The sequence below is a fragment of the bacterium genome, from assembly GCA_040753555.1.
GTDB lineage: Bacteria > UBA9089 > UBA9088 > UBA9088 > UBA9088 > JBFLYE01.
Map to the genome: position 1 here is coordinate 1 of JBFMDZ010000001.1, position 57,671 is coordinate 57,671.

The window sequence follows — 57,671 nt, forward strand, 5'->3', positions numbered from 1 at the left end:
AATTCACCTCCTTTTTAATTAAAATACTTTGACAACATTTTATCATTATTCTCATGAATTATTCCATTCTAAACAACTAAACTCTTAACTCTAAACATATTCTACTATTCTGCAAAAGGATTCAATATTTAGGCTTGCACCACCAACAAGGACGCCATCTATATTTTTCATCTTCATAATTGCATCAATATTATCGGGTTTTACCGAGCCTCCATAAAGAATCCTTATACCTTCTGCCAAATCCTTTGTATATAGATTGGATATTAGGCTTCTAATAAAAATATGCATCTTTTCTGCATCTTCTTCCTTGCAGGTATTTCCCGTTCCTATTGCCCAGACAGGCTCGTAGGCAATAATAAGTGGGAAGTGGGAAGTGGGAAGTGGGAAGTGGAAGATGTCTTTAAGGCCTAAGCGTATCTGGTTTTCTACAACCTCCGTTTCCTTTCCATTTTCCCTTTGCTCTTTTGTTTCTCCGACACAAAATATGGGACAAAGGTTATATTTTAATGCCTGTTTTATCTTCTTGTTTATTATTGTATCATCCTCTTTAAGAATTTGCCTCCTTTCAGAATGACCAATGATGACATATTTGCATCCAATGTCTGTAAGCTGGTTTGCAGAGATCTCTCCAGTATATGCCCCGTTTTCCTCATAAAAAAGATTCTGGGCTCCTAGTTTAATCTTTGAACCATCTAATATCTCTGATACCTTATAAAGTGCGGTAAGCGGTGGGCAAAGCACAATATCCCTATCGTTTATTCCACGAAGCTCTTTAACAATCCCAGATGCTAAAGCAATTGCTTCAGCTAGCCCCTTATTCATCTTCCAATTCCCTACAATTATCGGAGGTCTCATTTTTTCAAATATCCCTTAAGCGCAAGACCACATTTAAGATTTACCTCTATTATAAGGGGAATGCCATCTTCCCTTGAAAACCAAAGAACCACATCTTTAGCTATAATCTTAAATACAACCCTTTTTTCTCCTTCAAAATAAATGTTCCGAAGGCTTTCTACATCTACCTCTACATTTTCTATTTTTCCTAATGTTATTATAGAAAATTCCTCTTTATTTCCAACTTTAAGCTCTTTGTTTCTAAGAAGGTTAATAAGGGATGGAATATTAAATGTTTCTTTGGAAAGGTTTATCTGGCTTCTAATATCTCCTTCAATTATTGTTCCTTCTAATCTATCTTGAGAAAGATAGGTTGTAAGCTCTTTTTTCTCTTTTCCCTCTTCTATTTTTTCTCTAATGATAATGGGAAGGAGGGTTTCTTTATCAACGAGTGTTTCAATATGGTCATCTAGCTTATAAAATTTTGAAAAGAATTTATTTGTCTTTGTATCAGATATAACCATTATTCCACCACCCTCTTCCTTTGTTATTATCCTTTGTGTTCCTGCATTTATTCCTAATATCTTTACATTATAAACAAGCTCCTCACAAAGGGCAAGGGAAGAAATAAAAAGAAATAAAACAATCTTTTTCATATCTGTTCCTCAAATATTTGCTCAAATGCCACAAATGATGGATGTTTCTTTCCAACAAGCCTCCTTAAGGAATCTTTAATGTAAGAAATATTAAGAGAAGGATTTATATCCTTTATCCCAACAACATCATCTTTGTCCCTGCCTCTATTAGAAAGCAATTTTAGTATTATTAAATCCTCTACTTTAGCAAACCTTATGTTTCTATCCAAAAAAGAAAAGGTGGATGCATTTTCTATTACATTGTTAAAATAAGGAATGACAGGCAGAAGAATATCAATTCTTGCATCCTTATAATAAACCTCTAAAAGATACCCTTTTTTTAATTCATTTAGGATATATTCCATATCAAAGTTAAACCCCTTGTCTTTAAGCATCTCTAAGAATATAGAAATTTTTATCTTCTCTATATTGAGAATGATGTCTATGTCATATGTTGTGCGAGGTATGCCATATATCCCCGATGCTATTGCACCTATAATGGCATAATTTATATTCAACTCATCTAATATTGAAACAAATTTAAATAATGCATTGTCTAATGTTGTCGTCATTTCTCTATATTAAAGTCTTTATAAAGTTTTTAAATTTTTCCTTGTCAATTATAAGCCTTTTCTTTTCAAATTTACATTTTCTCTCTTTATCATTAACCTCTATTAATCTTCTTCCCATTAAATTGAGTTTAAGTATTATGTTAAATTTTTCCTCTGGTTTCATTTGTTTTGCCCATCTTATTTCTTCCTCATGCTTCTTCTTCCATAATGGGAGAGAGAGATAATCTTTCATCTTCATCTTTTATAATTCAATAATTGCATTTGCCGCCCTTTTGATTGCTCCAGATGGGCCAATTGCATCTTTGATATGGGAAAGCTTGAGTTTAATCTCTTTTCTTTTCTTTTCATCGTTTAAAATTAAAAGAGCCTCCTTTGCAATATTGGAAGGATTTGCATCGTTTTGTAGAAATTCTGGGACAATTTTTTCTCTTGCTATGATATTTGGAAGAGTGACATACTTGGTTTTAACAAATGTCTTTGCAAGGAAAAACGATATTCTATCCATCTTATAAATAACAACCATTGGTATTCCAAGTATTGCTCCCTCAAGGGTTGCTGTTCCAGATGATGTAATAAGCAGGTCTGATTGTGCAATGGTATTATATGAATGTGGAATAATAGAGATATTTAAGCCTTTAATATATTTTTCTATTTCCTCTTTTTTAACTCCCGTAGCAAGGATAAGAAAAAGCTCTATATCGCTAAGGGATTTTGCAACCTCTACCATTACAGGAAGATGCCTTTGTATCTCCCCTTCTCTACTTCCTGGAAGAAGTGAAATAATAGGTCTTTTTTTATTATCCCCCTCTTCTGCTCTTCTGCTCTTCTGCTCTTCTGCTCTTACAATATCAAGCAGGGGATGTCCGATAAAAAGGACATTTACACCCTCTTTTTTATAGAAATCCCTTTCAATTGGAAGGGTTGATAGGATAAGGTCTGCCTTTTTAACAATCTTTGCCCTATTCTTTCTCCAAGCCCATACTGTTGGTGGAAAAAGCCAGGCTGTTTTTATTTTAAGATTTACAAGATTTTTAAGAAGATAGAGGTTAAATTCAGCAAAATCTATCAAAACAACCTTATCTGGCTTTCTTTCCCTTATTACCTTTAAGACATTATTTAACAAAAAAATTGCCTTTGGAATTTTAAAGAGAGCATCCAATGCTCCAACAATATCAAGGCTAATTGGAAATAAAATCTCAACGCCGCTTTCTTCCATTAGCCTTCCACCCATTCCAAAAAGGCTAATATCTTCCCTTATTTTTTTTATTTCTCTTGCAAGACAGCCTCCATAGAGATCACCTGATGCCTCACCAGCGATAAGCATTATTTTCACTAATTTTTCCCTTTTTCAATCTTTGTAATATATGCCTTTGCATCTTTAATCAAATCATCCCTCTTGGGATAATTTTTTATTAGCCTTTTAAATTCAAAATATGCATCCTTATAATCACCAGAGGAATAAAGGATAACAGCTATTCTAAACAAAGAATCAGCCGCCCATTCTGAGTTAGGATAAACTTCTGATACCTTTCTAAAATAAACAATCGCCTCTTCCTTTGCATCGGGTAAGTATGTCCTTCCTATCCAATAATATACATCGGCTTTTTCGTCATCTGCAAGGTCTTCTAAAAGAAGCTTTTTATATTCCTCTCTGGCATCTTTTTTCTTTCCATCTAAATAATAGATTTGGGCAATTCTTTTTCTTATCTTCTTGCTTAACCCCTTTTCTTGCTCTTTTTCAAGGAAGAGATTGTAATAATTTATGGCAGACCCTGGTTTATTATCCTTTATAAATGCCTCTCCTATTTGATACAATGCTTCTTCCATCAAGGCTTTATCAGGAAGCTTTTCAACAAGCTTTTGATAAGAAGAAATTGCCTCCTTGTATTTTCCTTGATTATAAAAACACAAACCTATCCTAAGATATGCATCCTTTGATAGGCTATCTTCTGGAAATTCCATTTGTAACCTTAAATATGCTTCCCTTGCCTCGTCATATCTTCCTTCCTCAAAGTAAGTCCAGGCAAGCCAATAAATAGAAGAAGAAAAATATGGACTTTCCTTATAATTTGAGATAATTTTTGTAAAATATTTTCTGGCATCATCAAATTCTTCCCTTTTATAATAACACCATCCTATCTGATATATTGCCTCATCAATAAAAGGAGATTTTGGATATTGCTTTATAAGGGCCTGATAGTCTGAAATTGCTAAACCATAATCCTTAAGGTTAAATGATATATTTGCTGAATAAAACAATGCCCTTTCTCCCAATTCTTTATCAATTGTGGGAATTGTCTTATACACATTTCTTGCCTTCTTTGGATTTCCGAGTTTGTTATAAAGGAATGCGGTATTATAAAGAGAGGGAGCAAATAGCTCGCTCTTTGGATATTTTTCTATTAAAGAGGAAAAAGCATCTATTGCCTCCTTGTAATTTTTCTTTTTCATCCTACTGCCACCAATTTTATAAAGAATATCGGCGTTTTTAAAGAAATTTGGATATAAATTGACAAGGTGCAAAAGATATTCCTCATTATCAAGGGTTATTCCTACATTGTAAAGGCAGATAAGGGAAAGGCTTGTCTTTGGATATCCCTTTATCATTTTATCACAAGTTGCACAAGCTTCTGTTATACTTCCAATTTTAAGGTATAAAAGACAAAGCCTTAAAAATGCCTCCTCCCTAAAGCTACTTTTTGGATAATCGGCTATAATCTTCTCCCATCCATTAATCTTTTCATTGTCTTCTCCTATCTGGGTTATAAGGTATAAGCTTCTATCATCGCCTATTTTCTTTAATTCCTCTAATGCAAGGTCTATTTTAAAAAGTTTAAGGTAGGAAAATGGAAGGCTTGTTGAAGTTCCTGCTTTTTTATAAAAGGATGCCGCTTCATCAAATCTCCCAAGGTTATATAAGCTTTCAGCTTGTGCAAGATAAAGCTTGTTTGTTGGATTTAAAATTTTAGGAAAAATCCCTACTGTATCCTCAAATTTCTCCATATTAAAAAGGCAGGAAAATAGAAGGGTAAATGAGGAATCTGATGGGTATAGCTTAACAAGCTCCTTTGCATAAAACAAAGATTTCTCAAGGTCATTTCTTTCATAATAAATTCTTGCAAGGGAAGATAAGGAATTTCTTTTTAGGGAATCGTCCTTTGAGGCTTCAAAAACCTTTTTGTAATAGGAGATAGCCCTATCATAATCCTTTATTTCTTCAAATGACACTGCCAAAGAATAAAAGACGCTATCTTTCCAGGGAAGGTCTGGATAATCCTTTAAAAAAGAAGAAAATAGGGAAACAGCCCTGTCGTAATCCTTTATTTCAAGATAATATTGAATAATTCTAAAGATAGAATAAGAAGAAGATGGGTTATTTGGGTATTTTGAAAGGGCTTCGGAATAGAAAAGTAAAGCCTTTTCTTTTTCATCCATAAACCACAGGCAATCAGCAATCCTGTAATATACAATAGAAAGCCTTTCGGAATCCAAAGAGACATCTTTAAGAAAGGAATAATTTTTATATGCCAAGTTATAAGAAGAGAGAAAGAACAAGGATTCTGCTTTAAGGAAAAGGCTTTCTTCCTCTTGCTCATCTTTTAAATAAGCTGTTGTAAGGTGGAACAACCCACTTTTGTAGAATTCATAAGGAAGGTTTTTGGAATATATATTTAATGAAATGATAAAAAAAAGAAATATTTTTAACTTTTCTTTTTTAAAATTCATCTTACCTTATATTATAAATTCAAAACCTAAAAATTAAAAGAAAATATAAAACCAAGAAATAGGATAAACAAAGATAATAAAAAAATAATAGAAGGAAAAGAAATAGCAAGGATTGTTTTAGCAAGAGAAAGGAAATAGATATTTTTTATAAATTTAACCTTTAGAATAAAAACCCAAAGAAAAATAAGGATAATCCCAAGAAAAGATATAGGAAAAGCCCTGCCAATAATGGCAAAGGGTGTAAAAAATATCAGGGGAAATAAAGATATTGAAAGGGATAAAAATAGCTTTTTTACATTCCCATATCCTCCTATTGTCTCACAAGAAATATGAAGGATTGCTGATTGGAAAAAAAGCCAGAGGACAAAAAGGCTTAAGAATATCATCATATTAAAATGAAATGAAAAGATTATAGAAAAACCTACGCTTGTGCTTATAGAGGAAAGTAAAAGGATAAAGATTGGAATCCTTTTTCTATAAAAACAAAGGGAAAGACCATCCAGAGGGGATGTTATTAGCAAGAATCCAATGTTTAGGTCATTCATTTCTTATTTTCTCAATTATCTTTGTTGTTGACCAATCTTTAAGGTATTCAACAATCTTTACACATCCTGCAAATTCTTTTCCCTTTACTTTATCTTCTTTCCAATCACCACCCTTTACAAGGACATCTGGTTTTATCTTTCTTATAATATTTACAGGGTCTTTTTCATCAAACACAACAATATAATCAATAAGCCCTATTTCTGAAAGGACATTTATCCTTGCTTCTTGATTCATTATTGGTCTATTTGGCTTAATTTTTGAAACCGAAGAATCAGAATTAAGCCCAAGTATTAAACAATCGCCAAAGGATTTTGCCGTTTTCAAAAGATGGATATGTCCTGGGTGCAAAATATCAAAACAGCCATTTGTAAAGACAATTTTTTTTCCAGAATTCCTTAAATCTCTTACAATTTCTTTTAATTCAACAATGTCTTTAAGCTTCATTAACCTCTTTTTTAATCTCCTCTGGTAATCTTGAAATTAAATCCGGATATGTCTCAACAAGACGCATAATATCTGTCAAATCTTTTTTTCTTTTACTTGGTCTTCTTGTTTTATCTTGATATGCCCAAATCTTGCCTTGTAGAATATCCTCAACAGACGCAACAGGCATCTCGTATCCAAGAACATTCCTATAGGAAGCCTTTGTAATAAAGATTTGATATTTTGGGTCTCTTTGTATTTGAATGCGAAGGTCTGATGATGAGCTTGCGATATTTATACTATGGGTTTCTTTCTTAACATTAAATCTTTTTTTTAAGATCTCTACCAGACTATCAATCTTTGACAAGGAAATAACCACATCCAAATCAAGGCTGACTATGGGTTCAACATAGGCATTAACACCCAACCCACCAATAACACAAAAGGGTATTTTTTCTTTTTTAAGAATATCTATAAACCCTTGAAGAAAATCCCCTTTGGAATTACTAACCCTCTTTACAAACGCCCTTTTTGTCATAATTTAAATCTTTAACTATGAACTATGAACTCCTTCCTCCTTTATTCTTTCTAAAAGCTCCTCCCTCGTTACTACAGCTGTTCCAATCTTTCCTACAACAATCCCTGCAGCATAATTGGAAAGCCTTGCTGCATCAATTATATCAATACCTGCACTAAGTGCCAAGCTTAAAACAGCTACAACTGTATCACCCGCTCCTGTAACATCATAAACCTCCCTTGCATTGGTTGGAATATGAAAAACCTCTCCTGTATCTTTAAGAATTGACATTCCCTCCTCTCCCCTTGTAACAATTACCGCCTGACACTCTAGGCGCCTCATAATTGCGCTCATACATTGCTTTAGGCTTACTTCGTCCTTTACTATGATTCCTGTAAGGTCTTGTGCCTCAAAGTGATTTGGTGTGATTATTGAAACCCCCTTGTAATAGCCAAAATTCCCAATTTTGGGGTCAATAATTGTTATAACATCATGCTTTTTGGATAGAGGAATAAGCTCCTCAAGCAATTTTTGTCCAACCACACCCTTTCCATAATCTGAGATAACGATTGCCTTTACATCAAGGATTACCCTTTTGATATAGTCAAGTAGCTGGTTTATGATTTTCTCATCTATTGGCTCTTGCTTTTCCTTATCAATCCTTATCATTTGCTGGGATTTTACCACAATCCTTGTCTTTAGGGTGGTTGGTCTATGACAATCCAAAATAAGACCCTCTGTGCTTATCCCTTGGGAAAAAAGGGATGATATAAGCCTCTTTCCCTCAACATCATCGCCAATTACACCCCCAACATAGACATTTCCTCCTAAGCTATGGATATTTGCTACAACATTTGCTGCTCCACCTGGATGGAATGTCTCTCCTGTTATATTTACCACAGGAACAGGCGCCTCAGGGGAGATTCTCTTGACATCTCCCCAGATAAACTCATCAACCATTAAATCGCCTACAACCAAAACAGGCTTAAGGTTATTAAATACCCTTTCAAATATCTCATTCATATCTTTCCTCCTTTTTATTGCTCAAGGCTCTAGGGTCAAGGGAGAGGAAAATTACTTTTTTCCTTAAATTTTCTATATAAATTTCTTTTAACATTATTCTTGTTCTTCCTAAAACTTAAATTATCAATAAATATAACACAAGGAGGGTGAAACATTCAACCAAATTCTCACAATATTAGCTAAACATTCATTTTTATCACCCTGTATACCTTCAAGGAATACTTCTTATTCTTAACCTCAATAGGCTCTTTCCCTTCATATTCAATCTGGCGATAAACATTTTTCCATACCTCGTGGCTAATAAGAACCCCATCTTTATCTGCCTTGCCACATAATCTTGAGGCAGTATTCACCTTATCGCCTATAACCGTATAAGACATACAACGAGGTGAGCCAACATAGCCGTGAATTACCTTTCCACGATGGATACTAACTTTCATCCCTAGAGAAGTGTCCCACTCCTTTGTATGTGTTTAGCTCCTACATAAAAAGTATCAATCTTTATAAATCCTAAATTCAAAATCCAAAAACATCGGCCATTGTTTTGGTCATTTGGATTTTGTGCTTTGAATTTGTTTAGAATTTCGTGCTTATGTATTTAGAATTTTCCATATCTTCTTTCCTAACTTTAGGATACATTAAGCATTAGCTAAACACGTACCTCTATTTAATTCCTTATCCTCCTTGTTCACCCCATATTCTTCGTCATCAATCTCGCTGTAATTGACATAAAGGTGGTTTTTGTCTAAACACTCAAGTAAAAATCTGACGATAAACGATAGAATAGCTAAAAGTTCAGAATTAGAAAGTTTTTCTGGCCCATACTGCATTAGCTTTTCTCTAGGTCTATCAACCTTTGGTAATTCTTTAATTGTCTTTTTTACTTTGGTTTGCATAGTCATTTAGTCATTTTCGGATCTGGCGTAGCCCCTGATTTAATTTTAGTGATTGTGTACAAAGCAATACCGGCAAGTTTTGACAACTTGTCTTGAGAGATACCGCGCTTTGGTCGGTATTTCCTAATGTTTTTTGCGATGGTTGACATTTCCTTTGACTGGCATTACTATATGCTTGTTAAATTTTATATCAAAGCCAAATGAAAAGCCAAGAAGCTCTGTAAAGTAAAGAATGGGAAGGTTAAATTTTTCTTTGTATTTTTTCTCTATCTCCCTCTGTCTCAAATCAAGGTTTATCTGGCATAAGGGGCAGGCAACAACAATGCAATCTACCTCCCAATCCTTTGCATCACTTAATATCTCATAGCCCCTTTCTAAAACTATATCTGTCCTTGGGATAGAAAGGTCTCCACCACAGCATTCTGTCTTAAATCCCCAGGGCTTTGTGTTTAGCCCTATTGCAGACATAAGGGAATCCATAGATTCTGGGTTTTCTACATCATCAAATGCTATCTCTTTGGGCCTTGTAAGCAAACATCCATAATAACAGGCGCAGGAAAGATTTATTTCCCTTTTTATAAATTCCTTTATCTTTGAAATGCCAATATCCTGCATTAAAACATCAAGAAAATGCCGAACCCTTATTTTTTTATCTCTATTCGCTAATGCTAATCTGTTAAAACAGGCAGAGCAGACACAAATAAGCTCGGGATTTCCCATATCAATAGCAATGGATATGTTTTTAATAGCAAAAGAGGAATCAAGGACAGAATTTGCCCCACAGCAGACCCAGGAATTTAGCTCATTAAGCGTAATCCCCAATCTTTCTGCAACAAGCCTTGTGGATGTATCATAATCCCTTGCGGTTTCTTTAAGTGAGCATCCTGGAAAATAGGAATAATTCACAGCTTTGCAAACCTCCAAAAATGATACATCATAACTTTACCTCCCTAATTAATTTATACATTTTCTCAACATCTCCTACATTTTCATATATCTTTTTTTATTGGTTCTAATTCTGCTACAGAATAATAGTAAATTATATCTTGAATCAAATCCTCTAAAAGATTGACTGAAAATAAAGCATATCTGGTTTCATCTAATGGGCTTGATGTTAATGATGATTTATAAGAACCATCATTTTGATAAAACCCTTTAATTCTTCCAATTAACTCTTTGACTTTACTAATCAATTGAGTAAGTTCATTGAGTTTCAATTCAGTCTTGGAATAAAGAAAATCAATGCAATAGACAATTTTGGATATTTCTTCAAGTAAGATATTCTTATCCACATAGCTCAAAAGGTAAATAAGCCAAAGATTAACATTCTGGGGAATCTTGTTTAAATTATCCAGAATTAAGCAAATCTTAAAAAAGCTATCCAAATCTTTAGGAATTATCTTTACAATTTTATCTTCATCAATCACACTCTGAAGCAGAGACGAAAGTTTATCTTTGTTTATATCTATCAAGGTATGCTGAAAATTAAGGATAAAATTCTTGGCATCTATTTTCTGACAAAGGCTTTTTAAAGTAGGGTCTGGTTTAAGTAATCTTTCAAAATTAGCTTTAGGAACCCTAAAGGCATAGCTTCTCCATGCCTCTACCATTCCATATTCACCATTTTTAAGAACCCATTCGGGTTTAAAAATTGCATATTTTAATAAGGGTTTATGGATATATACAAAGAATTTATCTTCAATAGGTTCTCGCTTGTCGCCCTTCTTTTTAGCAACCTTGGATACTTTGAAATCATAAAACTCTAAATCCGCTTTTTGGGCATATTGAAACTCAAACTCTGCCTTTTCTCCTTCTATTTCTGCGATAAAATCAGGCTCTCTTGAGACCCCACCCTTTCTTAAAAACCATAAAAATTTATCCCCACCTGATTTATAAACTTTAATCTGTTTATTAGGATATAACCCTTTTACTTTACTTTCTAACCAATCTAATACCTCTAATTCAGCAATTGCTTTTTTCTTCATGTCCTTGCGGTATTCCAGGTAAGTGCGGGATTTTATATCGCTTCCTTGGGCATAAATTGTTTTTCCGTCTAATTTCATCTTTATCTTACCATAATTTCATTTGATAATTTTTTAAGAGCCTTAATGACTCAAAAGCAATCTCTGGGTTTATCTCATAGCCGACTCCATTTCGTTTTAAGTCTGCCGATGCCAAAAGAGTGGTTCCTGAACCCACAAAAGGGTCAAGGACAGTTTCACCAATATAACTCCATCCCTTGATTATTCTGTAAGGAAGTTCATAGGGAAAGGGAGCAACATGATTTCTTCTATCTCCACTTCCTTGTGGTTTCATTACCCAAACATCACTCTTTTTTATGGATAGCCAGAATTCTTTGTCTATTTTTGATTGCTCTTTTTGTTCCTTAGTCAGATGTCCGTATTTATTAAATCCCTTCTTTTCGCATTTTTCAAACTCAAGGATAAATTCGTGCATATTATTTATCAGAATACCTCCAGGATATGGATATGTCCCAAAATGAGCTCTAACAGCATTTGTCTTATGCCATACTATATCACGCTTAAAAATAAACCCTATTTTTTCACAGGTATCTATCGTTCTACCTACCAAATTTAGGGTTCTAAAGCCTCCATTTACCCTAATTGGGAGGTTCATTACATTTATAAATGCTTTTCTTCCAGGTTGTAAAACCCTATAAACCTCTTTCCATACCTCACTTATTTTCTCAAACCATTCATCAACACTATGAATATTACCAAGGTCATTTTCAATAGACTCTCTTGAATACATCTTTGTATCAAAATATGGAGGTGAAGTGACCATCAGATGGATACTATTATCCTCCAAATCGTCCATTTTCATAGAGTTTTTGACAAAAACCTTTTGGCTTGTCCCATTTATTTCCTCAATAACATTTATCTCATCAATATCTACCTTATTTGTTTGAACCTTATGTTTAAAATTTGCCTCATATTTTTCTAATTCCCTTAAATCAAAACGCATCTGTCCACTTGTTGCAATTTGTGTTTTAACAATTTGTTGATTGGCAAGATGATGGAGCATTTTAACAGATAGGCCTAAAAATTTAGCTGCTTCTATGGCTGAAAGATAGGTTCTATTCCTATAATCTTTTGCTTCCATTTTAATCATTCTTTTGTCCGTGCTGTTTCTTTAAGTGAGCAGCCGGGAAAATATGAGTATTTCATTCTAAAAGCCTCCAGAGTGCCTCGTATGAGGCATTGGATAAACGATGGGTTTCTATATCTTTTATTATTGCCTCAATTGCCCATTCTTTCTCTATCCCTAAATCAGCTATGGCAGAGATAGCATCGCCTCGCACCTCTGGGTCTTTTAATCCTTGCTTAATTGCCCCAATTGCCCAGCTATCCTTTATCCCTAATTTAGCTATGGCAGAGATAGCATAGCCTCGCACCCATTTATCTTTATCTTCTAAGCCTTGCTTGATTGCTTTAATTGCCCATTCATCCTTTATCCCTAATTTAGCTATGGTAGAGATAGCAGAGCGTCGCACCCATTCATCTTTATCCCTTAATCCTTCTTTGATTGCACTAATTGCCCATTCATCCTTTATCCCTAAATTAGCTATGGCAGAGATAGCAGGGCCTCGCACCAATAAATCTTTATCCCTTAATCCTTCTTTGATTGCACTAATTGCCCAGCCATCCTTTATCCCTAATTTAGCTATGGCAAGGATAGCAGAGTGTCGCACAAATTCATCTTCATCCCTTAATCCTTGCTTAATTGCCTCAATTGCCCATTCATCCTTTATCCCTAAATTAGCTATGGCAAGGACAAGGATAGCAGAGTGTCGCCTCCATTTATCTTTATCTTTTAATCCTCCTTTAATTGCTTTAATTGCCCATTCATCCTTTATCCCTAATTTAGCTATGGCAGAGATAGCATAGGTTCGCACCCATGAATATTCATCCCTTAATCCTTGCTTAATTGCCTCAATTGCCCATTCATCCTTTATCCCTAAATCAGCTATGGCAGAGATAGCAGAACCTTGTGATTTTGATAAAATCGCCTCCCTTATTCTCTCCCTAACCCTTTCTATACTTGAGGCATCTTTAAGTATTCTTGCTGCACGGCTACTTAATCCTCCTATTTTACCAAAGAGAAATTCTATAAGAGAGGAGGTTATCTCATCCACAAGCCCTATCTCTACATTTGCACTACTTGCTAAGCATCTTCCAGCAAGGAGAATATTTTTCTTTAAAATGCCTTCATTGATTTTATCGCCTTTTCCCTCTAATATTTTCTTAAGATAATCTGAGACCCTTTTTGTGCTTGCCTGGGTTATCCCCAATTCAGAGGAAACCAAGATAAATACCTCCTCCCAACGAGAGGAATAAGAAAATTCCTTTAAATATTCAAAATAAAGCTCACCCCTTACAAGCTCAATAGCACAGAGGTATTCCTCAAAGGATAAATGGGCAAACCCCCAAAAACCCCTTCCTTTTTCCTCCAATAATCCACTTGCCTCTTTAAGCCTTTCTAAAAAATTATTCAGGATTTCCTCTATTCTTTCTTTAGCTATACCTTTTTCAAGTAGCTTTTGTTTAATAAAATCCCTTAAATTATCCTCAGGGATTATACCGGCAGGGAATTCCTTGTGTAGCTTAAGGGCTAAGGGAGCAAGGATAGGAATTGCCTCTGTTCTAAAGTCTATTCTCTGTGCCTCAGGCTGGATAATGCTGATACTCCTTGCTTGATGCCAGGTTTCCACTAGGGTCTGAATCATTCGTTCAAAGAGCTGAATGCGGTAATTGGGTAGATGGGCTTCTGTTTTATGGATAAGAATGGTAAGGGTTAAGAGAAATGGGTTGGCAATAAAGGGAGAAAGCTGTGGCTCATTTAATACTTCTATAAGCTTTTCTGCCTCATCTTTAGCCATTCTTTCTCCATCTTCACCTTTACCCCTTAGCCCCTGCTCAATCGCAATCATCCATTTCCTTATCATTGGCTTTGCCTCTTCAAGGGTTAAATCCTCAATAAAATAAATATCCCTATTTTCAAAAGAAAGCCCGGGAAAGCCAATTATTCGGCTGGTAATTATAAATCTAGCCTTTGGATAAGCTTGGATAAAGGATTCTATTAAGCCTGCTATTTCCCTCCTTTCTCTATCAGAGGGCACCTCATCCATTCCATCAAAGAGAAATATTGCCCTCTCTATTTCCTCATCAATAAATCTTGAAATATCAATGCCAAGTATTTTGAAATATAGAATAATTGCCTCCTTTACCCCAATTTGCCTCTTATTTTCCTGCCATATCTGACAGAGATGGCCAACGGATATAGGAAAGGGGAAAAGGGGCTCGTCTAAGGAAAGCCTCTCCTTAATGTCTATCCTTCCACTTACACAGGATAAAGCAAGGTATTTTATCAAGGTGCTCTTTCCTGCCCCAGGAGAGCCAAGGATAACCGCATTCTTTCTTCTCTTTAATACCTCTACTAGGCTTAAGGCAGATAAGGCTGGCGCTCTCCTTACAATAATATCTTCTTTGGTAAGACTCTCTATATCCTTAAAATCTCTCATCCATATATCAACATACTCTGTCCTAAACTTAAGGGGTGAAAATATATCAAAGAGGTTAATAGATATAAGGTGTTCCTGTCTTAAACCACGAGGGATAATTTTTCCATACCTTTGCTTGATAAAATTAAGGTAGTCTCTCTTTGCCGGATAGGTATCTTGAGAAGGAGGGATAAACATATCTTCTTTATCAATCTTACGGGTCTTTGGATAGACAAATAAGGGTGATTTATCCTTAATAGTTGTTCCCAGAAAGCTAAATTCCTCCTTTTCTCTATCAGGAAGGCTTAACCATCCCTCCTCAGTTAAGACAAGGGAGTCTTTAGGGCAGGCACTTTCTGAATGTCCTGCGAGGTTAAACTGGTCTGATTGAATTTTCCCAAGCTCTTTTTTAAAATTAACCTTATCTACGCCAATGCCAATCCTGATGTGTGCCTCATATTCTAATGTCCTTCTAATTTCTTCAAGGAGCTTTTTTCCGGCACAAATGGCATTATAGAGGCCATCCTCTCCCAGGAAATAAACGGTTGCACCATCCCCTTGAAACTCAAATGGTGCACAATTAAATCCTGTTAGAGTATTTTCTACAAGGTCATGGTATGCTTTGATGTCATCTTTAAGATTAGTAGAACCTGCCAGATCAAACTTAAAGAGGGCAATGGTTACTAAATCTTTCTCTTTTATGCCTAATCTTTCATACCATTCCATATCTTTTGAAGACAAGCCTAAATTCTCCGCCTATAAGGCTTATCTCTGGCGAAGGCAAACCTGCCTTTTTCATTAGCCGAAACATTGTGGGAATGCCCAATCCAACATTATGAACCAATTTTAGCCTTAAAGCATGGGCAAAGATGATACGGTTTCTAACCGCATGGCATCCCAAATATAGCTCCTCAAGCCTTAATGTATTTAACAACCTGCCCGGGCTTAATACCTCTATCCTGTTATCAAAAACAAAAAGCCTGATTTGGGAGGGAAGATTATACTCCCGGTGAACCAATGCATTAACAAGCCCTTCCTGAATTGCCGATAATAGAGGATTGGGTTCTGAAGCAGGTTTAAGAATCTCCTCCATTATCCCAAGATGCCTTTTTACAAACCTTGTTGCCTCCCTTTCCTGCTCATCAATCCTTCCTTCAATCTCTATCCTTTCAAGATACTTATGGCCACCTTCAAGGTCTCCCTCTGGAAACCTGATTGCGGTAATCTTTGCATAGGGTAGCCTTTTCTGGGGCTCTTTGCCATAGCAGATAAGCCCGCCAAGTGTTAGGTCGTCTTCATAATTGCTTATTATTCCACAATCTTTTAGCCTTACCTTAGATGGTTCATCTACTATGCATAGCTCAGGCCAAGCCTTGCCAAGATAATCTAGGTCAAGAAAAGAGATTCCTGTATCTAAAACCGGTGCTTCATCAGGGTAAAAAGAGCCTGTAGATTGAAAGAGCCTCGCCAGCTCTTGTCTACTAATAATCCTTTTACTTGCTCCCACACGGATATAATAGACCCCTTTGTTTGTGCGGTATGGCCGGTCTAGCCCTTTAGGAATTCTAATCGCAAGGATGGTATGGCCATTTATCTTTAGCTTTTCCCAGGTAAGAAGCAAAGAGGGTTCTATATTATTTTGAGAAATATTTTCTATCAATTGTGTTGCCCTATCCATTGCTTTCTTTTCATCAAGTGTAGCAAGGGCTTCTCCCTTATCCGAAACACCAAGCAGGATAGTTCCACCCTCAGAGTTTGCCATAGCGACAATTTCAGCCGAGAGGTCATCGGGATGGGGAATGTCTGATTTAAACTCCCACTTAGAATCTTCACCTATTTCCAATTGATCTTCTATTTTACCCATTTCTTTGGAAACAAGGAAATCTTTCCCTTTTTAAACATAAGAAGACCAGCAAATATATCCTTAAATGGATTTCCCGATAAAAGATTATACTTAAGAATAAGGCCTAATTCAAATATCCTTCCATTTTTATTTATCTCATCCTTAAATGTCTTATGGAAGAGAAAGACATTTTTTAAAGCTGGCTTTATATTTTCTTGTTCTGATATGAGCCTTAATCTGCCCATAACACCTGCTAAATCTATTTCCTTTGGGCATCTAACACTACAGGTTTTGCAAAATGCACAAAGCCATATTGTCTTGCTTTTTAATGCAAAATCTATTTTATCAAGCTGAATAAACCTGATAAGCCGATTAGGTGTGTAATCCATAAATTGGGCAATCGGACACCCGGCACTACATTTCCCACATTGGTAGCACTTTGCCAGATCGCTCTTTATCGCCTCCATTGCGTTATTCTCTTAAGGCTTCTTGAGGCTCTTTTTCTTTTGCTTCGCTATTTAACTTTCCAGCTAATAGCTCTTCAATGGCGATGGGGATTATCTTTACTATGTCTGTTTCAGAACCAACCCATCTATTTAACTCCCTTGACCTTCTTGCGAGTAGGTTAACAAGGTGAAATTTGCTCTTTGCATGCTTTAGCATCTCATCATAGTTATATAGCATCATTTTCTCCTCCTTTTTTATTTAAAATAATTTCTTTTATCAAAGATATTGTTTTTTTTGGTGTTTCATTTACAATAATATGGTCATAATGCTTTCCTTCTTCCATTTCATATTCTGCCTTACAAAGCCGCTCTTTTATTTTTTCTTGTGAGTCTGTTCTTCTTGTTCTTAGCCTCCTTTCAAGCTCTGACATTGATGGTGGAAGAAGAAATATAAGGAGAGCATCTGGATATAGGGATTTTATGTTCTTTCCGCCAACAACATCTATATCAAGAAGTAAATCATAATCCTTTGCCTCATCTAGGGTATGGCGTGATGTTCCATAATAATCTCCAAATATCTTCACCCATTCAACAAATTCATCATCCTCTATCATCCTTTTAAACCTGTTAATATCTATAAACCTGTATTCCCATTTTTCTATTTCTTCCTCCCTTGGTTTTCTTGTGGTATAAGATACAGAAAATCTTAAATCAGGGAATTCTTCTAATAGCCCTCTGCAAATTGTTGTCTTTCCTGTTCCAGATGGTGCTGAGATAACAATAATCATCAATAATCAATCCCTACTAGAAAAAGCCCTTGTGAAGGAACAATCCAGGGAGCAAACCTTCTGTCTTTGGCAAGGATGATGGAAGATACATCATCTAAATTAAGAAGCCCGCTTCCAACCCTAATTAAGGTTGCCACAATACACCTAATCATATTATAAAGAAAGCTTACGCCTGCAATATCAAAAAATATAAGGTTTTCAGAAAAAATGCCCATTTTGGAAGAGATGACAATAGATTTTATCTCCCTTATACAATTTCTTCCATCTTGTCTTACAAACGAAGAGAAATCCTTTTTTCCAATAAAAACATTTGCTGCCTTTCTCATCATTTCTATATCAAGAAATTTTGGAAAAAAATAGCTATACCTTAAAAACATAGGTGATTTACAAGAATCATTTAGAACAATATACCTATACCTTTTTTCTTTACAATGCCTTGGATTAAATGAAAGCCCTACTTCGCTTATATCTTTTATAATTATATCATAAGGAAGAAAAGAATTCAAGGCATTTTTTATGTTTAAAATTGGAATATTAGAGATTGTTTTAAATGTTGCAACAAAAGCCAATGCATGCGCTCCTTTATCTATCCTTCCTGCACCTAGTATTTTTACCCTCTCCTTACAAACCTTAAATATAGCGCTCTCAAGCATTCCAGCAACCGTTGGCTTATCCTTCTGCCTTTGCCATCCATAATAATTTGTTCCATCATAGGCTATTGTAAGCTTGATGTTTCTAAATTTTTCCAATAGAGGTTATAAGCAAACTTGCCTCTTTGACACCATCTAATCCCAGAGCCTCGTTGATTTGGTCATCAAAAAATGCTCCAATTGCACAACATCCCAATCCCATAGAGGTAGTAGATAAATAGATATTTTCACTTATATGCCCTACTTCTAATAGGACATATCTGTATGCCCTATCCTTATATTTCCATTTGGTTCTCTCAAAGATGGCACTCATTATAAAACTTACAGCGCTTTTGTAAATTACATCCTGACCCAGGCAATATTCTGTAAATTCCTTTGCAAAATCACCCTTTTTTAATTCTTCCAAAGAATGGTCTTTCACAGAATAGTGGTATATTCCTTGGGGTATTTCACTTACGCGATTGATAAGGGGATAGATTTCTATTGGATAAAGTGCTCCAGCTGAAGGTGATGCTCTTAATCCAGCCTTGCTAGTTATACCATTCGCACAAAAGAGTAATAAAGAAAGCTCATCTAAAGAAATAGGCTCTAAAGAAAAATCCCTTAATGACCTTCTTTTCCTAATTGCCTCCTCAACACATAGCCCTTTATATTTAAAGGTATCTGGAAGTTTAATCTTTTTTGCCTTTGAATACCCTTTAAAGATAGGAGGTTCAATCATTCCATTCATTATATCATTTTATGGATAATTTTACAAATTTTTAACCAACTCCATTAGCCCTTTTGCATTCTTTATAGCATATGCTTCAAAGTCATTATTGAAATAGCAATGGACATCAATGCCATCCTTTAAAAATCCATTTATTTCATAAGCTAATTGCTTAAGCTCATCTAAAGAATAATCATAATTATACCAGCTAGTTGCTCCATGCATCCTGATGTAGACAAAAGGGCTGGTTGCTACAATATGTGTTTCAATCTTTGGCGCACTTACAATGCAGGAGGCAATATTGTTTTCCCCTAAAAGGCTAAATGTTTCATTATCAAACCAGGAATTATTCCGAAACTCAATGCAATAAGAAAAATTATTGGGAAGCTCCTTAATAAAGCCTTTAAGCCTTGGAATATCCTTTTTAAGCGATGGTGGAAGCTGGAATAAAACAATAGATAATTTTTCTTTTAGCCCTTTTATCCTATCTAAAAATATCTTAAGGGCTTCACTACAATTAACAAGCTTTAATAGATGGGTAATTCTACGAGAAGCCTTAAGGACAAACTTAAAATTCTTTGGGCTTCTTCTATACCATCCCTTTATCATGCCCTCAAATGGAAGGCGATAGAATGAGCTATTTATCTCTACGCTTTGAAAATGCTCGCTATAGAATGAAAGCATCTCCTCCCTAGCAAGGGAAGGAGGATAAAAATTTCCATACCAATGCTCATAGCTAAAACCCGATGTCCCAATAAAAACATTAGGCATATTTACTTTTCTCGTATATGTTTAGGTGGCTAAAATTCATTTACCTTAATAGACTCTTTAGACTCTACAGGCTTTCCTTAAATATTAGCTAAACACATACAAAAAGTTCAAGCGTAGTTTGGGTAACCCAAGGCCAACCCTGGTTCACCCATGCCTACACCTCTCCTTTAAGTGCTTTTGCCAAATACATTTGTGAAAATGATTCATTATTTTTCTTTGCCATTTTAATCCTATCCTATTAAAAAATCTTTAGTAAGATATTCTTCAGAAACTTTCTTTTCTGCGGGTAAATATATTCTCACTTGAATATCTAATTTTGATAAATACTTACACATTAAAGCTCCAACATCTTGCCACTTTAAATTCCCAAGTCCACAGCCAAGTGCAGGCAAAGCCAGAGACTTTATCCCTTCTTTCTTATAGTTATCAACTATCCAATTCAACCCTTTTTCAATCCCTTTGATATCTCCACCTTCTTTCCAATGTTGTTTAGTTGGAAAAAGTAAAAACCATGTCGCACCATTTCCATTTTTTAAGGTAGATGGCTCATCAGCTAATTGATAATCAAGAGAACCTTCTCGCTTGTAAAGATATGGTTTCCCCATTTGTAATGTATGATTTCTGCATACATATTGATATTGAACATAGACATCGGGAAACTGCCATTTTGCACGAGAGGCAAGACCTTTTCCCATAATACCAATGCAATTAACACTAATTGTAAGTGTTTGCATTCTTGAAAAGAACATATCTCCGTCTGTTACATATAACAATGGGGTAATTTCTATCTCACGAGAAGGTTTGAAAAATATATTTGGTTGGGGAACAACAGATATAGGGAACGATGATAAAAATTCTTTTATTTTATTAGCAATATTATGATCTGCCACATAAATCGTATGAATATATTCTGGTAAAACCATTTCTGGAACAAGACACTCTGCCATTATTTTCCTTTTATCGCCGCTTTCTTCAGTCCACCATTCTTTTTCAAGTATTTTTGTTAATTCATTTAGTAGTGCCTGCTTTCCTTCTTTAGCTGGAAGTATCTCTGTAGCAAAACTAGCTGCATTACCGGTTGAGATAAAAATATCATCACGGTTCAAAATGTCTTTCTTAACCGCAATAACTACAATATCTTCAATGGGTTTTTCGCATATAACCCTATATAACATAGGATTTCGTGGTTGAAAATATAGGTTTGCAAAATCCCACAAATTTTTACCATTTAATAAAATTTTATTACGACGACTTGCTATAATTTCTTTATCATAAATTGGTGTATAGTTGATTCGGCGTTCTTCCACCTGATGATGAGATAAAATGCCATAGTTTAATATGGAAGACAAATTATCAATATGTGTGATATAATATAAATGTTTGATTGACGCCATTTTTCCTCCTAAATTTCCAATATTACACCCGCATCATTGCCAAATATGTCCACCACCCGCACAGCAATGGTTCTATTCTTTCTCTTATCCAGTGTTTCTGTTGCGATGATTGGGACTGTCTTTGCCTTTTTGCCATTTTCCCTGAATACCTGCCACTAGCTTTTGAAGGTGCAGCCATCGTAATCCCAGTCAATTGCCCAGTAATCTATTAAAACAGCGAAATTGTCCTTTGCCACCTTCATTAAAGCATTATAAGTTTCTTGCTCTCTGGCTGATGTTCGGCTAACCGTAATGTCCATTAAGGCATATGTAAATAAGATTTATCTTGCCTTCATATCCTTGAGCAAGGAGGGCTTGCATTGCCAGAAGATTATCGCCCCAGATAAGCCTATTCATCTTTTGCTTATCAATCTCTTCTTCACCCAATAAACCATCAGTGAAAGATATAAGAATCTGTCTTTTATACTGCGGGTTTGGAATAACCACCTCTGCTGTCTGGAATTCTATATCCTTTGGATTAGGTGCCCTTCTTGGCTTTGTATCCCAAACCAGCCTTGCACTATCCTTTTTCCTCTGATTATTGCCATTAGCCATCCTTATCTCTCTAATATTTCCTTCCAATAGGGGTCAAATCTCTCTTTAGCAGATTGTAATGAGGGAAATTGTTTTTCGCAGACATCGCTAAAGCGTGCTAGGACGCGGCGGTTGATTTTTTCCTGATTTTCAAAAATAGCTGTAGCAACAAAGGGAACTCCAAATTTCTCATATTGAAGACAGGTTATGGTAGCATCCCGACATCTATCATTATTTAAAACAGCAAAAACAAAAAGTGGCCGTTTTGCTCCATTAATCCGACAATCAACGATATATTTTTTTGCTACATCGTGTTGGAGATCGCTATAATTAAATACTCGCCTATCCTCTGGTATCTTTTCCTCTAAAAGGGCTTTAAAATCTTCAAGGAATGCTCCTCGCACACCCTCTTTTGTCCAATAAGAAATGTCTGTTATCTTAATTAGCCCTTGAATAAAACTATAAAGGGCATCACCATAATTTTCATTTTCAATATAAGCCCTTAACTCACCTTCAATATTTTTGATTTTGTAAGACCCAAGAACTGTATCTATAATTTTAGCCCGTCTTCCTTTTTCAATATCAATTTCATCATAACTTATATGCATAAAAGTATGCCCCTCATCGCTTAAATACCAATGTCCATTTTCTTGCTTTAAGAGAATGGGCAGGTGGTCTCCATCATCAAACATAAAGGGAGTAAACACGATATACCTGTCTATCCCTTCGCTTTCAAGACTAATTTTTTCGCAAACCTTTTGACGAAATATTTGGACGATAGTTTCAGGTATCATAGAAAATCACCTCCATTAAAAAGTTCAATTTGTTTATTTTCTGGCTTTTTAAAATTATTATCTTTAAGAAAACAATTTAGTCCAGAATGAAAATCTTGATATGTTGTAACTGGTAATATTTTTGGTTCCTTAAGCAATTCTTCTATCTCTTTATCTTTTAAAATTCTCATTAAACCGCACTCTCCAAACCACCTCTCTGGTCTGGAATTCTATATCCTTATTATAACATCCTTTAAATTTATTATCAAGGATGAGCCGTTTTCTCTCTGAATAATGAAAGAAGCTGATAGGTTAGTTCCGCAAGCCTTATAGGTTTGAATTTCTTTATTTTATTGAAAGGGAATGAGCCAATCTTAAAGGCTCAGGGATTCTAAATTTAAGAGAAAGTTTTAGGATAAATTCTTTTGTCTCCTCCAGGGTTATCTTATATCCGGGTGAAGCAAATACAGGTGCTACATTATCCCTTGTTCTTAAAACTATACCGATTGCCTCTTTATTCTTTTTTATAAAGCAAAATGAGCCTTTTTTCTTATCTATCTTTCCAAAATCTCCAAATAGATGGCTCTTTGCACATCCTATTGATGGCTTATCCAAAAGGATTCCAATGTGTGTAGCCAGACCCATTTTTCTTGGATGGGCAATACCCTGTCCATCAAAGAGAAAAAGATTGGGTTCGCTCTTTAGCCCCTTTATCGCCTCTAAGATACAGGGTCCTTCACGAAATGAAAGAAAACCTGGAATATATGGAAAACCTACCTTTGTCTTTAACTTTACTTCCTCTACTACCTTAAGTTCAGGAAAGTTTAAAACAACAATTGCACAACAACCATATTCATCCCTAAATGCTACATCAACGCCAGCAACTGATACTACCTCTTGCTCAATCTTTTTTAAGACAATCCTCTTTGCAAGGTTTTTCTGTATCCTTTTTGCTTCATCTATGGCTACATCAAATGGATGAAGATTAAAGTATTTCGTAACTATTTTTAGTATTTATGCAAAATATAATATCATTTTTAAGATAAAAAAGCAAGGGCTTTCACAAAAATTAGAGGCTTCGGTTTCTATTGTTTCTTGTCCATTCTTTAACTATCCATTCTCCATAAATGTTAATAAGTTTTTCTTTACACATCTTAAGTCGTTTTGGAGTATACATCTGTGGCGCCTGATGAATCTTTCTATGACAGGTTGGACAGACAACTATAAGATTATCCTCTGTATCTGCTCCACCTTTACATTTTAGTACTATTTAGGTGCCGTAATAATCGTTGTTTAAGGAGCGAATTTTAAAACAGACTTTAGTAGAACCACCAGTATTATCTAACAAAAGGAAAATATCCTAAGGAGATATTTCAGAATAGGAAACCCCGCAATCAGGACAGGATAGGGAGGATGAAAAAACAAGCTCATCCCTTCCAGCAAGGACAATAAGGCTTCCCTTTGAAATGGCTATTCCTGTCTCAACAGAGCCAGAAAGCCCGGTGATTACTGTGAGCTTATTCCTTGGGATTTCTACATCAATATTCTTAAGGTTATGCTCCCTAGCACCTTTGATAATAATATTTTCTTTCATAATCCTAAAAAGACAAAAAGGTCTCCTCAAGCCACATTATGTATCCTTTTATATCTTGACTAAAGACATCCTTTGATAAAGGGAAATCTTCTTCACACAAAGAGACTATTCTTCCCTCTTTAATCTTTAATTTAGAAAATAGATCCTTGAATCTCTTTATTGGGTCTGCCATCTTAAGATTAATGGTCTTGGACATCTTAAATTCAACAGGATACAATGCCTTATCCCTTTCTATAATCAAATCAATCTCTAATCCATTATGGGTTCTTAAATAGAAGAGATTTGGTCTTTGTCCATGGTTAAAGAAGAACTTAACTGTCTCCTGGATGCAATAATTTTCAAAAAGGCTTCCTGCCATTGGCCCTTTTATCAAATGCCCCTCATCCTTTAATCCTGTGAGGTAGCAGACCAAACCGCTGTCTAGGAAATAGACCTTTGGGTTTTTGGTAATCCTTTTTCCCAGATTCTGATAATAGGCTGGCAGAAGGTAAATTAGCTGGCTTGCTTCCAATGCAGAAATCCACTTTTTAACGGTATTTACTGCTACCCCTAAATCTAAAGAAAGGCTACTTAGATTTAAAACTTGGGCGCAACGGCTGGCTAATAGCTGTAAGAATCTCTGAAAATCCCTTAAATTACCTATGTTATAAAGAGAGCGAATATCCCTTTCTAGGTATGTAGAGATATAACTTCCATACCAACGAGAAGAATCCCTCTTTTCAAGGCAAACTTCAGGGAAGGTTCCTTGTAGACAACTATGGATAAAATAGTCCTGGCTAGTCATTGATTTTAGAAAGGAGATATTTTCTATCTCCCCTTTAGCAAATGGCAATAAGACTAAAATACCAACCCGACCAACTAATGTTTCGGTTAGATTTTTCATCAAATTAAAGGCACAAGAACCTGTCATAATGAAACGACCCTTTTTTTGCCTATCTTTATCAATAAGCATCTTTATAAAGGAGAGAATTTCTGGCACATATTGAATTTCATCAAATATTACCCTATCTCCTGCTTTTTCTAAGAAGAACTTTGGGTCTAAAAGTGCCCTTTCTCGTAATAACGGGTCATCAAAGGAAAGAATTTTATGCGACTTGGCAAAGATATGTGCAAGTAAAGTAGACTTTCCTGTCTGCCGTGGGCCAGTTAAGACAACGGCAGGGAATTCTTTAACAAAGGCTTTAAGTGATTCCTCAATTTGACGATGAATATACACCTTCTTTACCATAAGTCATATTATAATATAAAAAGGGTTATCTGTCAAGACAAATTTGCATTCTTATTGCATAATTTCCTAATTTTCTGTCTGTGTTCCTATATTTTCTGTTTCTGTCCCTATTTCCATTGTCTCTGTTCCAGGCTCAATTGGCTCTATTTCCTTTATTCCAAAATATCCTGTTAAAATTTTTCTTGCAATAGGTGCTGCCTCAATTCCACCCTGTCCACCATGCTCAACAAGGACAACAACAACAATACTTGGGTCTTCAACCGGAGCATAGCAGACAAACCAGGCATGGTCTTTTCCCTGTGGATTCTGTGCTGTTCCTGTTTTCCCTGCAATCCTAATCCCTGGGATATATGCACCCCTTCCTGTTCCAGAAAGAACAACCTCCTCTAACCCTTTATCCAAGAGGCTTTTGGTTTCAAAAGACATATTTATTTTCTTTTTTAAAACAGGCTTTTTCCTTATTACCCTTCCATTTGGCTCTTCTATATATTGGACAATATAGGGCTTAAATATATTACCAGAATTTGCAATTGAGGAAACTAAAACAGCCATTTCAATAGGTGTTACAAGAAGGTATCCCTGTCCAATGGAAAGATTTATTGTATCGCCTGCAAACCATCTTGTTTTAAAAATACGCTCCTTCCAGGATGGAGATGGAATTTTTCCCTTAATTTCATAAGGAAGGTCAATGTCTGTTAGGGAAGAAAGGCCAAATATCTTTGCTTGCTCAATTAGTTTGCCTGCTCCTATTTTTAAGCCAAGTTTATAAAAATAGATGTTGCAAGAATGGGAAAGGCCAGAGATAAGATTTACCATTCCATGGCTTTGTTTCCCAAAACAGAAAAATTTCCTATTTCCTACATCAAACCTTCCTGTGCATTCAATGTATTCGTGGGGGTCTATAACTCCTTCTTCTAACCCAAGATAGGCATCAACAATTTTAAATAGAGAGCCGGGTGGATAGCGAAATTGTATTGCCCTGTTTGCTAAGGGATAGGATGGATTAAAAATGGTCTCTTTTGCCTCATTTGGTGAGAGCTTTTTAAGAAAGAGGGAAGGATTAAAACCAGGCTTACTCACCATACACAAAACCTCACCTGTCTTTGGAGACATAGCAACAATTGCTCCATTTTTATAAAGGGCTTTTTCTCCTATTTCTTGGAGGTTTTTATCAATTGTAAGATAAAGATTGCATCCAGAAATTGCCTCTTCTTTCCCCAATATCCGGATTGTCCTTCCAGAGACATTTGTCTCAATAACATCCCCTCCCATCTTTCCTTTAAGAATATCTTCGTATGCATTTTCTATGCCACTTTTTCCAATCCTATCGTCAATAAGATAACCCTCTTTTTCTTTAAATTCCTTCTCTGTGATGGGTCCAATATAACCTAAAAGGTGTGAGGCAAGCTCTGAATTCGGATAATAACGAAGAGGTTTTGCATCTATAACAAGGGATGGCATATCAAAAAAGGCAAGTGCTATCCTTAAAGCATTGTCCTTTGAAATATTTTCTATAATTGTGGCTGGTTCAAACCTGCGAAGAGATTTTTTTTTCATGCTTTTCTTTGCCTTTTCTCTATCAAATGGAACAATAGAAGAAATCTTTGATAAAATACCCTCTATTTGTTCATCTGAAAGGCTTTCTTGAATAATGGATATGGAAAAATTAGCTACATTTGTTGCCAAAACCTTGCCTTTTCTATCAAATATCATCCCCCTAGATTGGGGGTGTGGAATTATTCTTATCCTATTCTTCAAAGACCTGGCTTTAAAATAACCTCCCCTTATTATTTGAAGATAAAAAGAGGATAAAAGGAGGATAAAAAATAACAGAAAAAATATTATATAAAGGGAGGAAATTTTCCTTTTCATAGCCTCTTTCTTATAAAAATAAAGATTAAAGAAGCAAGGAGAGAATTATACAAACCCTCCTTTAAAAGATGAAAAAAATTAAGCAAAAAACCCTCAAAAAGAAAAAGAAGAAATAAAGAAATAATGCCAGAAAATATGGTTGATAAAAAGACAAGGAAAAAGATAATATAAACCCTATGGTATATCCTCTTTGAAAAAATGCTTACCAATATTGCTATTATAGAAAAAGACAAAGCGTTTATTCCAAAACGCCTTATTCCAAGCAAGTCTAAAAGTATGCCGCAGAAAAATCCAAAAAAACCTGCGCTATACGGAATACATTTCAAGGAGGCAAATATTGTTGTTATAAGAAGAAGGTTGCAAGATGTATTAAAGAGAATGAGTATTCCTGATGCTTGAACAAGAAACGCAAAAAGAATAATTATTGCCAAAAACACCAATTTATTTTAAACTTTTTATTTAAAAAATGGCAAGGATTGGTGTATTTGTTCTGTAATTCAGAAATAACGATTAAGTATGTGTTAGCTATTAGCTTTTGGCTTTTAGCGATTAGCCTTTTAAACAAGAGAAAAAATTTACAAATTTAGAGATACTTGCACCTACGAAGTGCAAATATATTTTTGCGTTTCTGCGGTAGCATGTTATCATTCAATATCTCCTTCCATCTTTAATATAATATTTTGCAAATGTTTCAACCTTTCTTTTTCTACTTTCCAATACCCTCTTCTTGCGGATTCTAACAGTAGTTCGTTTATCTTCATAGTGGCATATGGATTGTTCTGCTTAAGTCTGTTTCTCATCCCCTCATCAAATATTAATCTATCAGCGACCTTATCAAATACCCAACTTTCAACCTTGCCTGTAGTGGCAGCAAAAGCAAGAAGATATTCTACCCTATCTTTTATCTTCTTTGCGCCATGAAAATCATGCTTTAACATCCCTTCTATCCAAATAGGATTAAGTGTTCTTGTTCTTGTAGCCCGCTCAATCGCTATCTTTAAATCATCTACAACCACTTCCTCTTCTGTAGAATCTATAACCAAAATCTCTGCCTTTTCTCCTCTCTTATCCTGAACTGTTCTTGATAGTCCTCCTAAAAATTCATAATAATGATCTAGGTCTGTAACCTCGTACTCTGTGTTATCCCTTTCCTGAGTTACAATATCAATGGATTTAAGCAAATTGGAGAATATCTTCTCATTTTTCTCTATTCTTCCTTTGAAATAGGCATAACTCATACTATCATCATAACTCTTGACTAAGTCTTTTTCATCTTTCCAAGCACTACTTTCAACTAATGTTCTCATTGATGTCGCATATTCTGTTGGTGAAGGTCCAAAGATTCTGGCAAGTGCGAAATCTTTTAGTTCGCCTTTCAATTCTAAAGAATGTTTTCTTATATCCCATTTTTCTTCAATGTTAAACCTCGGTAAATTCTCTGATTAGACAAGAGACATTCTCTGCTTTTATCTCTTCTAAAGAATAATACTTCCCACCTAAAGCCAAAGAGAGTTCCTGCAATCTTCCTAAGCGGACAAATCCTCTTTCTGTATCTATTACCAGAGATTTTACCCTTGCTTCTTTTATCCTGTAAGCTATAGCCTTTGCTTCTTCAAATGGTTTACCTCCCTTTTCTATAGAGACATTAGCTTTGCCATCGCTAACCAACACCATTAGGGTAGCAAGTCTTTTGTTCTTTCTTAATTCTTGTTTAATAATCTCAAATCCTAATTGCAGGCCTGAAGAAAGAGGAGTTCTCCCTCCAGTAGGCAACTCAGATAGTTTTTGCGAAGCCAATTCCACACTGTTGGTAAGAGGAAGCAAGACCTCTGCTCTATCTTGCTTGAAACTAACCATACTTACTCTATCCCTTTTTTGATAGGAATCAGTGAGTAAAGAGAGAATAGCCCCTTTGGCAGCTGACATTCGTTGTGAGGCACCCATAGACCCTGAGGCATCTACCACAAAGACTATCAGGTTACCAACTTTCTTCTCCCTCTGCTTTTGCCGAATATCTTGAGGTGTAATAATTATTTTCTGATTTTCTGAAACCTTATTTCTTTTTATCTGATGTGGTGCTGCTGCTCTGAATGTAGCATCAAAGGCAATATCATCCTTTCTCTCCTTGGGTAAGCAGCTCTTGATATACCTACCCCTTTTATCATCAGAAATAGTCTTGCTTCTTCTGCCAGTCCCCTCTTTTAGCTCTCGTTCTTTTGCCAGGTTTAACTCTTTTACCTGAAACTGCCTATCTACATCAAAGAGAGTCTCTTTGCTTGCGTCTTGCCTGGCCTGAGGCTGGCAATTGTTCATTTCCTTATCCTGATTCTGATAGCCATCTGTCTGTTTCTTCTCTTCCTTATGCTTCTTAAAGGTCTGTTCCAGCTTTTGTTGTTCTGTCTTTTCTCCCTGGTGAGGCTTTTTTCGTATTCGGTGGGGCAAAACAAACTCTGCTGCTTCCTTGACATCATCCTCTGTAACTTCTGTGCGTTGGTTGAAAGCGGCAATTGTTTTAGCTGTCTTCACCATAAATATATCTGCTCGGTGGCCATCTACTCGCATATCGACTGCTATCTTGGCAATTAGGTCTAACATATCATCAGGAAAGACCACATCCTTAAGTAATCTGCGAGCTGTAAGGATTGCTTCACTCAGTCTCCTTTCTTCTTTTTCCCACTCAGCAGCAAATTTAGCTGGATCTTCCTCAAACTGCTCTCTTCTTTTGATGATTGTAACCCTCTCTTTAGGCTCGTCTATCCCCTCAATATTCACACATAAACCGAATCTATCAAGCAATTGAGGTCGCAATTCCCCTTCTTCAGGGTTCATGGTGCCAATAAGGATAAAATGGGCAGGATGAGAGTAAGAGACTCCTTCCCTTTCAATTGTATTTATACCCATAGCCGCAGAATCAAGTAGGACATCAACAATGTGGTCATCTAAGAGATTTACCTCATCTACATAGAGTATGGCTCGATTTGCATCAGCCAATACTCCTGGCTCAAACCTCTTTTCTCCAGTCTTTAGGGCATGTTCAATATCAAGGGTTCCAACTACCCTATCTTCAGTTGAGCCTACAGGGAGATTGACTACCTGTATCTTCCTTTTAATTACTGGAAGGTTTTCTCCTTGGGTCTTTCGATTACGGCATTGCTCACACATCAATTCTTCCCTCTCAGGATGGCAGCTGAATGGGCAGTCTTTGACCACCTCAATCTCTGGCAAAAGATTTGCTAATGCCCTGGCTGCAGTTGATTTGGCTGTCCCTTTTTCTCCTCGAATAAGTACCCCAGAAATCTGAGTATTTATGGCATTTAAGATCAAAGCCTTCTTCATCCGCTCTTGACCAACAATAGCAGTAAACGGAAATGTTATAGCTTTACAACTCATCTTTTACCTCCTTTAACAGGAAGATTAAGCTCCTCAGGGTAGGTCCAAGTTCCTTGCAATTCCATCTTCCAAAATCTCTTTAGCATCTCTTTATGCACAGCCTTTGGCAAAAGATCTGGAAAAAGTTCAGGGTGGAACCATTTTGCCTTATAACAAGTACCTATAACCTGTCTTGGTCCAGCACAAAGCTTTGAATGGATGATGTAAACCCTCCCTTCCTTTACTGCCTTTATAAGATTTAACCCTTCCCTGTGCATGATCTCATCTCTAATTGCCTTCATAGCTTCTAAAGAAGGTATACTGCCAACCCCTTCAACCCAAGGAATCTTTATGATAATATCAGGGTCTTTCTCTACAACCCATTCAGGACTCATTATTGGGGAGCGAACAGGTTGTCTTCCTACACAATTTATCCCACCTGCTATCTCTATCTGAATCTGCGTAGGACTCTTATACATAAATTTCCCCCATGGTGTTTTCATTGAGTTTTCTCCTTGAGCCGTTGATTGATAGGGTTTGAAGACCTCACAGAATATGCTTGGCTTTTTTTTAACAGGGATACCTTCTGTTTTCTCCCTAATCATATCTATCTTACTATTTATAAATTCCTTTAGCTGATTTGCTTCTTTCTCTCTACCAAGCAACTTTCCCATCTTTTCAATAAATTGGAGGGTTTCAGCAAGCGTCCAAACCCTAAAGCAAAGAACCCTTATCTCTGCTCTCTCTAACTTCTCTATCACCTCTTTCTCTGTCCACTGATAGGCTATAACCAAATCTGGCTTAAGTTCTATGATCCTTTCAAGATTTGGAGTGACTGTACTCTTTCCCACTGATGGCTTCTTACGAAGCTCAGGAATATATTCACCCTCAGGGTTGCAGATGCCTACAATTCTTTCTCCTTCTTTTAAGGCACAGATAACCTCAGCAGGATAGCCAGTCAAGACCACAATTCGCCCTGGAATACTGGTAAAAGCTGCCTTTCTTCCCATTTCATCGGTTATGACAATCCCTTTTGAAAGACTCACTTCCTCTTCTGGTTTTGGTGCGCAACCGGCAATAAAAACCATAAGAAAGATGATCAATGCTATCCTCATTTTTACTTTCACCGTACGTGTTTAGCTTCGCTAAACAATTGCAAATTGTAAATTGCAAATTGTAAATTTCAAATTGAGAGAGGATGAATTTTTTATAATCATTATTTTTTTACCTCTTTAAATTTACAATTTAAAATTTGCAATTTAAAATTTACAATTCCAAAGCTAATGGCTAAAAACAAGAGCCCGTAGCTAAACATATACTAAAGGAGCTAAACACATACCTTTCACCAAAATATTGCCAATCCAAAGATAAATATTATTGTTATTCCATTTCTGATTATCTCTGAGATACCCACCAACTGTAAGCCTATCTTAGGACCAAATATTCCTATATAATAGGGCATAATATATTGAAACACCATGACAACACTCGAAAGAACACTTCCGATAAGGAGTGAAAGCACCACACCCTTTTGGGTAAGCTCGCCAGCTGATAAGAGGCTACCTGCCACAGTATAGGCAGCATTTGAGTGTGCCAAGAAGGCAGCAACTATTCCCAATCCTTCAGATGGTATAGGGAAATAAAGAATCACTCCCTTAAGTAGATGAGATAATCTCTCAAAAACCCCTAATTCTATCAATAAGCAAGAGAGAATCAAGGTTGGAATTATTACCATAATTATCCGTTTAATCGTATAATTAGAATTCTTCAAGGCAGTACAGAACGCCTCTTTTAAAGGAAGAATCTTTTTCTTTTCAATACTTGTCTTTGAAGCAGCCCTTTTTTTTAGTATAAGTCTTGCCACTATCATTAGAAGTGATGTTTTAACCAGAGCTACCAGAACCAGAATAAGGAAGTATAAGAGGCCAGCAAGTCCTAAAAGAGGCAAAAGTATAGGCAACATACTCCGCCAGTGCATGAGGATTGCTGGAAATGTATTGATCATGGCGGCAAGGAATAACTCCTTCTTTTCAATAACCCCCTTATTATAATAATTAGCAAGCATAGAATTGGCAGATGTAGGTGAAGCAAAGGCAGAAAGAAAGATTATCCCACATTCATCCTGTAGGTGAGAAAATCTTGTAATTGGTCTTGCCAGAAAGGATAGTCTATCTACCCATCCTAAAGAGACAATGAACTCAGCCAGTATAACTCCTAAGATAATGATAGGTACTGTCTTCAGAAGCAACCAACCTGCCATTGTTAAACTACTTAATAATATCTGGCTCATCCCACTAACTTGGTGAAAGGGCAATTATATGAGGTCTGCCTGCACTATTACTTACCTTCACCTCTACTCCATAGACCTCCCTTATGTTCTCTTCTGTAAAGACTGCCTCTACTTCTCCAGCAGAAAATACCCCTCCTTCTTTGAGCATCATTACCTTATGGGAGTATCGAGCTGCTAAGTTCAAATCATGTATAGCCATTATGGCTGAAATCCCTCTTTTGTCTACTATATTTGTAATTAAATCCAAGACCTCCAATTGGTGCCTTAAGTCCAGATTGGAGGTTGGTTCATCAAGTAGAAGAATTTCAGGCTCTTGAGCCAACGCTCTGGCTATTACCACCTTCTGTCTCTCTCCTCCAGATAGCTGACTAAACTCTCTCGTAGCCATACCCTCAAGTCCCATCAAATTCAAAAGATGTGCCACTACTTCCTTGTCCTTGGTGCTTACAGACCAAGTTATATATGGTCTTCTACCAAGCAGCACAGTGTCAAATACTGTGGAATAGAAAGAAGAGTTTGCATCCTGTGGTACATAGCCTACAAGTTTGGCAATCTCTTGAGATTTCATCTGCTTTATGTTCTTTTCCTTTACCAAAATCTTGCCTATCTTAAACTTCAATATTCTGTTTATACATTTAAGGAGCGTAGTTTTTCCTGAGCCATTTGGTCCTACAAGGGCAAGTATTTCGCCATCTCCAACTTCTAAACTTACTCCCCTTAATGCCTCAACGCTATTATAACTAAAATATACATCCTTAATCCTAAGTTTCATTGCCAATACTGTTTCCTTCTTGTTATAAGTAAATAGAGGAAGAATGGACCTCCTAAGAATGCTACCACTATCCCAACAGGAATGACAGTAGGAGCAATGATTGTCCTGCCTACAGTATCACTTGCTAAAAGAAGAAAGGCCCCTACAATACAAGAGCCTGGAAAGAGGAATCTATGGTCTGCACCAATAAGTGTTCTTGTTATATGAGGTGACATAAGGCAGATAAATCCAATAATTCCTGTAAAACAGATGATTCCAGCCGTAGCCAAGGTTGCCAATACCATCACCACATTTCTTGTCCTGGTGGTGTTTACTCCCAAGCCCTTGGCCACATCTTCACCTGAGGCCATAGCATTCAAGTCCCAGGAGTACTTAGAAATACCTAATGTCACCAAAAGGGTGAGTATTCCTACTATGGGAAGCATATCCCATCCTCCTGTACTCAATGTGCCAAACATCCAGTGAACTAAAGCATGGAGCTCTTCTTTTGTAGCAATATACTGGAGCAGAGATACAAAGGCACTTATTATATACATAATGGCAATTCCAGCCAAGATAATGGTCTCTGAACTTACCCCCCTAAGCCTTGAAATACCAAGGACAAGAAAGGCAGCTCCAAGAGCAAAGATAAAGGCATTTGATATGATGAAGTACTTCCCACTACTAGCTATGCTTGCCCCAAGGACGATGGCTACTGCTGCTCCAAGGGCTGCACCAGCAGATACCCCAACAGTAAAAGGACTTACCAGTGGATTCCGGGTTATCCCCTGCATGGCTGCTCCGGAGACTGCAAGTCCTGCACCAGCGATGATTGCCATCAGTATTTGAGGTAGTCTGAGCTGCCAGACGATTGTATCAGCCATCTTTGATGGTTCAAGGTTAAAGAAGGGAAAAGCCTTCTGAATGATTACTGAAAGTACCTCTGTTCTTTTAATATCTGCTGCTCCCTGAAAAGAAGCAAATACTGCCAGAATTACTATAGCTATAAGGCCTAAGATTATAAAGGCAAATTTCTTTGCTGTAAGAGTCTTATAGATATCTTTGTATGTGTTTAGTTCATCCATTGTATGTGTTAAGCTTCCTTATGCTAAAGAGCCAAAAACGCTTTCTTTAATTGTAAATTTTAAATTGTAAATTTTAAATTGTAAATTTTTTTAAAATACAAAATCTAAATCAAAACTTCTTCATTCCTCATTTCATTTTACAATTTGCAATCTACAACTTGCAATTTACAATTATGTTTAGCGAAGCTAAACACGTACTTTCTTTTGCTTCAGCCATAAAGAACCTCCTTTACCTCTTTCATCTTTTTATCCCAATCTTTAACCTCTTCAGAAGTCAATATATCTACTGAACCTCCCTGAAAGTCTCCCTCAACCTCACCCATCCTTTCCTCCAACAGCCCTTCAGTCTTAAGATAGGCTTCCTTCAATCCCTGCAGGACCTCCTCATCTGCCTTCCAAAGACCCCTCTGGGCTGCCTCAAGCAACCTCCTTTCTATCTCCTCTAAAGCCCAGGGATTATTCTCCTCAAAGAATTTGCGATTTTCTTCATTAAGACAAAATGTCTTCGCTATATCATCAAAGATCCAGTCATCAACCTCCTGGGTTGTTGCCTCCCAGCCATATACCCTTCCTATACGCTGGGAAATGTCACCTGCCCCTTTGTATCCGTGTTGTTTCATCCCTTCAATCCATTTTGGGTTAAGCAGCTTTGTCCGCACTACACGCCTGATCTCGTCTGCCATATCCCGCACCTCAATATGCTCTGGTTCACGGGTATCGCCGTAGTAAGTCTTGACCTCTTTACCCGAGATATGCCGGGCAGCCGCAGTCATCCCACCATGCGTGCCAAAATAGCAGCAGCAACCAAAAAGATCGTATTCATCAGATACTACTTTATTGTAGGTTATATCTACTGTTTTAAGATTCTCTGCTAATTGCTTATGTTTTTCCTCTCCGAATATGCCTTTGCCATAGGCATACCCATTCCAGTAGATAAAGACATCTGAAAGATCTTTTTCATCCTTCCAGGCAGAGGCATAGACAGCCAGTTGTGTTCCTGCCTGGTAGGTGCCGGGTTTTGATGCAAAGACGCGTAAGGTAGCATTTCGCCAGGCATCATATTTATTTCCTTCACTCTCTTTTGCCTCTGCTAATTGTGCTAAAGAGTGCTTACGAACAAAGTTCATCTCTTCTGGTTCCGGCAATGAGGCTACTGCTTGAATAGCCTCATCTACAAGCTCAATACAGTTTGGAAAGTTATCCCTCGTTATTCCAGACACCCGGATAGTAACATCAATTCGTGGCCTTTCTAATTCTTTTAATGGAATTATCTCAAATCCTTTTACCCTTCCATTGGAAAGCCAGATAGGTTTAACTCCAAGTAGATATAATATCTGAGCCATCCCTTCACCGTCAGACCACATAATATCATTGCACATCCAATAAATAGCTACATTCTCAGGGATTCTACCTTCTTCTTGCTTGTATTTCTCAATTACTGCCTCAGCAAGCTTCTGCCCAACCTTCCAGGCAGCTTTACTGGGAATGCGGTATGGGTCAAGAGAATAAAAATTCCTGCCCGTAGGCAATATATCATCCCTGCCACGGGTGATCAAGCCTGAGGGACCTGGAGGGATATACCCGGAATCAAAGCCAGCAAGGAGTGCTTCTATCTCTTGTGATTCATCAATCCGGCGGTTCAAATCAGTTACCTTTTCCCAGATTATTTTAAGGCTATCTATATACTCTGCATTCTTTAATCTTCCACCTAACACCTCATTAGCTAAGTTGCCTAAATCTTTCTCATTATTTATCATCCTACGGATGAATTCCTTGCAGATAGTATTTATCTCCTCAAGTAGTTCTCCGTAACTCCTCTTATGGTATGGACAGACCTTACCACCATCGGTTAGTAAATCAGATAGATTCATACCCATCATTGCCGAAACAATCTTCCGTAGAGAAACCTCCTCACCGGCATCATAGCGCAAAATCGAATTTATGAACTCTACACGCCTTTCTCCTTCAGGCAACTGACCGAAGATGTGCATCCCATCCTGAATCTGTGTATTTCGTGTTCGGGATAGCACTAAGTGAGCAGCACAGGCTATCTCGTCAAAGGAGAGAGATTTGGCTTCATTTTCACTAATGTCTGAGAGCCTTATTCTCTTCTCTATACCTTCGGCATTTCTGCGGTTAATCTTAATCTCCTTGTCCAGATTTGTCTTCTTTATGGCTTCCATAATCAGATGCTCTAAGGCAGCTGCTCTTCCCGGGTCTAAATTCTTTATCTGTTCATATTCTCCCAAGAACCGGTCTAATTCTTCCAATTCTTCATAAAGCCCTCCCTGCATCATCACTGTCTGCATATGGTCAACCAAGGTAGCATAGCTCCTTCTTTTGGCAATAGTGCCTTCAGGTGGGTTGTCAGCATTATAGATATAAAGATGTGGGATGTCTCCAATACCTATATCCGGATAGCATTCGGCGGAAAGCCCTACTCCTTTCCCCGGTAGAAACTCCAGATTACCATGCGTTCCTACATGTATGATGACATCACCGAAATTTTTCTCCAGATATCGGTAAGTTGCCATGTATTGATGAGGGGGAGGAATATCAGGGTCATGGAGTATCTTACATACTCGCCCATCACATCTTGCACCCGCACAGCCTCTTTTTGGCTGAACACATACTACTGCATTGCCATACTGAACTCCAGTAACCACAATCTTTCCATCATAAACCATAGCTGCAGGTACACCATTCACTTCCCTTCCTGGAGGCTCTCCCCAGGCACCATTCATCCGTTCTTTTACCTTTGGCGAAAGGGTATTGAACCAACTTTCATAATCCTTGGTGGAAATAAGTGATAGTGCTCCTCCTTTATTTACAATCTCATCAACGGTTGTCCAGCGAAACTCGCTGATAGCCTTTCGTTCCATAATAGTATCAATGAGTTCCTTGCCATTCTGAGGAGGGGCTACCTTATAGCCTACCTCCTTCATCCGCTGTATTATCCGAGCGACACTTTCTAAAGTATCTAAATGAGCACCAAGACCAACTGTCGCTTCAACTGAGGCACAAGGATTATTGTGGAAGATGAAAGAAACTTTTCTTTCATCAATAGGCTTCTTCTTAAGCCTTATCCAGTTCTTTATTCTTCTTGCTATCTTATGGCATCTATCTTCTAAGGGGACTCTGGCTCGCAAACTTGCCCCTATATCCAAGTCCTTTTCCCAAGATTTAGCACCGGCTATAATTGGCTCAATCCTCCCCTCAAATTCTGGAAAAGCCACATGATAGGCGATATCTTGAGTTAAACCTTCGGGATTATTTTTCCACTCTTCAATAGTCTTATAATAAGCATCTATAGGCTGAAATACTGGTACCCCTAATTTCTTTAAAACCTCGATACCTTTTTCTTTTGCATCCTTCGGCTCTTCCATGTTGCCTCTATCGTTCCCAAGAAGCGTCCATTGAAGGTTCACTAACGCATCAATTCTGGGAACTCCATCTTTAAGGAAATACTCACAAATTATCTCTGCGCTCCCTTTACTCCCCAACTCTTCATCCCTTACTGAGTAAGAAAAGGCAGGGATAACATCCAAATCCTGCTCTTCAAGTGCTCTTATTAACGCTTCCTCTACCCTTATATTTTCATCGACCCAGTAATTACGGAAGTAAAGAAGACCCACTTTAGGACCCTCTTTCGGCTTGTACTCTCTATACCATTTGAGATATTCATCCACATCATCAAAGTAAGAGGAAGCATTAGGATGGTAAATTCCTTCCCAAGGAAGTTTCTTGGGTGGTTTTACTTCTATTTCCATTCCCGTAACTTCTTTGGCAATATAGCGCAGCATATTAGAGAAGTTTTCCTCCCCACCGAAAGTTACATAAGATTGGCAAGTAGCTACAATCTCCAGCTTAACCGTAGAAAGACTCCAGTAAGAAGGATCATATCCTATACAAATAATTGGTACTTCCTTTCTTATCTCCCTTATCCTATCTTCAATCTGGTCCCAGAAACCTTCGGTTGACCGGTGCAAAAAGACTACATCTTGTCCCTTCAGCTCATTCAACACCTCCTCGATTTTCTCTGGATATTCCCTGAGCAAATCCGCAGGGAACAACTTTAACTCTACAAAATCTAACTTCTTACTTGCCTGAGCTACCATCTCTGTAGAAGTTGCCCATGTAATAGCCCCTAACTTCATATGACCACCTCCTTTTTTATATCTCATGATAAAGATTTTATTGGTATGATATATGGGCTTACTGAAGCTTTACTTATAATAGCTTCTACCCCATAAACTTCCCTTATATTTTCTGGAGTAAATACTTCTTTGGGCTGTCCAATGGCAAAAATCTTTCCCTTCGTAAGAAATAGCATCCTGTCTGAAAATCTAGAGGCAAGATTTAAATCATGAATGGCCATTACTATTGCTATAGCTTTCTTCTTTGCTAAAGAGCTGATAAGTTCCATAACCTCAAGCTGATGCCTTAAGTCCAGATTACTGGTAGGTTCATCAAGGAGCAAAACTTCAGGTTCCTGAGCCAATGCCCTTGCTAAAAGAACTTTTTGTTTTTCCCCGCCACTCAGCTCATTAAAATATCTTAGCATCATATCTTCCAAATTCATTTCTTTTAGTATCTGAGAAACAATCTCTTTATCCTTAAAGCTTATACTCCAAGTGATATAAGGTTTTCTTCCTAAGAGCACGGCATCAAAAACTGTTAAAGGGAAAGAGTAGGAGGAACTTTGGGGAACATAGCCTAAAAGCTTAGCCAATTCCTTTTGTTTAAACTTGCTTGTCTCATTCCCATCAAGATAGATAACCCCCTTTTGTGGCTTCAAAATCTTGTTGATGCACTTAAGAAGCGTACTTTTCCCTGATCCGTTAGGACCAAGTATGCTTATCACTTCTTCACCTTTTACCTTCACGCTTACATCTTTCAGAGCGGGTCTACTTCCATAGGCGAAGCAAACTCCATTTATCTCTATTCTCATGTCCAATATTCCTTCCTTCTGGTTATTAAAAGATACACAAAGAATGGAACTCCAATAATCGAAGTTACAATTCCTACTGGAATTATGACTGGAGAAATAATATTTCTTCCTATAGTGTCAGCGATGAGTAATAAAAGTGCGCCAAGGATACAGGAAAAGGGGAGAAGAAACCTATGATCCGCTCCGATTAGTAGCCTGGCTATATGCGGTGTGACAAGACAAACGAAGCCTATTATTCCAGTAAAGCAAATTATTCCAGCAGTAATTATTGTTGCCAATATCAGACAAATTATCCTTACTTGAGGGAGGTTAACTCCAAGACTTTTGGCAACTTCATCTCCACCAGATATGGCATTTAAATCCCAGGAATGCTTCATTAAGAAGGGAAAGCAGAAGAAGAATATAATCGATACCACTAATACATCATTCCAGCTTGATCCAGTGAGACTTCCAAATGTCCAATGGATCACTGCTTGAAGCTGTTTTTCAGTGGCGATGTATTGGAGTATAGAGGTAAAAGCTGAAAAAAGATACATCAGCGCAATTCCAGCCAGTATCAAAGTCTCTCCTGTTATTCCTCTCATCCTCGCCAAACCAAGAACTAAAAAAGCGCTGATTAAAGCGAAGATAAAAGCATTTGTTACCACTATGTATTTTTCACTTCCAAGAAGGCTAAACCCAAGGACAATGGCAATAGATGCTCCAAAGGCTGCAGCAGAGGAGACCCCAATGGTGAAAGGGCTTACCAAGGGATTTCGCGTAATTCCTTGCATCACTGCACCAGATATGGCAAATCCTGCTCCAGCGATTATCGCCATTATAATCCGAGGAAGTCTTATATCCCAGATAATGTCCTCAGTAAACTCTGAAGTTTCTATATTGGCAAAGGGAAAAATTTTAGCCAAAATAGCAGAAGCTATATCATTTATCTCTATCTGGATAGTACCAATGGTGCAGGCTATAAGCCCCATACCTATAACTGCGCCAATACTGGCAAGAATAAATAATATCTTCCTTGCAGTAAACCTAAAATACAGGTCCTTTATTTCAGAGGTGGATATGCCCATGTTCCTTCAAGTTCTACTCCCCAGAATTTCTTCCACATCTCTTCATGTATCTTCTGAGGAGAAATATCGTAAAAGAGATTAGGATGAAACCATTTGGCAAAATAGCAAAGACCAACTATTCCTCTTGGCCCAGCAAGTATTTTTGAGTAAATGATATAGACCTTCCCTTCCTTTACAGCTTTCACATTTTTCAAAGTTCTCCTTCCAATTACCTCTTCCCATACCTTTTTCATTGTTTCCTCAGATGGTGCCCTCCATACTTCTTCATTCTTCCAAAGAGAAAATTTAACGATTATATCTGGGTTTGCTTCCCTAACGAACTCAGGATCTACCTCTAGATAAGCAACCGGCTGCTTTCCAATGCAATTTATTCCTCCTGCAAATTCTATCATCCAATTACCAAGATTCTTTGCAGAGTATTCACCCCATGGAGTTAGCAAGGTCTGTTTTTCTAAAGAGGAAACCGTATGATATTGCTGATAACGTTCTTTGTATACCTTTGGCTTCTTTTCAGGCTTTAAATCTTTGACCCTTTCTTTGATCAAGTTTAATTTACTCTCTATAAATTCCCAAAGCTCCTTTGCCCTCTTCTCTTTTCCTAACATCTTCCCAAATTGCTCAATCGCTCTATGTACTTCCTCATCTGTGTAACTTCTGAAGCAAAGAATAGGCATACCCCATTCCTCTAATTTTTCTGCCACTTCCTTCTTAAGATATGGATTAGCTATTACTACATCTGGATTAAGTTCACGAATCTTTTCCAGATTGGGTTCTACCCAGCTCTCTCCTACAGATTCTTTCTTTCTGAGTTCAGGTAAAAGTTGACTTTTAGGCGAATACATGATACCTACGATTTTATCCCCTTTCCCTAAAGCACAGATTATGTCAGCATTATATGTTCCTGATACGACTACAATTTTCTTAACCGGTTTTGATAAAGAGGTTTCCCTTCCTAAGTCATCAACAATGGTTATTTTCCCTCTAGGTGCCTTCTCAATCTTCTTCGGAACGGAAGAGAAGACCAAGCTTACTATTAAACCAAATATCACTATGGCTATTATAGGCATTATTTTCACTTTCATCCTGCTTTTCCCCTTCCTACTAAAGCTTCTGTAATTTAACCACAGATGAACACAGATTAAATTATTAACCTTTCATATTCTAACTTTGGCTGAGCAAAATTTAAAATTAAACCAATCCGGTAACCAGATATCCTTAAATAATTAAGTAACTGTGCTCGATGAACATCAGTAATTGTTTCTACTGATTTCACTTCTACAATAACTTTTTCTTCAACTATCATATCAGCAACATATAACCCTACTTCTTTCTTACGATAAAATACTTTAAATTCTTTCTGTGTTACAACTTTCTTTTCTCTGAGAGTCAATTCCCAAGTAAGCCCATTTTCGTATACTTTTTCTAATAATCCACAACCCAAGGTATTATGTACCTGAAATGCTGCATCTAATATCTCACTAGTTAGTTCCTTATAGAGAAATTCTTGTACTTTATCTGTGTTTACCTGTGGTTTCATATCTGTGTTTACCTGTGGTTTCATATCTGTGTTTACCTGTGGTTTCATTTTTTAAGTTACAAAACCCTACTAAAGGTTTCACTACATTCATTAAATTTTGAGTATCAAGTTTATCCAAGCTATAATATTGTCCTCCACTTATCTCAGCCAGTTCTCGGTTATATCCAAGATTCAAAAAGCCACTGTTGCAATCCACAACTACTAAATTTATCCCCTGCCTTTTTATCTCTTCTCCAAGAGAGATTACCTCCTTTCTAACATCATTCCCTAAAGGAATATTTCCTCTTCCATCAGAGATTAGCACCATAATAGGGATGATATTTTTACTCTTTCTCATCTGGCTCTTTAATATTTCCAGGCCTTTATACAGACCATCGGAAAGGGGTGTTTTACCTCCAGTAGGAAGTTCCTTAAGACAATTTGCTGCAAGCTCTTGGCTTGAAGTGGGCGGTAAAAGAACCTCAGCCCTTTCCTTTCGGAAGGCAACAAATCCTACCTTATCCCTTTTCTGATAAGCCTCTTCAAGCAAAGCCATAACTGCTCCCTTTGCCACTTCCATTCTTTGCATCGCTCCCATTGAGCCTGAAGCATCAACTACAAATACAATGGTTGAGGAAATTTTCTTCTCCCTTACCTTCTCCCTTAGGTCTTCCTCTTCTATCTGGAGACTTCCCTTTCTGATTATTGAAGCTCTCATAGTAGCATCCACAGCAATGTCGCTTGCTTTTTCTTGTGGAATTTTAGATTTGATATACTTACCACGGCAAGAGCTTAAGGTTTTAGCTCTTCTTCCTGAACCAATCCTTTGTTTTTTATCCTTCCTTAGTTTAAATTTTAGCTTCCTTTGCTCCCCGATATCGAAAACCTTCTCTAAATTTCCTTTACTGTTATCTTGTTTGTCTTGATTTGAACTAGATTCTTGTTGCTCTTGCTGTCTGTTATCTTGATACTTGTTATTTTCCTTCTGCTTAGATTCTTCTTTTTTACCAATTATTCTCTCTATTTCTTGCCACAGCAGGGGCTGAGGTTGCTCAAATGGTTTTTTCTTCATTCGGTGAGGAAGAACAAACTCAGCTGCCTCTTTCACATCCTCTTCAGTTACCACTTTTCGCTCATTGAAAGCAGCTATAGTCTTAGCAGTTCTGGCAATAAGAAAATCAGCGCGGTGGCCGTCAACAGCAAAATTGATGCAAATCTCAGCTATTTTACATAATAATCTCTCAGGAACTACAACCTCATTCAGCAATTCCATCGCTTTTATAATGCTTTCTCTAAGCTTTCTCTGTTTTCCCTCGTAGCGTTGAGAAAATTGCAAAGGTGCTTTTGCAAATTCTTCCACTGTTTTTATAATCTCTATCCTTTCCTCAACTTCTCTTAGTGTTTTAACTTCCACGCTGAGCCCAAACCTATCCAGAAGCTGTGGACGGATTTCTCCTTCCTCAGGGTTCATGGTCCCTACAAGAATGAACTTGGAAGGATGAGAAAGTGATATTCCTTCTCTCTGGATGATGTTTATGCCCATAGCCGCCGAATCAAGCAGGATATCCACTAAATGGTCATCAAGCAGATTCACTTCATCGATGTAAAGTATTCCTTGATTTACATCAGCCAGTATGCCTGGCTGCAAAGCTTTTATCCCTTCCTTCAAAGCCTTCTCGATATCCACAGTCCCTATCACTCTATCTTCTGTGGCTCCTAAGGGAAAATCCACTACTCTCATCTTCCTCTTTTCCTTCGGGAGTTTCTCTTTTCTCCTCCATTTCTCGTTACAAATCTCACACTGAAGTGAGGGATCATGCGGGCTGCAATTGAAAGGACATTTTACCACCTCTATCTCCGGCAGAAGCTCAGCCAATGCCCTTACCGCAGTTGACTTGGCTGTTCCTTTCTCTCCTTTAATCAAAACACCCTGCAAGTTTGGATTTATAGCATTCAGTATTAAAGCCTTCTTTAGCTTCTCCTGCCCTACTAAAGCAGTAAAAAGCAAAACAGTTCTTTTCATATGGTGTGCCATCTGGCTACCTTCCTAAAAACCTAATCTTATTTCCCCAAACCATGAGCGCCCAGGTTCCTTCCAGAAACCGAAATAGTCTTTGTCAAAGATGTTGTCTATTGAAAGAGACAATGTAGCAAACTTTTTAATCTTCCAAGAGACCTTTGTATCAGCTACAAAATGAGGATCATAAGAAGTATAGATATTGTTTACTGTATCTTTGTTCTCATCTGTTGCATAAATTTTACTCATATATCGGCCGGTTAGACTTGCGGAAAAAGGCCCTTTTTCAAACTCTGTCCCTACATTAAACATCTTCTCAGGCATAAAGGTTAGTCTTTTGCCAACTGTCGCAGGTTTTGCTTCATTCTCTTTTATCTTTGCATCATTATAAGTAAAGTTGGAAAAAACCTTAAGCCACTTATCAAATTTTTGTTCTACCTCAAGCTCTAAACCTTTACCCTCTGCCTTACCAACATTTATATACTCTTGATAGGTAGGGCTAACTGTCTTTAAGTAGATGAGATCATCCATCTTGTTCTCAAAATAGCTAATCCCTATTTTTGCACCCTTCCATAAGTCCTGTTTAACCCCAACATCCCAGGAAAAAGTTGTCTCTGGTTTTAAGTCAGGATTTCCCGCATAAGTAACATTTCTCAATGATGTCCATGTCTTATAGAGCTCAGAAATTGTTGCTGATCTGAATGCTTTGCCAATAGATGTTCGTAAAGTAGTTTTTTCAAATGGTTTATAGACAAAGGCAGCCTTTGGACTAAAGGATGATTTCTCTCTTGGGTCATAGTATTTTGGATAACCACTGATGCCTACCTGATTTACATAGCCATCATAGGTCTTCCACCAGTCCTGCCTGAACCCAAGATAAGCAGTAAGATTTTCACGAAGAACTATCTCATCCTGCAAAAACAAGGCATATGTTCTGTCTTTTCCCTTTGATTGATAAGTAAGTTCAGTCTTTGACTCCTTATCCTTCCAGTTTGTAAGATTGTAATCCTTTGAGTCTGCCCATCCCTGTCTAAATGAGCCACCAAAGGTAAGGATGTGCCTTCCAAAGACAGGGGAAGTGAATTGAAGATCTATGTTATAGCTTTCACATGGGGTCTCTGTGACCTTACCCGGCCCACCTGCTCGGGTTGCTGTATCAGAAGGCACTGTATTCCAATATTTTTCCCGATCAACCAACCCAAGGGTCAGTTTTGTCTTGAAAGAAGATATCTTTGTTTCGCAAGTTAGGTTATAATTGTTTTGTTCTGTGCCTAATGAACCGGAAAGAAATGAAGACTCATTTACAGTTTTTGTTTTAGTTCCAATTACAGTTACATATGACCAGACTGGATTTCCGGCTGCATCTTTAAGATATGTCTTGGGGTTATCATAGTTGTATTCGAAGCCGATTCTATGAAATGAGAAATTAATCTTTGATGCTTTGCTAAAGTCATACCCTGTCTTGAAGGTAAAATTTTTATCCCACCAGCTGTTGTCTCCTTTGTCTCCAATTAAGTAGCAAGTGTTCCCTCCTCTATCTTTGGTCTCTGTCCATCCAGTGATATTTGCAGGAGGTTTGATCCCTACCACACTAAGATCTGTGGGATAACCTTTGGTTGCCTTATATCCATAACTTAAAAAGAGGCTCAATTTGTCTTTTAACTTATCAGCGTAAGAGAAATAAAGGTTTCCTAAATCATCCATAGCTTCTCCTCTATTCCAGCCTGAGCCATAGCCACTTTTGAGAAAAAATTCTCTCTTTTCTGGCATCTTGGTGATGATATTTACTACCCCTCCCATGGCATAACCGCCATAGAGGCTTGAAAATGGACCTTTAACCACCTCAATCTTTTCTATATCCTCTGGCGCTAAGCCAGCAAAACGGACACTACCAGAGTAAGCATCATTGAGAGGAATACCGTCCATTAAGATTAATGTTCTATCTTGTGACGGGAATCCCCTCAAAGTAACCTTAGCGATACTATCCATAAGTCCTTTAGTTCGCTTGCTATAGACACCAGGAACCATATTCAATGCCTCATCAACTGCTTTAATATTTCTTTTTTCCATATCCTTTTTCTTAACCACAGATGTAGATGCTGGCACTGCCTCTATTTCCTTCTCTACCCTTGTAGCCGTAACCACTATCTCTTCACCATAGATGGTAAGGACTGACTCCTCTCTCTCTTCAGCCTCAAGAGTTGAGGTCAAGCCCAACACCAAGATATTTACCCCCAAAAGTATCCTTCTTAACATTTTTTTACCTCCTTTTATGTTACTTTTTTAAAATTCATGCTACCAAAAGTCTACCAAAAAAATTTATCTCATGTCAATAAAAATTTATTACCTTTTTAAAATTCGTGCTACTTAAAAGAAAAAAAATATCCTCATACTATCTCTTCCCCTGTAGTAGCCATACTCAGACTGCCGTATTTTACCCCTTTGGTGGACTTCAGTCTAAAAGCAAGTCTCTCTACTTCTTTAGGCATACCTTTAACTGCAATTATCTCCAAGCAATTATTATGATCTAAATGGATATGTTGTGATGAAAGGATAAGTTTATGCTCCCCATGTTGAATATCTGTTAACTTATTCACTAACTCTCTTCGGTGGTGGTTATAGACAAGGACAACTGCTCCACCTACTTCCCTTTCATCGGTCATCCACTCGCGCTTTACCAAACTCTCCCTTATTAAATCCCTTATTGCCTCTGAGCGGTTAGGATAATCCTTCTCTTCAAGCAGTCTATCAAATTTAGTCAGGAGTTCTTTATCAATTGATATCCCAAAACGAACCAACTGCGACATAAGTCAGACCTCTTTTATAATATTACTTTTATAAAAATAGTAGCACAAGCTTTAAAGAAATGTCAAGCAAAATTTTTGCAATGTTTAGTTACAATAATAAAATGTTAATCTTTTTGAAAAAGCAATCACAAGAAAGAATAATAATTATTGCCAAAAACACCATCTTATTTTAAACTTTATTCTTAAAAAATGGCAAGGATTGGTGTATTTGTTTGTCATTGCGGTGTAAATATTTCTGGGATTGTTAATTGTCCTTCTGTAGCAAGCGAATTGCTTAAAATCCCAGGGGTTGTTTATACAAGGGATTATCAATATATGTGTTCCTTGCCAGGACAATCCTTAATAAAAGAGGCAATAAAGAATTATGGGCTTAACAGAATTGTTGTCTCTGCCTGCTCTCCAAGAATGCATGAAGAGACATTTAGAAATTGCATAAGCGAAGCAGGTCTTAATCCATATCTTTTTGAAATGGCAAATATAAGGGAGCAATGCTCCTGGGTTCATCAGGATAAAGAAAAGGCAACCAAAAAGGCAATTGAGCTTACAAGGATGGCTGTTTTTAAGGTAGCTAAAAATATCCCATTGACTAAATTGAAGGCAGGTGTTTGCAAGAAGGGATGTGTTATTGGCGGTGGAATTGCAGGGATTCAGGCAGGATTAGATTTGGCAAATGCTGGAATTTCTACAATAATTGTAGAGAGAACGCCCTCCATCGGTGGAAAGATGGCTCAGCTTGACAAGACATTCCCAACCCTTGATTGCTCTGCCTGTATTCTAACCCCAAAGATGGTTGAGGCCTCAAGGCACAAAAACATAAAGATTTATACATATTCTGAGATTGAAGAGGTCTCTGGCTTTATGGGAAACTTTAAGGTTAAAATAAGAAAAAAAGCAAGGTCAATTGATGAAAGTAAATGCACAGGTTGCGGCTTGTGCCTTGAAAAATGCCCTGTAAAGATTCCATCAGAATTTAATATGGGTTTAGGAAATAGGGGTGCAATATACATTCCATTCCCACAGGCTGTTCCAAGGATTCCTACAATTGACCGGGAAAATTGTCTATATTTCACAAAGAAAAGGTGTGGCTTGTGCAAAAAAGCCTGTGATAGAGATGCAATTAACTATTATCAGGAAGATGAGATAATCACAGAGGATGTAGGAGCAATCATTGTTGCAACAGGGTTTTCCTTGTTTGACCATTCTGTTTATGGAGAATATGGGGGAGGAAGATTTAAGGATATTCTCTCTTCCCTCTCCTTTGAAAGGCTTATAAATGCATCTGGTCCTACAAAAGGACACATAAAAAGGCCATCAGATGGGAAAGAGCCAAAATCCGTTGCATTTATCCAATGTATTGGTTGTAGGGATGATGCAAAAGGCATTTCATATTGCGGAAGGTTTTGCTGTATGTACACCGCAAAACAGGCAATTCTTTTAAGAGAACATATCCCAGATTGCAAGGTTCATATTTTTTATATTGACATAAGGGCAGCTGGAAAGGGGTATGAGGAGTTTGTAGAGAAGGCAAGGACAAAATATGGGATTTCATATATCAGGGGAAGGGTATCTAAGATTTATCAAAAAAAGGATAGGCTTGTTGTAAAGGGTGCGGATACATTGGCAGGCATTCCATTAAGTGTTGAGGTAGATATGGTTGTTTTGGCAAACGGTGCTATTCCACAAAAGGATTCAAAGACCCTAGCCCAAATTTTAAAAATCCCTTATGATGAATATGGCTTCTTTACAGAATTACATCCAAAGCTAGCACCCTCTGAAACAACAACCGGAGGCATATTTCTAGCTGGCTCTTGCCAATTCCCAAAGGATATTCCCGATTGTGTGCAATCTGCAGGAGCAGCATCCTCTAAGGCAATCTCCCTTGTTTCAAAGGATTCCCTTGAAATAGAACCTGTGATTTCCAGGGTAAATCCTGAATTTTGTAAAGCCTGCTTTAGCTGTATTGATGTTTGTGCATATTCTGCAATTGAGAAACAAGAAATAAAGGGAAGGGTATCAGCAAAGATAAACCCTGCCCTATGCCATGGCTGTGGCTCTTGCTTATCCATATGCAGATGCTCTGCCATAAGCCTGGATGGATTTTCATCTTTTAGCATATTCAATCAGATTGAGGCATTAAGTGAAATGTATGAAGGGTTTTAAGATACTTATTTTTATTATAGTTTTTATAGGTTGTGGATTTTTATTTCCAGTTATTAAATTCCCTCTTAAGAAAGAGAAATTTCTTATAGGAGAAAAGAAATATCTTCTTATTGCCACGGTTATTAAAGAGCATAATATAGATATTCAGCATAGAAGTGAGAAAAGCAAAGAAAAAATCCTAAAAAATACAATTTATAAGGTTAGATTAGGCGATACACTTTGGTCAATTTCAAGGAAGTTTGGGTTGAATGTTTCTACAATCATTAGTGTGAACAATATAGCAAGCAATATTATAAGAGAGGGAATGGAAATTAAAATTCCAAGCCAAAATGGTATTCTCTATAAGATAAAATCTAAAGATACACTTTTAAAGATTGCAAGGATATATAATGTTTCATTAGAAAAGATAATTGAAGCTAATGGCTTAGCTAACACAACTATTCGGGAAGGAAAGACAATCTTTCTTCCGTGTGCAAAATTACCAGAAAAACCCCAAATATTTTGTGCCAACAAAAACCATCAATCTAAACCCTCTCTTGTCTTTAGTAAGGAAGATATTGGTAATTGTGAGATTGTAAAGATTGCTTGTAGCTTTCTAAATATTCCATACAAATATGGAGGAATGAGTAATAACGGTATTGATTGCTCAGGATTTGTAAAGATTGTATTTGGTCAATTGGGTGTGTCTCTTCCTAGAACAGCATCTTCTCAGTTTAAAGAAGGGTCTTCTGTTAAAGAATTACAACCAGGCGACCTTCTGTTTTTTGCTAGAAAAGGAGATATTCCTTCCCATGTTGGTATCTATATGGGAGAGGGAAGGTTCATCCATGCATCCTCTGGAAGAGAAAAGAAGGTGATAACAACAGAGCTTAATAAATACACCCAAAGATTCATTGGAGCAAAAAGGATTTTTTATGAAAATTTATAGATTGGGATTATTTTTAGTAATCCCAGCATTTTTTATTGAAACCACCACCCTTTTTTCCCAAGATGCAATTTCAGAAACAAAGGAGTTAAAATCTCATTCCTTTCTAATTAAAGGAACTAAATCGCTTATAGAGCTAAAAAGAAAAATTGGAAGCAAGGGGATGCTTGTTGTTTTAAAGATTAACAGAATAGATGAAAAACATATTAAGGCTGGAAATAGCATTATTGTTCCTGATACTTTTGACAATATCCTTGATTTTTCACCTTTTCCTTTTTATATTGAAGAGCTTGTGGAAGTAGAAAAATTGCTTCTTGTGTCAATTCAAAATCAGGCATTTGCTGCCTATGAATTTGGCAAGCAGGTTTGGTGGGGACCTGTAAGCACGGGAAAAAAGGATACACCAACACCCACTGGCCTTTATTGGACAAACTGGAAGTCAAAAAAGAAAAAAAGCACCTCTAATCCCGAATGGATACTAAATTTTTACTTTAATATTGAGAACAAAAGGGGAATTTCTTTTCACCAATTTGCCCTTCCAGGCTATCCTGCAAGTCATTCCTGTATCCGTATGCTTTCCGAAGACGCCCAATGGCTTTATAATTGGGCAGAAGAATGGAGCCTTTCAAAAAATGGCTGGTCTATCCTTTCATACGGAACACCAGTTATTATTTTTGGTGAATATTCCTATGAAGAAGGAACACGATCTGTAGGTTTTCCTTTAGAAACAGATACAACAACCATTAAATCTGAAATTAAAGAATGGTTTGGATTAAAACCAATCTTGGAAAAAGTAATGGGTACGGATACAATTTATCCTGTGTTCTATTTTAATACAAAACCTGGAATTAAATCTTTAGAATTAGAAATATCAAAGGATTCCTCATTTGGTAGTTTAACTTATTCTGCACATCTACCATCTATGACAGGAAGTTATACATTAACAGAAACAATCCTTCCTCCTGGTAAATGGTATTCTCGAATAAAGGGCATTACACCAAAATTTCCTCCTGTTTACTCTAATATAGTTATGTTTGAGATTGTTCCAAATAGAAATGATGAATAATAGATGCTCAACACAAAAGATGTAATGAACACGACAAGCACAACTTTTTTAAGTAAATTACAGTTATAACCTAAAGATATTATAAAATTCTAAATACATAAGCACTTTATAAATGCAAAATGTAAAACGAAAAATGCAAAACTTATGGTAAGGATTCAATAAAATGCAATGATTACCATGGATGGATTTTCATCTAATGGATTATTTCATCAGATTGAGAAATCCTGTTGACAGAGGATTATTCCAATGGTATATTTATTTTAGTAATGAAAGGGTGAGATAAATTCTAAAAGGAGGTATTATTTATGGGTCTTCTGGCAAGAAAAATAAAAGAACGATTCACTTATGAAGATTATCTGAAATGGTCAGATGAAGAACGATGGGAACTGATAGATGGAGTAGCTTATGATATGAGCCCCTCTCCTTCAAGAAGGCATCAGAAGGTAGTAGGTAATATATTTGCTGAATTCCATAATTATTTAAAAAACAAACCTTGTGAGGTGTATCTTGCCCCTTTTGATGTCCGATTGCCAGAGGCTGATGAGGCAGAGAAAGAGATAGAAACCGTGGTTCAACCAGATATTGTGGTTGTTTGTGAGCGGAATAAACTTGATGATCGTGGATGTATCGGTGCTCCGGATATCATTATAGAAATCTTATCTCCCTACACCGCCAAAAAAGACCTTATCACCAAATATCATCTATATGAAAGGCATAAAGTTAAACAATATTGGATATTTGACCCAGCCACAGAGGAGGTGGTTATATTTAAACTTAAACAGGATAAGTATGGAAAGCCTGAAGAATATAAAAAACAAGAGGGGATAAAAGTGGACATCTTTGAAGATTTAAAAATAGATTTAAACACCATATTTTCCTCTGGAGAATAAAAATAAATTTTAAAGATTAAACCAACAAATGCTACCATTATGGATACTATCTGAAGGATTATTTCATCAAATTGAGTGATATGAAAGAACCTAAAATTATTGCATTTTTATGTAATTGGTGCACATATGCGGCATCTGACCTTGCTGGGACATCTCGGCTAAAATACCCTGAAAATATAAGGATAATCAGGGTTCCCTGTTCAGGGAGGATAGATTTTCTTCTAATCCTCAAAGCCTTTAAGGAGGGTGCTGACGGAGTTATGGTCTCTGGTTGCCATCCAGGTGATTGCCATTATGTATCGGGAAATTATTATGCAAGGAGGAGGTTTGCAATACTCGCAAGACTTCTTGAATTTATGGGTATAGAAAAGGAAAGGCTACAATTTTTTTGGATATCAGGGGGAGAGGGTGTAAAATTTGCAGAAAGCGTTTCTAAAATGGTAGAGGAAATAAAAAGGCTTGGCCCATTTGAGGGATTTAAGGATGAAAAATAGCTTGGTTCCCATTGAAAGAATAGAGGGCAAGATTCTTGTGATAAGAAATAAAAAGGTGATGTTAGATAAAGATTTGGCAGAGCTTTATGGAGTAAAAACATCTGCGTTAAAACGGCAGGTCAATAGAAATATAGAAAGATTTCCAGAAGATTTTATGTTTCAACTGACAAAGGAAGAGCTTGAAAACTTGAGGTGCCATTTTGGCATATCAAGTTGGGGTGGAGTTAGACATCTTCCTTATGCCTTCACAGAGCAGGGTGTTGCTATGCTATCCTCTGTGCTTAATAGCAAAATGGCAGTTAAAGTAAATATCCAGATTATGAGAGCCTTTGTAAGGTTAAGGGAAATGGTCTTAAGCAATGAGGAATTAAGGAAAAAGGTTGAAAATATGGAGAAAAAATATGACCAGCAATTTAAGATTATCTTTGATGCCATAAAGGGTATATTATCCACCCCTGTTTCTAATATAAAGAAAATAGGATTTAGAGAAAAAAATGGAAATAAGTAAATTAGCATATGAATTATTGGAAAAAGGCGATATTTCCTTAATTATTGGCTATGAAGAAAATAATGGAATAGTATCTCCCTGTTTTATTAAGGATAAAGAGGATACCAAAAGGCTTATCTTTAATGATAAGTGCTTTCATAACCTCTCTGTTTATTTAACAAAAATGAAAGAAAGGGTTGGAATTATCGCAAAGGGTTGTGATATAAGGTCTATAATTGGTCTTGTCCAGGAAAATCAGATAAAGAGAGAGGATGTTGTAATAATTGGCATTGCTTGCCCTGGCTTAAATTTAAAAAAATGTAGCTCTTGCCCTGACAAAAATCCAAAATTTTATGATTACTTAATTGGTGAAAAACAAGAAGAAATCAAAGGAGATAAATTTTCTGAGGTAATTGAGATAGAGAAAAAAAACCCAAAGGAGAGATGGAATTATTTTAAAAATGAATTTAGCCGATGTATAAGGTGCTATGCCTGCCGGCAAATTTGTCCCCTTTGTTATTGCGAAACCTGTATTGTGGATGTAAGCATTCCACAATGGATTTCAAAGGCTAATTCAAGCTCATCCAATTTTCTCTTTCACATAACAAGGGCATTGCACCTGGCAGGAAGGTGCGTTGGTTGCGGAGAATGCGAGAGGGTCTGTCCAATGAAGATTCCCTTGAGCCTCCTAAATCTAAAGATAGCAAATGATGTATTAGAGCTATTTGACTACAAAGCAGGAGAAGATGTAAATCTCAAGCCTCCACTTCAGGAATTTAAAAAAGATGACTACAATGAATTTATTGGATAAGAAGGATTTAAAGGGTTTTATTGAGGAACTAAAAAAGGAGGCAGATGTTTTTGCTCCCTTTTCTTCTGATGGGCTTATTTTCTTTAAAGAAATTAAAGATAAGATGCCTGAATTTACCTATCTCAATACCACTATTCCCCTTAAATCCCTATTTCTTCCCCAAACAGAAGAATTATTAAGATTTAATATAAAAAAGGATGGTATTGAAATTACAGAATCGCCGCCAGATAATAAAAAAAGGATAATCATTGGGTGCAGGCCTTGCGATGCAAAGGCTTTAAACATCCTTGATAAGGTCTTTTTGGATTTTCCAGAGGATTCTTTTTATAAAAAAAGGAGGGAGAATACGATAATCATAAGCCTTCTATGCAAAGAGCCAGACAAAACCTGCTTTTGCACATCTTTTGGCTATGATATGTCTTGTGGCAGCGATATTTTAATGGCTGAAGATGGCAATAATTATTATTTTGAGCCAATAACCGAAAAAGGGAAGGCAATTGTTCCTGATGGATCAGGGATTAAGGATCAGGGCTTAGGGATTAGAACAAAGACCCACATTTCTTTAGATAATCTTTCGCTCTCATTTAATTCACCAAAATGGGAAGAAATTTCTTTAAAATGCCTCGGCTGTGGGATTTGCACCTACCTTTGTCCAACCTGTTATTGCTTTGATATTGCTGATGAGAAAAATAGCCGTTTTAGATGCTGGGATTCCTGTGCCTTTGCTTTTTTTACAAAAATGGTAGCCCATCAGCCAAGAAAGGAACAATTCCAAAGGTTTAGAAATAGAATAATGCATAAATTTTCATATTTTAAGGAGAGATTCGGCGAATATGCCTGTGTTGGCTGCGGAAGGTGCATAAGGCATTGCCCTGTTTCTATGGATATTTTAGAGGTAATTGAGAAGTCAGGAGTCAGGAGGAAGAGATCAGGAGTCAAGGGGTAAAATGGAAAATATATATAGACCAAAGGTTTTGGAGATTATTGAGATATTTAAGGAAACACCTGATATCAAGACATTCAGGCTTGGTGCGGATATTTCCTATATGCCGGGTCAATTTGGGCTATATTCTGTATTTGGTGAGGGAGAGGCTACATTTTGCATTGCCTCATCGCCTACCCAAAAGGGTTATATTGAATGCACAGTAAAAAGAATAGGGAAGGTTACAGATGCCTTACATAGCCTTGATGTAGATGATAAGATTGGTTTTAGAGGACCATATGGCAATTCATTTCCTATTGATGTGCTTAAAGGAAAAAATCTATTGTTTATTGGCGGTGGGATTGGATTAGCACCCCTTCGTTCTTTGCTCTTATATTGCCTGGACAAAAGGGAAGATTTTGGCGAAATAACCTTGCTTTATGGAGCAAGGAGCGTGAATGACCTGGTTTATAAGAGAGAGCTTGAGGAATTAAAAGAAAAAATAAACCTTGTTTTAACCGTTGACCCTGGTGGAGAAAAAGAGGGTTGGACTGGAAAAATAGGCTTTGTTCCAAAGGTATTGGAGGAATTATCTTTAAAGGCAGAAAATTGTTTTGTTATTACCTGTGGGCCTCCTATAATGATAAAATTTGTTTGTGCTTCATTAGAAAATCTTGGATTTTCAGAGGATAAAATTATAACAACCCTTGAGATGAAGATGAAATGTGGGATTGGCAAATGTGGAAGGTGTAATATTGGAAAAACCTATGTCTGCAAGGATGGCCCTGTATTCAGCCTGAAGGAGATAAAGGAGATGCCAGATGAATTCTAATATAATCCTTGGAATAACGGGAAGCATTGCCGCATATAAGGCTTGCGAGCTTATAAGAGCTCTTAAAAGCCTAGGATGTAATATTCATCCTGTAATGACAAGACAGGCCAAGAAATTTATCAGTCCACTTACAATTGCAACCCTGTCAGAAAACCCTGTAGCGATAAAGCCCTCATTCCACATCGAGCATATAAAAAAATGCGATTTGATAATTATTGCACCTTGCACAGGAAATATTATAGGAAAAATTGCACAAGGCATCGCAGATGATCTCTTAACAAGCATTGCTTTGGCAATGAAAGCACCTCTTTTGATTGCACCAGCAATGAATGAGGGGATGTATCTAAATCCTATAACACAAAGGAATATTAAGATTTTGAAGGAGAACGGCGTAATTATAATAGAGCCAGAAAAGGGGAAATTGGCAAAAGGTGAAGGTTATGGAAGGCTTGCTGATGTTGATGTAATAGTTAAGGAGGCAATGTCTCTTCTTGAAATAAGCAAAATTGCCTCTTTAAAAAAGGTTTTAATAACAGCAGGTGGAACAATTGAACCAATAGACCCGATAAGGTTTATCTCAAATCGCTCATCAGGTCTTATGGGGCATTCCCTGGCAAGCAGATTTTCTTTATTTGGAGCCGATGTAAGCCTAATAACCACAACAGATATTCCTACTCTGTCATCTATAAAAAGATACCAGGTAAAAACAGCCTCTGATATGAAAAAAATGGTTGATGAATTATTTGATAATTGCGATATTTTTATCTCAACCGCCGCTGTTTGTGATTTTAAGCCAGAGAAAAAAGCAAAAGAGAAAATAAAGGATAAAGAAATTACCTTAAAACTTACAAGAAATCCTGACATTTTAAAGGGGGTTGGAAAAAGAAAAAAGCATCAAAAAATTATTGGATTCTCTGTTGATACGGAAAATAGAGAAGATAATGCAAAAAAGAAATTAAAAGAAAAAAACCTTGATATGATTGTTCTTTGCACAATTGATGATATGGGAAGAGAAACAATCATCCCAAAAATCCTTTACAAGGATGGAAACATTGAGGAATTTAGCGAAATCTCAAAAACAGAATTTGCCACCTGCCTTATTAAAAGAGTCTGGGGGTCAGAGGGTCTAAAGAGTCTATGACAGAAGTAAGGATTTTTAGGACAATTGGCTTAAAAGAGGATAGGATAAAGAGGACATTAGAGGATATTACAAAATGGGGAAAGGCTGTATCCATTGGGCTTAAAAGCACAGGGTTTGGCGTTGATATAGAGCTTATTGTCTCATCAGATAATGAGGCTGTGGCTTCCTCACTAACAAAGTCTGCATCTGATAATATAAAAAAGCGCCTCGGTGATTCTATATATGGGACAAGCAACGATGAGACATTAGAAAAGGTTTTAGGCTACATCCTTTACCTTAAAAAGCTTACACTAGCCATTGCTGAGTCTTGCACAGGTGGCTTTGCCTCACATCTCATTACAAATGTTTCAGGGGCATCATCTTATTTTAAGGGTGGAATAATCGCTTATGCCAATGAGATAAAGATAGGTCTCCTTGGGGTTTCAAAAAAGACAATAGAAAGATATGGTTCGGTTTCCAAAAAAACAGCAGAAGAAATGGCTATTGGTGTAAAAAAGGTCTTTAATGTAGACCTAGGGCTTTCAATTACAGGGATTGCTGGTCCTTCTGGAGGAAGCCAGGAAAAACCAATTGGTCTTGTTTATATTGGTTTAGCAAGGCAGGATGAAATAATTGTAAAAGATTTCTTGTTTTCTGGGGAAAGGGAACAAATAAAAGAACAAGCCTCTTACTATGCCATTGATTTGGTAAGAAGAACCCTCATTAGATAAGACACATACCCTCATTTTTTTAACCAGAAGCAACCATACTTTTTCC

At 36.9% G+C, this 57,671-nt stretch carries 60 protein-coding genes and 1 pseudogene (1 of these 61 running past the window's edge); 11 read left to right on the forward strand and 50 right to left on the reverse strand.

Annotation, left to right across the window (positions count from 1 at the left end):
- Positions 1-90 precede the first annotated feature (90 nt).
- The 49 genes and pseudogenes from tpiA to nikR all read right to left on the reverse strand — a co-directional run bounded on the left by tpiA (position 91) and on the right by nikR (position 47,187).
- Entirely contained in the window at positions 91-855 is a 765-nt protein-coding gene (gene tpiA, locus AB1630_00005; protein MEW6102196.1) for a triose-phosphate isomerase, read from the reverse strand.
- A complete protein-coding gene (locus tag AB1630_00010) occupies positions 852-1,490 on the reverse strand; it encodes a DUF3108 domain-containing protein (GenBank protein MEW6102197.1) in 639 nt (212 codons plus the stop codon). The genes tpiA and AB1630_00010 overlap by 4 nt, the downstream gene beginning before the upstream one ends.
- On the reverse strand, positions 1,487-2,041 hold the full coding sequence (locus tag AB1630_00015; GenBank protein MEW6102198.1) for a nucleotidyltransferase: 555 nt from the start codon (positions 2,039-2,041) through the stop codon (positions 1,487-1,489). The genes AB1630_00010 and AB1630_00015 overlap by 4 nt, the downstream gene beginning before the upstream one ends.
- Before the next feature lie 4 nt (positions 2,042-2,045).
- A complete protein-coding gene (locus tag AB1630_00020; GenBank protein MEW6102199.1) occupies positions 2,046-2,279 on the reverse strand; it encodes a hypothetical protein in 234 nt (77 codons plus the stop codon).
- 3 nt (positions 2,280-2,282) lie between these two features.
- Positions 2,283-3,365, reverse strand: coding sequence for a lipid-A-disaccharide synthase (gene lpxB / locus AB1630_00025; GenBank protein ID MEW6102200.1), 1,083 nt, complete (start codon positions 3,363-3,365; stop codon positions 2,283-2,285).
- Positions 3,366-3,373: 8 nt separating this feature from the next.
- The gene (locus AB1630_00030) at positions 3,374-5,767 is read right to left on the reverse strand and encodes a tetratricopeptide repeat protein (protein ID MEW6102201.1); all 2,394 of its coding nucleotides are present in this window, start codon (positions 5,765-5,767) and stop codon (positions 3,374-3,376) included.
- Between the two features lie 26 nt (positions 5,768-5,793).
- Positions 5,794-6,312 carry a hypothetical protein gene (locus tag AB1630_00035; GenBank protein MEW6102202.1) on the reverse strand — a complete coding sequence of 173 codons (519 nt, stop codon included), beginning with the start codon at positions 6,310-6,312 and terminating at the stop codon, positions 5,794-5,796.
- Positions 6,305-6,757, reverse strand: coding sequence for an adenylyltransferase/cytidyltransferase family protein (locus AB1630_00040; protein ID MEW6102203.1), 453 nt, complete (start codon positions 6,755-6,757; stop codon positions 6,305-6,307). The genes AB1630_00035 and AB1630_00040 overlap by 8 nt, the downstream gene beginning before the upstream one ends.
- Positions 6,747-7,274 carry a nucleotidyl transferase AbiEii/AbiGii toxin family protein gene (locus tag AB1630_00045; GenBank protein ID MEW6102204.1) on the reverse strand — a complete coding sequence of 176 codons (528 nt, stop codon included), beginning with the start codon at positions 7,272-7,274 and terminating at the stop codon, positions 6,747-6,749. The genes AB1630_00040 and AB1630_00045 overlap by 11 nt, the downstream gene beginning before the upstream one ends.
- Positions 7,275-7,289: 15 nt before the next feature.
- Positions 7,290-8,276 (reverse strand): D-glycero-beta-D-manno-heptose-7-phosphate kinase, encoded by a 987-nt coding sequence (gene rfaE1 / locus AB1630_00050; protein MEW6102205.1) that lies wholly within the window; start codon positions 8,274-8,276, stop codon positions 7,290-7,292.
- Between the two features lie 179 nt (positions 8,277-8,455).
- Positions 8,456-8,719: pseudogene (locus tag AB1630_00055) on the reverse strand (adenylate/guanylate cyclase domain-containing protein).
- A gap of 195 nt (positions 8,720-8,914) precedes the next feature.
- Positions 8,915-9,172, reverse strand: a complete 258-nt coding sequence (locus AB1630_00060; protein ID MEW6102206.1) for a UPF0758 domain-containing protein — start codon at positions 9,170-9,172, stop codon at positions 8,915-8,917.
- Positions 9,173-9,174: 2 nt separating this feature from the next.
- Positions 9,175-9,321 (reverse strand): helix-turn-helix domain-containing protein, encoded by a 147-nt coding sequence (locus AB1630_00065; protein ID MEW6102207.1) that lies wholly within the window; start codon positions 9,319-9,321, stop codon positions 9,175-9,177.
- On the reverse strand, positions 9,296-10,078 hold the full coding sequence (locus AB1630_00070) for a CoB--CoM heterodisulfide reductase iron-sulfur subunit B family protein (protein ID MEW6102208.1): 783 nt from the start codon (positions 10,076-10,078) through the stop codon (positions 9,296-9,298). The genes AB1630_00065 and AB1630_00070 overlap by 26 nt, the downstream gene beginning before the upstream one ends.
- 83 nt (positions 10,079-10,161) lie before the next feature.
- On the reverse strand, positions 10,162-11,157 hold the full coding sequence (locus tag AB1630_00075; protein MEW6102209.1) for a hypothetical protein: 996 nt from the start codon (positions 11,155-11,157) through the stop codon (positions 10,162-10,164).
- Between the two features lie 85 nt (positions 11,158-11,242).
- The gene (locus AB1630_00080) at positions 11,243-12,295 is read right to left on the reverse strand and encodes a site-specific DNA-methyltransferase (GenBank protein MEW6102210.1); all 1,053 of its coding nucleotides are present in this window, start codon (positions 12,293-12,295) and stop codon (positions 11,243-11,245) included.
- 61 nt (positions 12,296-12,356) lie between these two features.
- Positions 12,357-15,419, reverse strand: a complete 3,063-nt coding sequence (locus tag AB1630_00085; GenBank protein MEW6102211.1) for a HEAT repeat domain-containing protein — start codon at positions 15,417-15,419, stop codon at positions 12,357-12,359.
- Positions 15,406-16,557: an RNA-binding domain-containing protein gene (locus AB1630_00090; protein ID MEW6102212.1), complete on the reverse strand. Its 1,152-nt coding sequence runs from the start codon at positions 16,555-16,557 to the stop codon at positions 15,406-15,408. The genes AB1630_00085 and AB1630_00090 overlap by 14 nt, the downstream gene beginning before the upstream one ends.
- The gene (locus AB1630_00095) at positions 16,545-17,003 is read right to left on the reverse strand and encodes a 4Fe-4S dicluster domain-containing protein (GenBank protein ID MEW6102213.1); all 459 of its coding nucleotides are present in this window, start codon (positions 17,001-17,003) and stop codon (positions 16,545-16,547) included. The genes AB1630_00090 and AB1630_00095 overlap by 13 nt, the downstream gene beginning before the upstream one ends.
- A gap of 4 nt (positions 17,004-17,007) precedes the next feature.
- Positions 17,008-17,223, reverse strand: a complete 216-nt coding sequence (locus AB1630_00100) for a DNA-directed RNA polymerase subunit omega (GenBank protein MEW6102214.1) — start codon at positions 17,221-17,223, stop codon at positions 17,008-17,010.
- The gene (gene gmk, locus AB1630_00105; GenBank protein MEW6102215.1) at positions 17,210-17,770 is read right to left on the reverse strand and encodes a guanylate kinase; all 561 of its coding nucleotides are present in this window, start codon (positions 17,768-17,770) and stop codon (positions 17,210-17,212) included. The genes AB1630_00100 and gmk overlap by 14 nt, the downstream gene beginning before the upstream one ends.
- Positions 17,770-18,519: a tRNA pseudouridine(38-40) synthase TruA gene (truA, locus tag AB1630_00110; GenBank protein ID MEW6102216.1), complete on the reverse strand. Its 750-nt coding sequence runs from the start codon at positions 18,517-18,519 to the stop codon at positions 17,770-17,772. The genes gmk and truA overlap by 1 nt, the downstream gene beginning before the upstream one ends.
- Positions 18,506-19,150, reverse strand: a complete 645-nt coding sequence (locus AB1630_00115; GenBank protein ID MEW6102217.1) for a SagB/ThcOx family dehydrogenase — start codon at positions 19,148-19,150, stop codon at positions 18,506-18,508. Before AB1630_00115 ends, truA begins: the two co-directional genes overlap by 14 nt.
- Positions 19,151-19,171: 21 nt before the next feature.
- Positions 19,172-19,900, reverse strand: a complete 729-nt coding sequence (locus tag AB1630_00120; GenBank protein ID MEW6102218.1) for a DUF72 domain-containing protein — start codon at positions 19,898-19,900, stop codon at positions 19,172-19,174.
- Positions 19,901-20,130: 230 nt separating this feature from the next.
- Positions 20,131-21,294, reverse strand: coding sequence for a DarT ssDNA thymidine ADP-ribosyltransferase family protein (locus AB1630_00125; protein MEW6102219.1), 1,164 nt, complete (start codon positions 21,292-21,294; stop codon positions 20,131-20,133).
- A gap of 155 nt (positions 21,295-21,449) precedes the next feature.
- Positions 21,450-21,593 carry a hypothetical protein gene (locus AB1630_00130; GenBank protein MEW6102220.1) on the reverse strand — a complete coding sequence of 48 codons (144 nt, stop codon included), beginning with the start codon at positions 21,591-21,593 and terminating at the stop codon, positions 21,450-21,452.
- Positions 21,577-21,915, reverse strand: a complete 339-nt coding sequence (locus tag AB1630_00135) for a hypothetical protein (protein ID MEW6102221.1) — start codon at positions 21,913-21,915, stop codon at positions 21,577-21,579. Before AB1630_00135 ends, AB1630_00130 begins: the two co-directional genes overlap by 17 nt.
- Positions 21,891-22,661: a DUF1828 domain-containing protein gene (locus AB1630_00140; protein MEW6102222.1), complete on the reverse strand. Its 771-nt coding sequence runs from the start codon at positions 22,659-22,661 to the stop codon at positions 21,891-21,893. Before AB1630_00140 ends, AB1630_00135 begins: the two co-directional genes overlap by 25 nt.
- Positions 22,658-22,831: a hypothetical protein gene (locus tag AB1630_00145; GenBank protein ID MEW6102223.1), complete on the reverse strand. Its 174-nt coding sequence runs from the start codon at positions 22,829-22,831 to the stop codon at positions 22,658-22,660. The genes AB1630_00140 and AB1630_00145 overlap by 4 nt, the downstream gene beginning before the upstream one ends.
- Positions 22,832-22,985: 154 nt before the next feature.
- Complete coding sequence (locus AB1630_00150; GenBank protein MEW6102224.1) at positions 22,986-23,654, reverse strand: endonuclease V; 669 nt, start codon at positions 23,652-23,654, stop codon at positions 22,986-22,988.
- A 55-nt stretch (positions 23,655-23,709) separates the two neighbouring features.
- Positions 23,710-23,910 carry an HNH endonuclease signature motif containing protein gene (locus AB1630_00155; protein MEW6102225.1) on the reverse strand — a complete coding sequence of 67 codons (201 nt, stop codon included), beginning with the start codon at positions 23,908-23,910 and terminating at the stop codon, positions 23,710-23,712.
- Between the two features lie 90 nt (positions 23,911-24,000).
- Positions 24,001-24,234 (reverse strand): hypothetical protein, encoded by a 234-nt coding sequence (locus AB1630_00160; GenBank protein ID MEW6102226.1) that lies wholly within the window; start codon positions 24,232-24,234, stop codon positions 24,001-24,003.
- Between the two features lie 4 nt (positions 24,235-24,238).
- Positions 24,239-25,462 (reverse strand): ATP-binding protein, encoded by a 1,224-nt coding sequence (locus tag AB1630_00165; GenBank protein MEW6102227.1) that lies wholly within the window; start codon positions 25,460-25,462, stop codon positions 24,239-24,241.
- 66 nt (positions 25,463-25,528) lie between these two features.
- A complete protein-coding gene (gene mrdA / locus AB1630_00170; protein ID MEW6102228.1) occupies positions 25,529-27,334 on the reverse strand; it encodes a penicillin-binding protein 2 in 1,806 nt (601 codons plus the stop codon).
- On the reverse strand, positions 27,331-27,765 hold the full coding sequence (gene mreD, locus AB1630_00175; protein ID MEW6102229.1) for a rod shape-determining protein MreD: 435 nt from the start codon (positions 27,763-27,765) through the stop codon (positions 27,331-27,333). Before mreD ends, mrdA begins: the two co-directional genes overlap by 4 nt.
- Before the next feature lie 213 nt (positions 27,766-27,978).
- Positions 27,979-28,752 (reverse strand): cobaltochelatase subunit CobN, encoded by a 774-nt coding sequence (locus AB1630_00180; GenBank protein MEW6102230.1) that lies wholly within the window; start codon positions 28,750-28,752, stop codon positions 27,979-27,981.
- A gap of 1 nt (position 28,753) precedes the next feature.
- Positions 28,754-30,724, reverse strand: a complete 1,971-nt coding sequence (locus AB1630_00185; GenBank protein ID MEW6102231.1) for a putative cobaltochelatase — start codon at positions 30,722-30,724, stop codon at positions 28,754-28,756.
- Positions 30,721-31,818, reverse strand: coding sequence for an ABC transporter substrate-binding protein (locus AB1630_00190; GenBank protein ID MEW6102232.1), 1,098 nt, complete (start codon positions 31,816-31,818; stop codon positions 30,721-30,723). Before AB1630_00190 ends, AB1630_00185 begins: the two co-directional genes overlap by 4 nt.
- 227 nt (positions 31,819-32,045) lie before the next feature.
- Positions 32,046-32,963: a nucleoside recognition domain-containing protein gene (locus AB1630_00195; GenBank protein ID MEW6102233.1), complete on the reverse strand. Its 918-nt coding sequence runs from the start codon at positions 32,961-32,963 to the stop codon at positions 32,046-32,048.
- A gap of 34 nt (positions 32,964-32,997) precedes the next feature.
- On the reverse strand, positions 32,998-33,765 hold the full coding sequence (locus AB1630_00200; protein ID MEW6102234.1) for an ABC transporter ATP-binding protein: 768 nt from the start codon (positions 33,763-33,765) through the stop codon (positions 32,998-33,000).
- Positions 33,762-34,829: an iron ABC transporter permease gene (locus tag AB1630_00205; GenBank protein ID MEW6102235.1), complete on the reverse strand. Its 1,068-nt coding sequence runs from the start codon at positions 34,827-34,829 to the stop codon at positions 33,762-33,764. Before AB1630_00205 ends, AB1630_00200 begins: the two co-directional genes overlap by 4 nt.
- 209 nt (positions 34,830-35,038) lie before the next feature.
- Positions 35,039-38,986 carry a cobaltochelatase subunit CobN gene (gene cobN, locus AB1630_00210; protein ID MEW6102236.1) on the reverse strand — a complete coding sequence of 1,316 codons (3,948 nt, stop codon included), beginning with the start codon at positions 38,984-38,986 and terminating at the stop codon, positions 35,039-35,041.
- Positions 38,987-39,009: 23 nt separating this feature from the next.
- Positions 39,010-39,780 (reverse strand): ABC transporter ATP-binding protein, encoded by a 771-nt coding sequence (locus AB1630_00215; GenBank protein ID MEW6102237.1) that lies wholly within the window; start codon positions 39,778-39,780, stop codon positions 39,010-39,012.
- Positions 39,777-40,847: an iron ABC transporter permease gene (locus AB1630_00220; GenBank protein ID MEW6102238.1), complete on the reverse strand. Its 1,071-nt coding sequence runs from the start codon at positions 40,845-40,847 to the stop codon at positions 39,777-39,779. Before AB1630_00220 ends, AB1630_00215 begins: the two co-directional genes overlap by 4 nt.
- Positions 40,823-41,929: an ABC transporter substrate-binding protein gene (locus tag AB1630_00225; protein ID MEW6102239.1), complete on the reverse strand. Its 1,107-nt coding sequence runs from the start codon at positions 41,927-41,929 to the stop codon at positions 40,823-40,825. The genes AB1630_00220 and AB1630_00225 overlap by 25 nt, the downstream gene beginning before the upstream one ends.
- A 56-nt stretch (positions 41,930-41,985) precedes the next feature.
- Positions 41,986-42,384, reverse strand: coding sequence for a GxxExxY protein (locus tag AB1630_00230; GenBank protein MEW6102240.1), 399 nt, complete (start codon positions 42,382-42,384; stop codon positions 41,986-41,988).
- Complete coding sequence (locus AB1630_00235; GenBank protein ID MEW6102241.1) at positions 42,359-44,386, reverse strand: putative cobaltochelatase; 2,028 nt, start codon at positions 44,384-44,386, stop codon at positions 42,359-42,361. The genes AB1630_00230 and AB1630_00235 overlap by 26 nt, the downstream gene beginning before the upstream one ends.
- A 24-nt stretch (positions 44,387-44,410) precedes the next feature.
- Entirely contained in the window at positions 44,411-46,636 is a 2,226-nt protein-coding gene (locus AB1630_00240; protein ID MEW6102242.1) for a TonB-dependent receptor, read from the reverse strand.
- A gap of 131 nt (positions 46,637-46,767) precedes the next feature.
- On the reverse strand, positions 46,768-47,187 hold the full coding sequence (gene nikR, locus AB1630_00245) for a nickel-responsive transcriptional regulator NikR (GenBank protein MEW6102243.1): 420 nt from the start codon (positions 47,185-47,187) through the stop codon (positions 46,768-46,770).
- A gap of 189 nt (positions 47,188-47,376) precedes the next feature.
- Here nikR and AB1630_00250 point away from each other — a divergent pair, with 189 nt between their 5' ends.
- The 11 genes from AB1630_00250 to AB1630_00300 all read left to right on the forward strand — a co-directional run bounded on the left by AB1630_00250 (position 47,377) and on the right by AB1630_00300 (position 57,625).
- Positions 47,377-49,347: a CoB--CoM heterodisulfide reductase iron-sulfur subunit A family protein gene (locus AB1630_00250; protein ID MEW6102244.1), complete on the forward strand. Its 1,971-nt coding sequence runs from the start codon at positions 47,377-47,379 to the stop codon at positions 49,345-49,347.
- A complete protein-coding gene (locus tag AB1630_00255) occupies positions 49,334-50,275 on the forward strand; it encodes a LysM peptidoglycan-binding domain-containing protein (protein ID MEW6102245.1) in 942 nt (313 codons plus the stop codon). Before AB1630_00250 ends, AB1630_00255 begins: the two co-directional genes overlap by 14 nt.
- The gene (locus AB1630_00260; protein MEW6102246.1) at positions 50,262-51,338 is read left to right on the forward strand and encodes a L,D-transpeptidase; all 1,077 of its coding nucleotides are present in this window, start codon (positions 50,262-50,264) and stop codon (positions 51,336-51,338) included. The genes AB1630_00255 and AB1630_00260 overlap by 14 nt, the downstream gene beginning before the upstream one ends.
- Positions 51,339-51,643: 305 nt before the next feature.
- Positions 51,644-52,228 carry a Uma2 family endonuclease gene (locus AB1630_00265; GenBank protein ID MEW6102247.1) on the forward strand — a complete coding sequence of 195 codons (585 nt, stop codon included), beginning with the start codon at positions 51,644-51,646 and terminating at the stop codon, positions 52,226-52,228.
- A gap of 80 nt (positions 52,229-52,308) precedes the next feature.
- The gene (locus AB1630_00270; protein ID MEW6102248.1) at positions 52,309-52,722 is read left to right on the forward strand and encodes a hydrogenase iron-sulfur subunit; all 414 of its coding nucleotides are present in this window, start codon (positions 52,309-52,311) and stop codon (positions 52,720-52,722) included.
- Positions 52,712-53,230 carry an ORF6N domain-containing protein gene (locus AB1630_00275; GenBank protein MEW6102249.1) on the forward strand — a complete coding sequence of 173 codons (519 nt, stop codon included), beginning with the start codon at positions 52,712-52,714 and terminating at the stop codon, positions 53,228-53,230. Before AB1630_00270 ends, AB1630_00275 begins: the two co-directional genes overlap by 11 nt.
- Positions 53,217-54,020, forward strand: coding sequence for a 4Fe-4S dicluster domain-containing protein (locus AB1630_00280; GenBank protein MEW6102250.1), 804 nt, complete (start codon positions 53,217-53,219; stop codon positions 54,018-54,020). The genes AB1630_00275 and AB1630_00280 overlap by 14 nt, the downstream gene beginning before the upstream one ends.
- Positions 54,004-54,966 carry a 4Fe-4S dicluster domain-containing protein gene (locus AB1630_00285; GenBank protein MEW6102251.1) on the forward strand — a complete coding sequence of 321 codons (963 nt, stop codon included), beginning with the start codon at positions 54,004-54,006 and terminating at the stop codon, positions 54,964-54,966. The genes AB1630_00280 and AB1630_00285 overlap by 17 nt, the downstream gene beginning before the upstream one ends.
- 1 nt (position 54,967) lies before the next feature.
- Entirely contained in the window at positions 54,968-55,774 is an 807-nt protein-coding gene (locus AB1630_00290; protein MEW6102252.1) for an FAD/NAD(P)-binding protein, read from the forward strand.
- Positions 55,764-56,915: a bifunctional phosphopantothenoylcysteine decarboxylase/phosphopantothenate--cysteine ligase CoaBC gene (gene coaBC / locus AB1630_00295; protein MEW6102253.1), complete on the forward strand. Its 1,152-nt coding sequence runs from the start codon at positions 55,764-55,766 to the stop codon at positions 56,913-56,915. The genes AB1630_00290 and coaBC overlap by 11 nt, the downstream gene beginning before the upstream one ends.
- Positions 56,912-57,625 carry a nicotinamide-nucleotide amidohydrolase family protein gene (locus tag AB1630_00300; protein MEW6102254.1) on the forward strand — a complete coding sequence of 238 codons (714 nt, stop codon included), beginning with the start codon at positions 56,912-56,914 and terminating at the stop codon, positions 57,623-57,625. Before coaBC ends, AB1630_00300 begins: the two co-directional genes overlap by 4 nt.
- 19 nt (positions 57,626-57,644) lie before the next feature.
- Here the strand turns inward: AB1630_00300 and AB1630_00305 are convergent, their stop codons facing one another.
- A protein-coding gene (locus AB1630_00305; GenBank protein MEW6102255.1) for a hypothetical protein crosses the window boundary here: on the reverse strand, positions 57,645-57,671 show its final stretch. The gene runs 333 nt beyond the window's last position; 27 of the gene's 360 nt are visible here — the last part of the coding sequence; its start codon lies off the right edge, out of view — the gene reads right to left on this strand; the stop codon is at positions 57,645-57,647.

Excerpts from the sequence above, each read along its gene's own strand:
- AB1630_00255 (MEW6102245.1), top strand. The coding sequence starts at position 49,334 with ATGAAGGGTTTTAAGATACTTATTTTTATTATAGTTTTTATAGGTTGT.
- AB1630_00090 (MEW6102212.1), bottom strand. The coding sequence starts at position 16,557 with ATGGGTAAAATAGAAGATCAATTGGAAATAGGTGAAGATTCTAAGTGG.
- AB1630_00160 (MEW6102226.1), bottom strand. The coding sequence starts at position 24,234 with ATGAAAGAAAATATTATTATCAAAGGTGCTAGGGAGCATAACCTTAAG.
- rfaE1 (MEW6102205.1), bottom strand. The coding sequence starts at position 8,276 with ATGAATGAGATATTTGAAAGGGTATTTAATAACCTTAAGCCTGTTTTG.
- AB1630_00140 (MEW6102222.1), bottom strand. The coding sequence starts at position 22,661 with ATGATACCTGAAACTATCGTCCAAATATTTCGTCAAAAGGTTTGCGAA.
- AB1630_00205 (MEW6102235.1), bottom strand. The coding sequence starts at position 34,829 with ATGGATGAACTAAACACATACAAAGATATCTATAAGACTCTTACAGCA.
- AB1630_00030 (MEW6102201.1), bottom strand. The coding sequence starts at position 5,767 with ATGAATTTTAAAAAAGAAAAGTTAAAAATATTTCTTTTTTTTATCATT.
- AB1630_00250 (MEW6102244.1), top strand. The coding sequence starts at position 47,377 with ATGGCAAGGATTGGTGTATTTGTTTGTCATTGCGGTGTAAATATTTCT.
- AB1630_00275 (MEW6102249.1), top strand. The coding sequence starts at position 52,712 with ATGAAAAATAGCTTGGTTCCCATTGAAAGAATAGAGGGCAAGATTCTT.
- AB1630_00230 (MEW6102240.1), bottom strand. The coding sequence starts at position 42,384 with ATGAAACCACAGGTAAACACAGATAAAGTACAAGAATTTCTCTATAAG.
- AB1630_00035 (MEW6102202.1), bottom strand. The coding sequence starts at position 6,312 with ATGAATGACCTAAACATTGGATTCTTGCTAATAACATCCCCTCTGGAT.
- AB1630_00145 (MEW6102223.1), bottom strand. The coding sequence starts at position 22,831 with ATGAGAATTTTAAAAGATAAAGAGATAGAAGAATTGCTTAAGGAACCA.
- AB1630_00225 (MEW6102239.1), bottom strand. The coding sequence starts at position 41,929 with ATGAAAGTGAAAATAATGCCTATAATAGCCATAGTGATATTTGGTTTA.
- AB1630_00215 (MEW6102237.1), bottom strand. The coding sequence starts at position 39,780 with ATGAGAATAGAGATAAATGGAGTTTGCTTCGCCTATGGAAGTAGACCC.
- tpiA (MEW6102196.1), bottom strand. The coding sequence starts at position 855 with ATGAGACCTCCGATAATTGTAGGGAATTGGAAGATGAATAAGGGGCTA.
- AB1630_00220 (MEW6102238.1), bottom strand. The coding sequence starts at position 40,847 with ATGGGCATATCCACCTCTGAAATAAAGGACCTGTATTTTAGGTTTACT.
- AB1630_00265 (MEW6102247.1), top strand. The coding sequence starts at position 51,644 with ATGGGTCTTCTGGCAAGAAAAATAAAAGAACGATTCACTTATGAAGAT.
- AB1630_00015 (MEW6102198.1), bottom strand. The coding sequence starts at position 2,041 with ATGACGACAACATTAGACAATGCATTATTTAAATTTGTTTCAATATTA.
- AB1630_00200 (MEW6102234.1), bottom strand. The coding sequence starts at position 33,765 with ATGAAACTTAGGATTAAGGATGTATATTTTAGTTATAATAGCGTTGAG.
- AB1630_00130 (MEW6102220.1), bottom strand. The coding sequence starts at position 21,593 with ATGGACATTACGGTTAGCCGAACATCAGCCAGAGAGCAAGAAACTTAT.
- AB1630_00235 (MEW6102241.1), bottom strand. The coding sequence starts at position 44,386 with ATGAAAAGAACTGTTTTGCTTTTTACTGCTTTAGTAGGGCAGGAGAAG.
- AB1630_00095 (MEW6102213.1), bottom strand. The coding sequence starts at position 17,003 with ATGGAGGCGATAAAGAGCGATCTGGCAAAGTGCTACCAATGTGGGAAA.
- AB1630_00040 (MEW6102203.1), bottom strand. The coding sequence starts at position 6,757 with ATGAAGCTTAAAGACATTGTTGAATTAAAAGAAATTGTAAGAGATTTA.
- AB1630_00115 (MEW6102217.1), bottom strand. The coding sequence starts at position 19,150 with ATGAATGGAATGATTGAACCTCCTATCTTTAAAGGGTATTCAAAGGCA.
- AB1630_00125 (MEW6102219.1), bottom strand. The coding sequence starts at position 21,294 with ATGGCGTCAATCAAACATTTATATTATATCACACATATTGATAATTTG.
- AB1630_00060 (MEW6102206.1), bottom strand. The coding sequence starts at position 9,172 with ATGCAAACCAAAGTAAAAAAGACAATTAAAGAATTACCAAAGGTTGAT.
- AB1630_00075 (MEW6102209.1), bottom strand. The coding sequence starts at position 11,157 with ATGAAGAAAAAAGCAATTGCTGAATTAGAGGTATTAGATTGGTTAGAA.
- AB1630_00100 (MEW6102214.1), bottom strand. The coding sequence starts at position 17,223 with ATGATGCTATATAACTATGATGAGATGCTAAAGCATGCAAAGAGCAAA.
- AB1630_00185 (MEW6102231.1), bottom strand. The coding sequence starts at position 30,724 with ATGAGTTGTAAAGCTATAACATTTCCGTTTACTGCTATTGTTGGTCAA.
- lpxB (MEW6102200.1), bottom strand. The coding sequence starts at position 3,365 with ATGCTTATCGCTGGTGAGGCATCAGGTGATCTCTATGGAGGCTGTCTT.
- cobN (MEW6102236.1), bottom strand. The coding sequence starts at position 38,986 with ATGAAGTTAGGGGCTATTACATGGGCAACTTCTACAGAGATGGTAGCT.
- gmk (MEW6102215.1), bottom strand. The coding sequence starts at position 17,770 with ATGATTATTGTTATCTCAGCACCATCTGGAACAGGAAAGACAACAATT.
- AB1630_00260 (MEW6102246.1), top strand. The coding sequence starts at position 50,262 with ATGAAAATTTATAGATTGGGATTATTTTTAGTAATCCCAGCATTTTTT.
- AB1630_00010 (MEW6102197.1), bottom strand. The coding sequence starts at position 1,490 with ATGAAAAAGATTGTTTTATTTCTTTTTATTTCTTCCCTTGCCCTTTGT.
- AB1630_00270 (MEW6102248.1), top strand. The coding sequence starts at position 52,309 with ATGAAAGAACCTAAAATTATTGCATTTTTATGTAATTGGTGCACATAT.
- AB1630_00065 (MEW6102207.1), bottom strand. The coding sequence starts at position 9,321 with ATGTCAACCATCGCAAAAAACATTAGGAAATACCGACCAAAGCGCGGT.
- AB1630_00165 (MEW6102227.1), bottom strand. The coding sequence starts at position 25,462 with ATGGTAAAGAAGGTGTATATTCATCGTCAAATTGAGGAATCACTTAAA.
- AB1630_00190 (MEW6102232.1), bottom strand. The coding sequence starts at position 31,818 with ATGAGGATAGCATTGATCATCTTTCTTATGGTTTTTATTGCCGGTTGC.
- coaBC (MEW6102253.1), top strand. The coding sequence starts at position 55,764 with ATGAATTCTAATATAATCCTTGGAATAACGGGAAGCATTGCCGCATAT.
- AB1630_00045 (MEW6102204.1), bottom strand. The coding sequence starts at position 7,274 with ATGACAAAAAGGGCGTTTGTAAAGAGGGTTAGTAATTCCAAAGGGGAT.
- AB1630_00300 (MEW6102254.1), top strand. The coding sequence starts at position 56,912 with ATGACAGAAGTAAGGATTTTTAGGACAATTGGCTTAAAAGAGGATAGG.
- AB1630_00020 (MEW6102199.1), bottom strand. The coding sequence starts at position 2,279 with ATGAAGATGAAAGATTATCTCTCTCTCCCATTATGGAAGAAGAAGCAT.
- AB1630_00285 (MEW6102251.1), top strand. The coding sequence starts at position 54,004 with ATGAATTTATTGGATAAGAAGGATTTAAAGGGTTTTATTGAGGAACTA.
- nikR (MEW6102243.1), bottom strand. The coding sequence starts at position 47,187 with ATGTCGCAGTTGGTTCGTTTTGGGATATCAATTGATAAAGAACTCCTG.
- AB1630_00240 (MEW6102242.1), bottom strand. The coding sequence starts at position 46,636 with ATGTTAAGAAGGATACTTTTGGGGGTAAATATCTTGGTGTTGGGCTTG.
- mrdA (MEW6102228.1), bottom strand. The coding sequence starts at position 27,334 with ATGAAAAGGAAAATTTCCTCCCTTTATATAATATTTTTTCTGTTATTT.
- AB1630_00080 (MEW6102210.1), bottom strand. The coding sequence starts at position 12,295 with ATGGAAGCAAAAGATTATAGGAATAGAACCTATCTTTCAGCCATAGAA.
- AB1630_00120 (MEW6102218.1), bottom strand. The coding sequence starts at position 19,900 with ATGCCTAATGTTTTTATTGGGACATCGGGTTTTAGCTATGAGCATTGG.
- AB1630_00280 (MEW6102250.1), top strand. The coding sequence starts at position 53,217 with ATGGAAATAAGTAAATTAGCATATGAATTATTGGAAAAAGGCGATATT.
- AB1630_00195 (MEW6102233.1), bottom strand. The coding sequence starts at position 32,963 with ATGGCAGGTTGGTTGCTTCTGAAGACAGTACCTATCATTATCTTAGGA.
- AB1630_00290 (MEW6102252.1), top strand. The coding sequence starts at position 54,968 with ATGGAAAATATATATAGACCAAAGGTTTTGGAGATTATTGAGATATTT.
- AB1630_00085 (MEW6102211.1), bottom strand. The coding sequence starts at position 15,419 with ATGGAATGGTATGAAAGATTAGGCATAAAAGAGAAAGATTTAGTAACC.